The organism is Burkholderia sp. USMB20 (genome assembly GCF_000949135.2).
Classification (GTDB): Bacteria; Pseudomonadota; Gammaproteobacteria; order Burkholderiales; family Burkholderiaceae; genus Burkholderia.
On sequence record NZ_JTAN02000001.1, the window covers coordinates 399,247 to 456,917 of the forward strand.

Sequence of the window (57,671 nt, forward strand, 5' to 3'; positions counted from 1 at the left end):
GATGAAGTGCCCGAGCAGCAGCGCAAGCCGTGCGGCGGCACGGCCCATCGCGAGGTTGGCGATTTCCTGCAACGCGTCGCGTTGCTCCGCCGTGAACACCGATTCAGGCATACAACCCATACTCCTTGAGAATGGGCAGCAACGCCTCCGACGTCACGGGCTTGGCAACGAATGCGATCGCGCCCAACTCGCGCACGCGTGCTTGCGCCTGCGGCTGGATATCGGCGGATACCACGATCACGAACGTGTTCAGATCTTCGTGGCGCAGTGTCTCGAGCACCTGATAGCCGTTCATGTCGGGCATCGTCAGGTCCAGAAACATCACGGAAGCCTTGCCGTCACGATAGAGCGCCAGGGCCTCACGACCATTCGCCGCATACGTGACGTCGACGTCCCAGTCCCCCGGGAGTGCCTTTGTCAGAAGTTTGCGAGCGAGCAAGGAGTCGTCGGCGATCACGATCGGCAAAGGCATGGCGGCGAAGCGGTATACGGAATGGTCTCTCTCGCGTTAACGACCGCGCGGCGCGCTTCTTTAGGCGCCATGCGATCAAGCGCGGCCACCGCCGTGCGGCCGCGCGCGGGCGCCGCGGCGCCAGGCACGCGACACACCGCGCCGCAAACGCCGGCGGGCGCATATATCTGTCATGGGGAAAGCAAGGCGCGATTCTCTGAGTAAACCGAAGGCGGTGCAACTCGCCATTTTCACCATTTCGAACAAAATCGATTCATTCGCCCTGCATTCCGAAAACAGCCGCGACCATTTTCGAGATAAGCACGCAAAATTTTTCTTTGTGTACGTTTGCGCTGCCGGATTCATAGCGTTTTCAAACTTTCACCGTGCCCCTGTCGGAATCACCAGGTTGCACATCGGTGCGGCGGTACGGCGCACGTGCGCAACTCGTTTATGATGGAACACCTCCGCTTCACCCGCTTTCTTCGATGACGTCCGAACGTCCCGCCGACTCCCGCACGCACACCGCACCGCCCGCCGACGACTGGCAGGACGACGGCAACTATGCGTCCGGCGCGCCCGAGCACGATTTCGCGGTCCGGCGCGTGACGCTGATCGTGCTGCTGGTCGCGGCGATCGTGCTGCCGTGCATCTACGTGTCGGTCATGGCGTACAACGACCTGAAGGCCCGCGAAGCCGCGGCGAGCGACGTGACGATGCGTACCGTGCGCGTCGCCGAGGAACATGCGCTCAAGGTGTTCGACCTGAGCGAGACGCTCGATGCGCGCATCGTCGACCTCGTGCAGGACATGGACGACGCCACCGTGCGCCGCCACGAATCCGACATCCACGAAGCGCTGAATACGATCGGCGGCGGCTATCCGCAGGTGGCCGCGGTGTCGATCTTCGGTGCGAGCGGGATGCTGCTCGCCAACAGCCTCTACTATCCGGCGCCCTATGCGTCGATCGCGAACCGCGACGACTTCGCCGGCATCCGCGACGGCCGGGTGATCGAACACATCTCGAAGCTGATGATGGGGCCGCTCAAGCTCGAGAACATCCCCGTGTTCAACACGGGCGTCGCGCGACGCCATAGCGACGGTTCGTTCGCCGGCATGGTGTCGATCGCGCTGAAGTCGTCGTATTTCAACGCGTTCTACCGCGACCTGCTCGGCGGCGCGGCCACCCCGATGACGATGGCGCTCGCGCGTTCCGACGGCGCGGTGATCGCGTCGTATCCGCCGCCGCCGTCGCTCGCGCACACCGATCTCACGGCGACCTTCGGCAACGCGCAAAGCGATCCGCGCGCGGGCGTCGTGCGGGTGCGCCACGACGGCGCCAGCAGCGAGATCGTCGCGTACCGCCAGGTCGGCAGCTACCCCGTGTACGTGACCTGCGCGTACCGCACGTCGGCGATCTGGCGTGAATGGTACGAACACCTGAGCGTGCTGTTCATCTCGATGTTCGCGCCGTCGATCGCGCTGTGGTCGGTGATCTGGCTGTCGCTGAAGCGGCTGAAGGCGGAAGAGGAGGCCTGGGACCGCTGGCAGGCCGAAGCGTCGATGCGACGCTCGATCGAATCCGCGTACCGGCAGTCGCGCAAGATGCAGGCGCTCGGCAACCTGGTCGGCAGCGTCGCGCACGACTTCAACAACCTGCTGATGATCATCTCGAGCAACGTGCAGATCGCGCGGCGACGCGGCGTCCAGCATCTCGACAAGGAACTCGGCGCGATCGAACGCGCGTTGAAGAATGGCCAGTCGCTCACGCGCCAGTTGCTCGGCGTCGCGCGCAAGCAGCCGCTGCACAGCGAGACGATCGACGTCGGTCAATGGCTCGGCACGTGCCGCGAACTGCTGAAGACGTCGCTCGGTTCGAAATCGCTGCTGGTCGTCGCGATCGAGCCCGGCGTATGGCCGATCCGGGTCGATGTCGCGGAGCTCGAGCTCGCGGTGATCAATCTCGCCGTCAACGCGCGCGATGCGATGACGGTCGGCGGCCGCTTCACGGTCGGCGCGCGCAACGTGACGCTGCGCCGCGAGGACGGCTTTCCGCTGACCGGCGACTTCGTGCAGATCTCGCTCGACGATACAGGCTCGGGCATGCCGCCCGACGTGCTCGCGCGCGCGTTCGAGCCGCTCTTCACGACGAAGGCGCAGGGGATGGGAACGGGGCTCGGGCTGCCGCAGGTGTTCGCGTTCTGCGAGCGCTCGGGCGGACTCGCGACGATCGACAGCGCGGTCGGCGCCGGGACGTCGGTGCGCCTCTACCTGCCGCGCGCACGCGTCGAGGACATCGTCGCGCGACCGCAGGCCGCCGTGCACGACGCGGGCGGGCTTGCCGGCCTGCACGTGCTGCTGGTCGAGGACAACAGCGAAGTCGCGGCCGGCACCGAGGCGCTGCTCACGCTGCTCGGGCACCGCGTCACCTATGCGCCCACCGCCGACGACGCACTGCGCCTGATCGAGGGCGCGGCCGCGAACGACGCATTCGACCTGGTGATCTCGGATATCCACATGCCGGGCCGCCTGAACGGCATCGATCTCGCCGAAGCGATCGACAAGCGGCCGGGGAAGCTGCCCGTGATCCTCGTCACGGGTTACGCGGAGGAACTCGACCGCACGCGTACCGTCGACGTGCGCGTGCTGTCGAAGCCGTTCGACATCGCGCTGCTCGACGAGATTCTGCTCGGCATCCGCGAAGCGCGCGACGCACGGCACGCCGGCGCCTGACCCGCGGCATGCGGGCCGGTGCCGGCGGCGGCAAGGAAACGGCGGTCAGGCCGCCTTCAGCACGCGCACCCAGTCGACGTAGCGGTCGACGAAACCCTGCAGGAACTTGCGGGTGTCTTCGCTGACGATCTGGCCCTCGTCGTCGATACGCGCCGGGTCGTGCTTGATGAACATTTCCGGCTGGCCGAGCGTCTTCACGTCGAGATACGCGAGCACGTTGCGCAGGTGCTGCTGCGCGAGCGCGGTACCGGTCGCACCCGGCGACGTGCCGAGCACCGCACCCGGCTTGCCGGACCACGAGTTGTGCCCCCACGGGCGCGAGCCCCAGTCGAGCGCGTTCTTCAGCACGCCCGGGATCGAGCGGTTGTACTCGGGCGTCACGAACAGCAGCGCGTCGGCCGCCTCGATCGACTGCTTGAAGCGCTTCGCGACTTCCGGAAAGTCCGCGTCGTAGTCCTGGCTGTAGAGCGGCAGTTCGCCGATCTCGACGAATTCGAACGAGAAATCGGCGGGGGCGAGCGAGATCACGGCTTGCGCGAGCGCGCGGTTCCAGGAACCGCGACGCAGGCTGCCGACGACGACTGCAACACGATAGGACATGGCTTTCTCCTTCCGGTGAGTAAGGAATCGGGTCGATTGATTCTGGACAGGCGACAAAGGTCTGTTTATAGGCAAGCCAGCCCGCGAGCCGTCCCACGGGGCCGACCGGCCGACTTTCCACAAGGTTTTCCACAGAAATTGTGGATAACTTGACCGTTATGGTCTGATGTTACAGACCGCCCGCGTCGCGATTTCGCGGCGCGCGACGCCAGGCTTCGGCAAGCATAGCGCAGCGCGCCAGCCGGCCTCGTGAATTCGCGACGGAACATGCGTTGCAGCGCAGCGTCTCGCCCAGTAAGCTGCTCGCACACCGCGATGCGCCCGCCCGGTGGCGCGCACGCGAGCGCTTTCGCTTCGTAAGGCTCCCGACCTGCCATGCTGTCCGCGTACGACGACCCTGCCTATCTCGCGCAACTGCGGCGCGACCTGCTGCGCTTCGCGCGACTCCAGCTCCGCGACACCGATGCGGCCGAGGATGCCGTGCAGGAAGCGCTGACCACCGCGTGGTCGCACGCGGGCGAGTTCGCGGGACGGTCCGCCCACAAGACCTGGGTGTTCGGCATCCTGCGCAACAAGCTGATCGACATCCTGCGCGCGCGGCAGCGGACGGTGAGCCTGTCCGCGCTCGATGCGGAACTCGACGGCGAATCCGCGCTCGATCGCGAACTCTTCAAGGAAAACGGGCATTGGGCGCCGCACACGAAGCCGCAGCCGTGGCCGCGCCCCGAAACGCTATTGCAGCAACAGCAGTTCTGGATGCTGTTCCAGGTCTGCCTGGACCACTTGCCGGAACACATCGGGCGCGTGTTCATGATGCGCGAATTCCTCGACGTCGAGATTGCCGACATCTGCAGCGAACTGACGTTGACGACGAATCATTGCAGCGTGCTGCTGTATCGGGCGCGTACGCGCCTGCGCACCTGCCTCAGCGAAAAAGGAATGACGACCGAAGATGCTGCCGGGGAAATGTAGGGACGTGACGCGACTGCTGTCGGATGCGCTCGACCGGTCCTTGACGCTTCATGAGCGCATGCAGGTGCATGTGCATCTGCCGACTTGCAGCGGATGCCGCGTGTATCGCGGGCAGATCGCGCTGCTGCGGACGGCAGCGCATGCGGCGGCGGGGCGGGGGATGGGGGATGAAGCGGGTGGCGATCGGGATGAGTCGTCGGGCGACGGGCAGGGCTGAGTTGCTGCCTTGTGATTTCTGCTACGAGCGGTTCATTTGATGACGGCTGGGAGCGTAGCCACGGTGGTCGGTTGTGATATTCGAATTCAGTCGATCGATCCGACGCCTCTCGTGATTGCTGCTACGAGTGGTTTGTTTGATGACGGCTGGCAGCGTAGCCACGGTAGACGGTTGCGGTATTCGAATTGAGTAGGCCAATCCGGCACGTCTCGTGATTGCTGCTATGAGTGGTTCCATCGATGAATGCTGGCAGGGCAGCCACGGTGGACGGTTGTGCTACTCGAATTCAAGCGGTCGATCCGATGCGTCTCGTGATTTCCGCTACGCGCGGCTCATTTGATGACCATCGGCAGCGTAGCCACGGTGGTCGATTGCGGCTCGCGAATTCAGCCGCTTATTCCCGGCGCGCTCGCGCCGGGATGATGCGATAAGAAAAATACGCCGAACAACAATTATTCGAACAGCGCGCGCACCGACTCAGGCGGACGACCGATGGCCGCCTTGCCTCGATACACGACGATCGGACGCTGCAGCAGAATAGGATGAGCCGCAATCGCTTCATAGGCCTCCGCGTCGGTCAGACTCGCACGGGCCAGATCCAGCGTCTTGTACGGCTCTTCGCCGTCGCGAAGCATGTCGCGCACCGGGCGCCCGAGCTGACGATGCAACGCTTCCAGTTCCTCGACCGTCGGCGGCGTCTTCAGATACTCGACGACATTCACCTGCGTGCCGGCGGTGTTCAACGTCTCGACCAGTGCGAGCGTCTCGCGGGACTTTGAGCAGCGGGGGTTGTGGTAGATCGTGATCATCATTCGGACCTGGATTGGAAAGGCACGTATTGTAGCCAGTCTGGTTGCGTGCGTTTCGGCGGGGACCGGCGCGCGGGCGAAAGGGGAGTTGGAGTACGGTGCGGCGTGCGGGGGGAATCGTTCGCGCCGACGAGCGGGCAGAGCGCGTGATGCCTTTATGCGCATAAAGTGCGTTGCACGGGCAATCGCCAAGGACGTCTGCGGTGGCGAGCGCCGATGAACGACGACTCACCACTACGGCGTGTTGCAGGTTCTCACGCGAGGGCCACCGTACGGTTTTGGTTTTATCCGTCGCCGGGTTTATGCGCATAAAGCTATCGCTTCGCGAGGTGGGGAGGTCCACTGATATCGCGACGGGCCCGGACACTTCGATACCTCGAACGATCAGCGGTGCGATACGCGATCGAGTCCGTCCGGGGCATTGTCGCGGGACGTATTAATGCGCGCTTGCCGACGTGGGGCCCGCCGATCGCTGCCGAGCCTCTCGATGGTTTATGCGCATAAACGCTTGGGGCGGCCACCGCTTCACCGCTTCACCGCTTCACCGCTTCACCGCTTCACCGCTTCACCGCTTCACCGCTTCACCACTGCACGCTGCACGCTGCACGGCACACGGCGCGAGTATCGCGCCGGCCTGAGTCGCGCCGCGTTCGTCATCCAGGCTCGTGCTCAAGCGAGGACGCCGACTCGCAGATGCTCTCCAGCACCGCCGAAGTTTATGCGCAAAAACTCCCCCGTCACCAAGGCCCCGCACGTTCGGCTAACGACAGGGCAGGCGCCAACACATTGCGCCGATCAGCTTCTCGAACGACGAGCAGAAACGCCTGTCGTCACGACGATCCATCCGCTCATCATCCACCGCAGCAATCTCGCCGCCATCCGCTGCAGTCAGCCAGCGTCTCCATTCGTTTATGCGCATAAACCGATAGCCCGAATGGCTAACGCGTAGTTGGCAAACGACAATTTCATTGAAATATAAATATCGTCCTGTAAAATTCCAACGACCAAAAACAGGAGTGAAAATTGGCCGCGGAAATCATTGCAGTCACTCAACAAAAAGGTGGCGTCGGCAAAAGCACGATTGCCATGCACCTCGGCGCGGCATTCCATGAGAAAGGGAAGCGCGTCCTCGTCATCGACGCAGACGGTCAAAACACACTGATTCACTGGTCGAGCGCATCCGGTGACAGCGACGCCGGCATCCCGTTCCCGGTCGTCAATCTCGCCGAAGCCGGCGGCCAGATCCATCGCGAGATCAAGAAGTTCATCAACGACTACGACATCATCGTCGTCGATTGCCCGCCGTCGATCACCGAGAAAGTTTCCGGCGTCGTGTTGCTGGCCGCATCGATCGCCGTGATCCCGACTTCGTCGTCGCCGGCCGATTACTGGTCGAGCGTCGGGCTGGTCAAGCTGATCCAGCAGGCGCAGGTGATGAACGAAGACCTCCGTGCCGTCTTCCTGCTGAACAAGACCGAAGAGAAGCGCATGCTGACCCGCGAGCTCAAGCGTGCGCTCGAGGAGCTCGGCTTCCCGTTGCTGAAGACGCAAATCCCGACCCGGGAAGCGTACAAGCAGGCAATGGCGCTCGGTCAGACCGTGCTGCAGATGAACGATCGCGGCGCCAAGCTGGCCGCCGCGGAAATTCGCGCATGTGCCGACGAAATCGTCGCCATGCTGCCCTGACTTTATGCGCATAAAGGAGTCACATGAAACCCTCCCAATTTGCAAAAGGATTCCAAGCGCGCCCGGATATCACGACGAGCGAGAAGCGCACGGCGCTTGATCGGCTGAATGCCATCGACGGCATCGTCAAATCCGAGACGGCCACGCCGGCCCCGACGAAGTCCGCCAAGAAGGACATCACGCCGCCACCGTCTCCGGACGTCCTGCTCGATCCGTCGATCGACGAGTCGCCGCAATATCGCGCGTGGCGCCTCGAGAACCGCTATGCGCCCGGCCAGGTAATCGAACTGCCGTTGAAGGCGATCAAGCATAGCCCGTTCAACCCGCGGCACTTCTATCTGAAGTCGTCGATTGCCGAACTCGCGGTCAACCTCGCGAAGCAGGGGCAGCAGCAGGCGATCCACGTGATTCCGGACTATGACAATCCGGGCTCGTATTTCGTCAGCGACGGCGGCCGCCGCGTGCGCGCGCTGAAGGAAGCGAACAAGGAGTCGGTAAAGGCGATCGTGATCGACGTGCCGATCGGGATCCAGAGCTACAAGCTCGGCTACGACCTGAACGTGCAACGCGACTCGCAGACGGTGTTCGACAACGCCGTCGTGTGGCGCCGCTTCCTCGACGACAAGCACTTCCTGAGTCAGAAGGAACTGTCCGAGCATCTCGGCCTCGACGAGTCGACGGTCGCGGTCGCGCTGTCGATCGGCAAGCTGCCGGAAAGCGTGATGCAGGAGATGGTCGCGCGCCCCGATCGTTTCGGTTCGAACATGGCGTATCAGGTCGGCCGTTATCACAACGCGCGCGGCACCGAGGCGACGCTGCGGCTGATCAACAAGATCGTGTCCGACGATCTCAGCACGCGCCAGGTGTCGGACATCGTCAAGGGCCGCGTCGCGGCGCAGGAAACGCCGAAGCCGGCGGGCCGCCAGCGCTATGCGCAGCGTCTCGAGATCAAGCTCGGCGGCAAGTCGGTCGGCGACCTGAAGTCGTATGGCGAAGACCGCATCGAACTGCGCCTGCGCGGCCTCCCGAAGGACAAGCGCGACGCGATCCTCGAGCAGCTCGAGCGGATGCTGTTGTCGGACTGATGGAAACGGCCGGCAGGGCCTGGCGATGCGCCGGGCCCGCCGGTTGGGCGGGCGGCCGGCGGCGGCCCGTCAGAGGGGCCTGAACAGGCCTCAGGCGGCCCGCGATTGATTCAGGGTGAACGACAGCAGGTCGCCGTCGGTCGGCTCGCCCCAGGTCTTCTGAGCCAGCCAGTCGAAAAACGCCGTCTCGGCCAGCTTCGAATCGAGGCCGCGCTTGCGCCAGTCGTCACGCAGGTGCGAGCCCATCGTCGGCAGCACTTCCGACTCGAACGACTCGCGCGCCACTTCGCGCTCCGCGTCGCCCTGCTCCTCGTACAGCACCTTCGCTTCCTTGCGGCGGAACGCCGCGAATTCGCTCAACAGACGCGCCTTCAGATCGTCCGGCTGCGCCGCGACGACCTTCGCGGCAGGCGCGCCCGACGGCAGCGCGTCGACGGACTCGACCGGCGGCGCATAACCCTTCTTCAGCGCATCCTTGAACAACGCGGGCGCGCTGCGCACCGGCGGCAGCGTCGTGCTGCGCATCCGCTGCTCGGTCATCTGCAGCGCGGCGCGAATCCGGTTTTCCTCGCTGTCCGCGTAGAGCGTCTGCGCTTCCTTGAGCGGAATCCCGAGCTTCACCATCCGGTCGACCAGCGTGCTGTCGAACACGTTCGGATGCTCGTCGAGCGCGAGCATCGGCTGCTTGCGCTCGGTCACGCGGAACTGGATCTCCGCGACCCGGCGCCCTTCGCGATGTTCGATCAGTTCGACGAAGATGTTGGTGACCGCATTGACCTCGGCGATCGCCGGACGCAGGTAGTCGCGCTTGAAGTACTTGTACTCGCGCTTCGCCTCGTCGCCGGCTTCCGTATCGGGCGTGCCCGACAGGATCGGCCGCCACCATTCCCAAGGCTCGCGCATTGTCAGGTGGCTCGGGTTCGTCAGGTAGCGCACGCAGATCTCGTAGAGAGCGAGACCGGCGCTGCTGCGCAGCTGGCTCTGGAACTGCAGGCTCAGACGCGCGTACTGGACCGGGTCGAGCAGCTTCTTCTTGATCTTCGGTGCGAACGAGAATTCGACCCACACGCGGCGGGTAGCCGGATCCTCGAGAATTTCGGCATCGGCGATCAGCGTCGAGATCCCCCACTTGCGGCCCGGCTTCTGGCTCGACGTCCCCGTGCTCCATTCAACCTGGACCGACACCATGCGGCGCAGGTGTTCCTTCACCAGCGCGGTGTCGTTCGAATCGAAGGCGGAGTTGGCGACGATATCCGACAGCAGCGCGCGATACGTATCGCCGGAGTCGTCGGCCTGCTGCGCGACGGCGAGCAGGACGTTGAACAGCTTGCGGGTCAGGAGCGTGATCTTGCCGCTCTTCGGCTGAATTGCGATCGCCTCGACGGCCTTACGCAATTCGGCTGAACTGGCACTCACCACATCCACATCGGTTTTCTTGGCGCGCTTCGTGGCCATGCGTCGGGTCGGAGGAGAAGTTTCACGGAAGGATAGCGCCTGTGGTGATGTGCGTCCAGAACGACATGCTCACCATAGCGGGTGAAGTGCGCGTGTGAAACGGCACTCACCCCAACCCTCTCCCGAAAACCCTCACCGGTCCGGATTTACAGCGTTTCGGACTCGTCCAGACGTGTCGCGGGATGCGCGGATTCACAGATTTTCGCCTGTGCTCGACACGTGCGAAACTTGCTCCCGTATCGGCTCACCTTCCGATTTGTCGTAATTTTGCGACTGCACTTCCGGGTCCTCGTCACAGGGTCGCCACTGGACGTCGCGACATCGAGTGGACAGGCCCGCACCGGCCTGTATGCATGTACAGGCGCGGCTGACCTGGGCGACCGCAACCACGCCCGGAACCCGGAAACCGCGCCAAAAAGGATGCGCCGCGAGGCCATCGAAGCCGATTCTCGGGCCCGGGCGCGCATTGTACAGCGCACAGAAACCGTTCGGTCCCGAAAATTCTCACCTCAACGGCTCCGAATTCTGTGCGCCGGATCCAGACGAGTCCCCGGCACACGCGGGATCGCCAGCCAGGACCTCCCGAAAAGCCTCACCTTATTGAAAAAAGCGGCGCTCCAACGGACGCGGATACGGCTCCCGAAAAACCTCACCGTAACCGCCGCGGTATCAAAAATGTCAATGCCGTCCGATACTTATGTGCAGCAGGCGTTCCGCTGCGTCCGGCGATCGTCCCCCGAAAAGCCTCACCTTTGCGGCAGGCGAACGTCGGCGGCAGCTGTGTATCGACTCCTGAAAACTCTCACCTGTGCCAAAAAGTGGCACAGCAAAAATCAGATTTCTGCCAGTCCCGGCGGGCTTTTCAGCGAATTCGCCCCGTTATGGGTCCCGAAAAGCCTCACCTTTGCCCTATTTTCGAGCAAATGGCGCTCCCGAAAAGGCTCACCTATCAGGCAAACGGCAGCCTGTGATCGATGTCCCGAAAAAGCTCACCTCAACGGGATCCGGGCAGGAAAACCCGGATTTCGCTCCCGAAAAGCCTCACCTTTCAGGCTTCACAGGCCCCACAGGGCACTTTTGCTGTGCAAAATGACCGTCGTTTCCCGGAAATCCTCACAGCAAATCCCTGCGGAGTCCCGTGAAACCTCACCTTTCATGAAAACTGCCCAAAAGATGGGCAGAATAGGGGCGCTAGCAAGGTCCCGCAAATTCTCACCTATGTCTGCACAGGCAGAAAACTGTGCGCTCAGGCACAGCGCGGGTTCCATGGCAGTGCAGCCCCGAAAAGCCTCACCTTTGGGAAATCTCGCATTTCACTGTGATCCCGAATCCGCTCACGACCTTTCCTGCATCGGCTCACGCAGATCCCCGAACCCCATCACTTCAGCTCCCGCAGAAGATCACCTTGGTTCCCGTAAAACTTCACCTTCTCGGCCGGAAAGCCTTGCTACATAAGGCTGTGCCGTGGCGTTAACGTTTTTAACTAAGGGTTCAAGGGTGTTTACTTCTAATACTCTCAAGACATCGGTCGTCGAGTTTTCCACAGAGACCCCAACCCCTGAACACCGACAGCGAGCGTGACGCCCATCATGTGAAACAAATGCCCTTTTTCGGGGCTTGCTAAAAAACGCTTTCAGCACAAGTACTTGGCTCGTTTTCTTCGCTTTGTTTCACGGGATCGGGACGCTGGCTCATCCAGATCGGCTCACAGCGCCGATTTCTGTGCACAGCGACGCAAATTCATCGCGGCCAACAAAAACAGGTATCAAAAAATACGTGTTCCGTTATGATCACAACATTTCAATGTCTGTGAGTCCTGCCATGACGCTGGATGAAATACGTGAAGCCATCCGGGAAGAACTCGAATCGCTACGCGCGAGCGGCGCGCGCCGCCAGGAGTTGTCGCTGCATGCCTGCAAGCGCCTGTTTTTCGATCTCGGCATCCGGCCGTCGGCCGCCAATGTCCGCGATCTGACCCAGACCGGCAGTGCCAGCGACATTCCGAAGGACATCGATCATTTCTGGGAACGGATCCGTGCCGCGTCGAAGGTTCGGCTCGACGGTGCGGCGATTCCGAAAGCGGTCGAGGAAAAGGCCGGCGCATTGCTCGGCGCGCTATATGAAGAGGCGTTGAAAGCGGCCAGGGAAAGTCTCGATGTCGACCGCGAGCAGATCCGCGCCGGCGTGACCGATGCGGAACAGCGGCTGCGCGACGCCACGGTTCGCCAGGAAACCCTCGAGGGCGCGCTGACGCGCAGCGAAGCCCGCAACGAGCAGCTGCAGGCGCGTGTGACCGAGCTCGAGGTGCAACTGGCCTCGCAATCGACGCACGGTTCGGCAAACGAGGCGACGCTGCTCACCACAGTCGCCCGACTCGAAAAGGAACTGGCCGCCATGGCCGGCCGCGTCGATGCCGAACAGACGCAGAACGCGGCGCTGCGCGACCGTATCGACACGCTGCAAGCCGAATTGCAGCAGCGCACCGAACACTATGCGCAGCAGATCAAGGATGCGGTGGCCGAAGCCGAGCGCCGCGTCAAACCGATGCTGGTCGAGCTGGACTCGCTGCGCAGCATGGCGTCGACCTATCAGAGCGGTTTGCGCGACGTGCAACGCAAGGAATTCGATTTCCTTCAGCAACTGAGTTCGACCAAGGCCCGCGCGGACCGGCTCGAGGAACAGCTTCGCAGCCAGGGCGACGAGTTGGAGCGCGCGACGCGCGAGGTGAATACGCTGCGCGCGAGCCGCGGGATGAACCCGGAGATTTCCGCGCTGATCCGGCGCCTGGCCGATGCCGGTCAGCTGGATGCCGATGCGTTTTCCGCGATCGGGACGTCACTGGACCATGAAATTCCGGTGCCGACCCAGTGCCCGCATTGCGATGGCGAACCGGAGTTGTCGCACGGCGACGACGGGTTCGAAGTATCGTGCCCCGAATGCGAACATGCGTCGGGGCCCTGGCCTTCACGATTCGAAGCGATCGCACGCTTTGCACGAGATTGACGCGCCGGTCGGCACAGCGATCGCACAGGTGAGGTGATGCGGGACGCGTGAGGTGAGGTTTTTCGGGAGCGGGGAAACGGTGAGGCTACGCCGCACAAGGCTGCTCACGGATCACGTCGCGTGAGCAGCCGGTTCGGCATCAGTGAGTTTCGTCCTGGTCGGAAGCGTCACCATTCGCGAGATCGTCACGCCAGTTTTTCCACGCGCGGTGCAGCCGGTTCGACGAGATCGGCCGCACGAAGCCGAGCCATTTGCCGACCCGCTCGGGCGGTACGTCGTGTTCGAACAGCTCGGCCGCATAGGTGTTGCGCAGCGTTTGCGGACTCGCGCGCGCGGTGCGCGACGACGTCAGCCCCGCGGATTCGACGATCGCGTCGATTGCGCGCAGCATCGTCGCCTTGTGCATCGGCCGCCCGGCATGCGATGCGGGAAACACGAGCTCGCCGGGAATCTCCTGGCGCTTGCGCTCCACGAGCCATGCTTCGAGCAACGCGATCGCGAACGACGCCAGATGGGTTTCGCGCGCGAAATCGGGATGCGTCGACGGGATCTGCAGCGACGTTCCGCTCGTATCGATGCAACTAATCGTGAGCACGCGTGCTTCGCCGGTCTTCACGCCGGCGCCGAGAAACGCGGCGACGAGCGCGCGGTCGCGGCGCTCTTTCCAGTACGCGGAGCCGGACACGCCGATCGGTGAAAACAGGTAGGCCAGCAACTTTGCGCGTTCGGCCGGCGTCAGGAAACCGGTTGGCTCGTTGTCGCGTGCCTGACGCCAGTTCGCTTCGCCATCCTGAGCAATGAAGCGGGCCGGGTTGGTGGACGCGAACTCGGTGCGCCGGATGTGGTCGAGCACGCGTTCGATCAGCCGCAAATAACGCATTCGCTGCGTTTTCCGGATCGGAAGCTCGCCGACGAAGTTCGCGATCGTTGCGGTATCGACGGTGGCCAGGTTTTTCTGGTTTGCACGCAGCCACGCAAGAAAGGCGCCCCATTGCGCGCGGTAGACGTCGGCCGACGAACGGCGGTAGTCCTGCATGGCAAGCCACGCGTCGAACGCGGCTTCGGGCGAGATGATCCAGTCGGACGCGCCGCGGTCGAACAGATCCTTTTCTTCCGGGCGTGCCGGGGTGTCGGAGGGCGTGGGAAGGGACATGTTATTTATTCCGTTAGTTGCGTATATGGTAGCCCTTTCCGCAACGTCGCGGACAGCAGGATGCGGGAGCCGCCCACCGTGACGGACGCTCGGGGCCTGACGTCAGTCGCCCCACGCCTTCGACGGGCGGTGAACGCGCTCGCGGGGCGCCGCTTCCTGCGATTTGGCCGCGGCTTCATACGCGAGGACCGCGAACGAGAACACGGCGGGCAGCGCGTTCGATCGGCCGAAGTCGATCGGATCGTCCGTTTCGGGAAAGGTCATGTCCGACGGCCGTTCGAACAGTTGACGCATGCCGGGCTCGTGCCGGCTGGCAAAGCCGAGATCGGCGAGCGCCTCGGCTTCGATCGCGTGCAGCAGGCGCCACGACAGCGGGACGCGCTGACGGATGTAGCGCCCGGCTATATGGCGAACGATCAGTTCGAGGTCGTGCGCGGCAGCCTTGAAGCTGAGCGCGGCCAAATCTTGTTCTTCTGTCATCGCAGGCTCCTGTCGACCGGCGCGGGCGCCTCGGTGCGCCGCCCCGGCCATGCATGGCGGAATGTCCGTATACTGTACAAATATACAGTGTTCTCCGCAACTGGCCTTTCGGCCAGCTACCCGCATCGTCAGCGATGAATCACGATCAGTAGTGCGCGCGCCTCGGCCTTGCCGGGGTTGCGGATCGCATGCGGCGTGTCGGCCGGGTAGCGCGCGGTGTCGCCCGCCTTCAGGCGTCGGCTCGCCGCCGCGGCTTCGATTTCCATCGCGCCCTGCAGCACGGTGAGGTGCTCGCGCGTGCCGGGTTCGTGCGCGTTCGACACGAGCGCGCCGCCGCCCGGCAGCGTCAGTTCGTACCACTCGAACTTGCCGGCCAGGTCGATCGGGCCCCATACGCGCAATTGATAGCGGCCGTCGTGGCCGGCGAGCGTCGGGATGTCGTGCGGGCCGTCCACGCGGATCGTCTCCGGCGCTTTCGGCTGAGAGAACAGTTCGTCGAGCGTGATGCCGAGCGCATTCGTGAGCCGCCATGCGACCGCGATCGTCGGATTGGCCTTGTCGCGCTCGATCTCGGAGAGCATCGACTTCGATACGCCAGCCGCGCGCGACAGGTCGTCGAGCGTCAGCTTGCGCTCGTTGCGCAGGCGCTGGATTTGCTCGCCGACGCGCGGCGGCGTCACGCCCGGCGCTTGCGGTGCGGCGCCGGCAGGCGTGCGCCGCGACGCGGAGGAACTTGCCATTTGGTTTCCGTTCGCTTAGAGTTGTTCGGTATTTCGAATTCTAGTTCGGAATATCGGATAAATGCGGTCAACCGAACGACCGACTATAACAGTAGCAGGCCGTTGCGCCGCCGCCACGAGCGGCGCGCGACGGGATGCGAATCCCTGTCAGGAGCTTTGCGATGCGTGATGCCTTTCTCGCCCAGGTGCGCGGGACGCTCGACCAGATCCGCGCGGACGGTTTTTACAAGACCGAGCGCGAGATCGCGAGTCCCCAGGCGGCGGCCGTGCGGCTCGCCGGCGGTGCCGGCGTGCTGAATTTCTGCGCGAACAACTATCTCGGTTTGGCGAACGATCCGCGCCTGATCGCCGCGGCGCAGGCCGGTCTCGACCAGGACGGCTTCGGCATGGCGTCGGTGCGCTTCATCTGCGGCACGCAAACCGTGCACAAGCAGCTCGAAAGCGCGCTGGCATCGTTTCTCGGCACCGAGGACAGCATCCTCTATTCGAGCTGCTTCGATGCGAACGGCGGCCTGTTCGAGACGCTGCTCGACGAGAACGACGCGGTGATCAGCGACGAGCTGAACCACGCAAGCATCATCGACGGCATCCGCCTCTGCAAGGCGAAGCGTTTCCGCTACAAGAACAACGACCTGTCCGACCTCGAGGCGAAGCTGCAGGAAGCCGACGCCGCGGGCGCGCGCCACAAGCTGATCGCGACCGACGGCGTGTTCTCGATGGACGGCATCATCGCCGACCTGAAAGGCATCTGCGACCTCGCCGATCGTTACGGCGCGCTCGTGATGGTCGACGATTCGCACGCGGTCGGCTTCATCGGCGCGCATGGCCGCGGTACGCCCGAGCACTGCGGCGTCGACGGTCGCGTCGACATCATCACCGGCACGCTCGGCAAGGCGCTGGGCGGCGCATCGGGCGGCTACGTCGCGGCCCGCCGCGAGATCGTCGAATTGCTGCGCCAGCGTTCGCGCCCGTACCTGTTCTCGAACACGCTGACGCCGAGCATTGCCGCGGCGTCGCTGAAGGTGCTGGAACTGCTCGGCAGCGACGAAGGGGCGAAGCTGCGCGAACGCGTGCGCGAGAACGGCGCGCGTTTCCGCGAGCAGATGACGGCCGCGGGTTTCACGCTCGTGCCGGGCGCGCATCCGATCATCCCGGTGATGCTCGGCGACGCGCAGCTTGCGACCAACATGGCCGACAAGCTGCTGGCCGAAGGCGTCTACGTGATCGGCTTCTCGTTCCCGGTCGTGCCGCGCGGTCGCGCGCGCATCCGTACGCAGATGAGCGCCGCGCATACGCCCGAACAGATCGATCAGACGGTCGCCGCGTTCGTGCGCGTCGGCAAGTCGCTCGGCATCGTCTGACGGAGGCGCGACCATGAAAGCACTGGCAAAGCTCGAACGCGGCCCGGGCCTCACGCTCACGCGCGTGAAGCGCCCCGAAGTCGGACACAACGACGTGCTGATCAAGATTCGCCGCACGGCGATCTGCGGCACCGACATCCATATCTGGAAGTGGGACGACTGGGCGCAGAAGACGATTCCCGTGCCGATGCACGTCGGTCACGAATACGTTGGCGAGATCGTCGAGATGGGGCAGGAAGTGCGCGGCTTCGCGATCGGCGATCGCGTGTCAGGCGAAGGCCACATCACGTGCGGCTTCTGTCGCAACTGTCGCGCGGGGCGCCGGCATCTGTGCCGCAACACCGTCGGCGTCGGCGTGAACCGTGAAGGCGCGTTCGCCGAGTACCTGGCGATTCCCGCGTTCAACGCGTTCAAGATTCCGCCCGAGATCTCCGACGATCTCGCGTCGATCTTCGATCCGTTCGGCAACGCGACGCATACGGCGCTGTCGTTCAATCTCGTCGGCGAGGACGTGTTGATCACCGGCGCGGGCCCGATCGGGATCATGGCCGTCGCGATCGCGAAGCACGTCGGCGCGCGCAACGTCGTGATCACCGATATCAACGACTACCGGCTCGAACTTGCGCGCAAGATGGGCGCGACGCGCGCGGTCAACGTCGCGCGCGAGTCGCTGCGCGACGTGATGGCCGACCTGCGCATGACGGAAGGCTTCGACGTCGGTCTCGAGATGTCGGGCGTGCCGAGCGCGTTCACGAGCCTGCTCGAGGCGATGAATCACGGCGGCAAGGTCGCGCTGCTCGGCATTCCGCCCGCGCAGACGGCGATCGACTGGAACCAGGTGATCTTCAAGGGGCTCGAGATCAAGGGCATCTACGGTCGCGAGATGTTCGAGACCTGGTACAAGATGGTCGCGATGCTGCAAAGCGGTCTCGATCTGTCGCCGATCATCACGCATCGCTTTGCGGCGGACGATTACGAGAAAGGCTTCGCGGCGATGCTGTCCGGTGAAAGCGGCAAGGTGATTCTCGACTGGACGGTCTGAGTGCCGGCGGGGCGGTTCGGTACGTTTGCCGGCTGCTCCGCTCGTGCGGGCATGAGCGTTTGTCGGGGCTGGGCCGCTTCGACAAACGCGTAAGGTGAGAATATTCGGGAGCTGTGTTTGCGTACCGAACGGCGGCTCGATCATGCTGCCGCGTGTCGCGCAGGCGTGGAATTCAACGGGCTGCACGTCGTTTCCCGTCAGCGATACGAGGGCGATCGCACTTCGATTCCGCAGCACTCATCGGTGACATGCAATCGCGCATGCACCTCACCCATCAGCGCCGCTCCGCTGCCCACTCCGTCGCGTCGCTCGGCGCGTGCCTTTCTTCCTGCCCTTCCGTTTTCGCTTGTCGTGCCTGAATAGTGGGCCCTTGCCGCATCATCGCGTGTCATGGTTTTGCCCTGCGTCAGCGCCAGCACGTCACCACGCAACCCGGTCACAGCCCGGCCTCGAGGCGTGAGCCGATCACCGACGTGCGAACTCACCCATCAGCCCGCCAGCTGGCATCGATCGGTGCGCTGCCTGCTATTCGATCCGCTCACCGTTCGACCGTCGCGGCTCGAGTTGAAGACTCAACACGACGAGCCAGCGTTTCGGGCATTGCGGTGCGATCTCGATCAGATCGCCATGCGCACCGGACACCGTCACGAGTCCGTTTTGCGCTGCATGCCGATACGCGCGCGATGCGTCCGCCTGAAGCCAGAAGCTGACCAGCGCGCACGTGACGAAGCGGAACAGCAGCAATGTCGCGGCTTCCGGCGTGTCGCCCAGCAACACGAGCAGGCTGTCGAACGCGAGCGTCAGCATCTGCGTGACCGCGATCGTGATGGCCGTCAGCTTCGCCAGCCCGCGCATGCGCAGTGCTGCCCGCGTGCGGGCGTGACGTAGTGCGAGCCGCGCGCGATCGTCGTCGCTTTCGTGTCTCACGACGCCGCTCCGGCGCGCTGCGCGACGTCGATCGATGTCGTGTCGGATACAGGCATCGGCTCGCCTGCTACGCCAACCGCCTTGCACAGGATCGCGCTGTCGTAGCTGTGTCCTGCAAACCGCATCACGTCGATCAACCGAAACCCTTCGCGACGATAGAAGTCGACGAGCCGGACAGCCGCATGCGGCGCATCGAGCGCGATGTGCGTCGCGCCACGCGCGGCAGCCCGCCGTTGCGCGAACGCGAGCAGCGCACGGCCGATTCCGCGGTCCTGCCAGACCGGATCGACGGCCAGCTGGCCGAGCGTCGCGACGCGTCGGCTGCGATACGGATCGCAACGCGAATCGGGATCGTGCGGTTGCATCGTGATCGTCGCGACCAGATGCGCGTTGCCGAGCGCGACGAAACACTCGCTGGTGAGTATGCGTTCGCGCGTCGCCGACGCCGGCTGGTCGACCCCCGGACAGTTGAAGCCCGCGGCGCCGAGTGGCGCGTACGCACGATGCAGCAACGCGGTCAGCGACTCATACGAATCGCTGCGCGGATCGAAACGCCTTACCACCACGCGGCCGTCGAGCCGCTTCGCATAAGCCGCATAGGCACGCGCGGAGCGTGCGGATTCCGGTCGCTGCATGATGTCCTTTCGGCCAGACAGGGTGACCGAAGTGTAGTGAGCCCCCCGCGCCGGCTTCAAGAAAAAATGTCGTAAACGCCGGCTGCAATGCGCCGCTCGCCATCGGGACCATGCGGCGATCGGCCCTTCCGACGGCAGGGCCTTTTCACGCGGCTGTTGACGAGGGAGAACGATCGTTCTACCGTAAACCCATGAACACACATGATGACCTCTCCGGTGAACCGGCCGTTCGCGACCGGCTGCTCGACGCGGCCGAGGCGCTGATCTACTCGGGCGGCATCCACGCCACGGGTGTCGATGCGATCGTGAAGCGATCCGGTGCCGCGCGAAAGAGCTTTTATTCGCATTTCGAATCGAAGGAGGCGCTGGTCGTGGCCGCGCTCGAGCGCCGTGACGAACGCTGGATGCGCTGGTTCGTCGACGCGACGCTGGCGCGGGGCAAGTCGCCGCGTGCGCAGTTGCTCGGCATGTTCGATGTGCTGCGCGACTGGTTCGTGGAACCCGATTTTCACGGCTGCGCATTCCTGAACGCGTCCGGTGAAATTGCCGACGCCGACGATCCGGTGCGCATCGTCGCGCGCATGCACAAGGCGCGCTTGCTCGCGTTCGTGCGCGAGCGGTTCGACGCGTATGCCGACGCAGACGGGATCGAGCGCCGCGGGCTGGCCCGCCTCGCACGTCAATGGCTGGTGCTGATCGACGGCGCGATTGCCGTGGCGCTCGTCAGCGGCGATGCCGTCGCGGCGCGCGATGCGCGCGCAGCCGCCGAATGCTTGCTCGATACGGTGTCTCGAGCGTCGCGGTAACGCGTCCCAACCGGCTGCGTTCGTGCGCAGCCCAACCTTGAACAGGAGCATCCCATGTCCGCTTCCCCGGAAGTTCGTCCGCCCGTTCCGCCCTTCACGCTCGACACGGCGCGCCAGAAAGTGCGCGCCGCGGAGGATGCGTGGAACACGCGCGACCCGCAGCGCGTGTCGCTCGCCTATACGCCGCAGAGCCGGTGGCGCAATCGCGCGGAGTTCGTGACGGGCCGCGACGAGATCGTCGGCCTGCTGCAGCGGAAATGGACGCGTGAGCTCGACTACCGGCTGATCAAGGAGCTGTGGGCGTTCGGCGGCAATCGCATCGCGGTGCGATTCGCGTACGAATGGCATGACGACGCCGGCAACTGGTTCCGCTCATACGGAAATGAAAACTGGGAGTTCGACGAAAACGGCTTGATGGCGCATCGCCACGCGAGCATCAACGATCTGCCGATTCGCGAAGCGGATCGGCTGTACCACTGGCCGCTCGGCCGCCGTCCGGACGATCATCCCGGCCTGTCCGATCTCGGGCTGTGACGCAGCACGATGACGACGCGTGAACGCGTTCGATCACGCATCGAGCGTGCCGCCGGTGCTCAACGGTGAGGAAATTCGGGAGCCGTGTATTGAGGTGAGAGTTTTCGGGAGAAGGAGCGATTCCGTGCGGGACGGTGTGATTCTTCACGTCCCGCGTCTCACCGATCAATCTTCGCAGGAAACGGCGCGATTGCGCTGACGGAAGCGCCGTGCGCATTGCAGTGCTCGCGCTTTCGTTGCGTTGCCCGCACGCGAATCGAATGCGACATCGACACTGGCGGGATTCGATCGGTGTGTAGCGATGCGCGATGCAACTCACCGCTCGACTTCGACGTGATGCCGGTTACGGCGATGGATCGACACGTGACCGTGCGTGTCACCGCATCGCGTTGCTCACCGTTCGAAATCGACATCGATACCGACACGCGCGCATCCAGGCCCGCGCATCGGAATCAACCAGGGTGCGCGGCAGCCGGTCGTGTTGCTCACCCCTGAACACGCATCCATCGACCACCTGCGCGCACCCTGCGCATCGTTCCGTCAGCCGGCGATCCGCGCCGCGATCGCTTCACCCACTTCCTGCGTCCCTGCCTGGCCGCCGAGATCGCGCGTGCGCGGCCCGGTGCGCAGCACGTCCTCGATCGCCGCGACGATCGCATCGTGCGCTTCGCGTTCGCGGCCCGCGCCGTTGCCGAGGAAGTCGAGCATCATCGCCGCCGACCAGATCATCGCGATCGGGTTCGCGACGTACTGGCCCGCGATGTCCGGCGCGGAGCCGTGCACCGGTTCGAACAGCGACGGAAACGTGCGATCCGGGTTCAGGTTCGCCGACGGCGCGATGCCGATCGTGCCCGTGCAGGCCGGCCCGAGGTCGGACAGGATGTCGCCGAACAGGTTCGACGCGACCACGACGTCGAAGCGGTCGGGCTGCAGCACGAAGCGCGCGCACAGGATGTCGATGTGCTGCTTGTCGACGGCGATCTCGGGATAGCGCTCGCCCATCTCGGCCGCGCGCGCGTCCCACCACGGCATGCTGATCGCGATGCCGTTGCTCTTCGTCGCGACGGTCAGGCGCTTCGCGCGGCGCTGCGCGAGCTCGAACGCGAACTTCAGCACGCGCTCGGTGCCGTGACGCGTGAAGATCGACTGCTGCATGACCACTTCGCGCTCGGTGCCTTCGAACATCGTGCCGCCGACCGACGAATATTCGCCTTCGGTGTTCTCGCGCACGATCATGAAGTCGATGTCGCCCGCGTTGCGGCCGGCGAGCGGCGACGGCACGCCGTCGAACAGGCGCGCGGGCCGCAGGTTGATGTACTGGTCGAACTCGCGGCGGAATTTCAGCAGCGAACCCCACAGCGAAATGTGGTCGGGCACCGTCGCGGGCCAGCCGACCGCACCGAACAGGATCGCGTCCATGTCCGACAGCTGTGCCTTCCAGTCGTCCGGCATCATCTTGCCGTGCTGCGCGTAGTAGTCGCAGCTCGCCCAGTCGATCTGTTCGAACTGGAAACGGATGCCGAAGCGCGCCGTCACGGCGTCGAGCGCGCGCAGGCCCTCGGGCATCACTTCACGGCCGATGCCGTCACCGGGGATGACGGCAATCCTGTACGTCTTGTCGCTCATGCAAGCCTCCTTGGCTGTTCGGGCCGCCGGCAGCGTGCGCAGCGGAACGTGACGCCATTTTATTTATTTCCATTCAGATTAAAATCGTGCGAAAGGTTAATCGACTTTCCACGAATCGTGAACAAATCGCCGAATCTCGACGACCTGCGCGTCTTCAGCCTGGTCGTCCGCCTGACGAGCTTCAGCGCGGCCGCCGAGCAGCTCGCGGTGTCGCCCGCGTACGTGAGCAAGCGCATCGCGCTGCTCGAGGCGCAGCTCGGCACGCGGCTGCTGCATCGGTCGACGCGCCGCGTGACGGTCACCGAGGCCGGCGAACGCGTGTTCGCGCGTGCCGAGAAGATTCTCGACGACGTCGATCATCTCGTCGAGGACGTCTCGACCACACGCACGGTGCCGCGCGGCACGCTGCGCATTTCGAGCAGCTTCGGCTTCGGCCGCCATGTCGTCGCGCCGGCGTTGCTCGACTTCTCCGCGCGCTATCCGCAGCTGAACGTGCGGCTCGATCTGTTCGACCGGCTCGTCGACGTCGCGGGCGAAGGCTACGACCTCGACGTGCGCATCGGCGACGAGATCGCCGATCACCTGATCGCGCGCCGCCTTGCCGCGAACTACCGCGTGCTGTGTGCGTCGCCCGACTATCTCGCACGACGCGGCACGCCGCGCACGCTCGCGGATCTCGCGTCGCACGACTGCCTCGCGATCAAGGAGCGCGACCATCCGCTCGGCGTGTGGCGGCTGAACCTGCGCGGAGAAACGGCAACGGTGAAGGTCGGCGGCGCGCTGTCGACGAACCACGGCGAGGTGGCCGTGCAATGGGCGCTGGCCGGGCGCGGGATCGTGCTGCGCTCGATCTGGGAGGCGGGGCCGCTGATCGAACGCGGCGCGCTGCGGCGCGTGCTGCCGGACGTGATTCAGCCGGCGAACATCTGGGCGGTCTATCCGGAACGCGTCGCGGCTTCGGCGAAGGTGCGCGTGTGCGTCGATTTTCTGGCGGAGGCGCTCGCCCGGTTGAATGCCGCGGCGAGCGACGATGCGGGCTGAAATCGGCGAAAGGTGAGCTTTTACGGGGGCATGTCTGCGACGTCGGCACATGCCCGTTTTGGGCGTGCCATCGCGTCATGGGCCGACACGACGCAACAGGCAGCGATACGTCGATGGCCGCGAGGCACGCGCCCGACCGACGATGATGCCCGCACCCGCACCCGCACCCGCACCCGCACCCGCACCCGCACCCGCACCCGCACCCGCACCCGCACCCGCACCCGCACCCAAACCGCGGCTCACACCCGCGGCTCACACCCGCGGCTCCGGCGTTCAAGCCGCTTGCGCAGCGCTCGCCGCGCCGAGCATCAGGTCGAGATTCTGCACGGCCGCGCCGGATGCCCCTTTGCCGAGATTGTCGAACACGGCGGACAGCAGCACCTGACCGTGATCGTCATTGACGAACACGCTCAGCCGCAGGTCGTTCGTACCGTTCAGCGCCTGCGGATCGAGATGCGTGATCGTGCGCGTATCCGCGAGCGGCGTGACCTCGACATGGCGTGCGCCGGCGTAATGGTGCGCGAGACACGTGTGCAGCAACTCACCAGTCACGCCGGCCGGAAGAAGGCGCAGCTCGATCGGCACCGTCAGCACGATGCCCTGCCGATAGGCGCCGTAAGCCGGCACGAACAGCGGACGATGCGCGAGCCCGGCATGCAGCTGGATCTCGGGCGCATGCTTGTGCGCGAGCGCGAGGCCGTAGACCTGCAGCGGTTTCGCGCGCGCGGCGTCGTTCGATTCGAATGCGTCGACGGCGGCGCGGCCGCCGCCCGAGTAACCGGACACCGCATGGATGCTCACCGGGTAGTCGCGCGGCAGCAGGCCGGCCTGTTGCAGCGGCCGCAGCAGCCCGACCGCGCCTGTCGGATAGCAGCCCGGATTGGTGACGCGCCGTGCACGTGCGATGGTCTGCGCGTGCCCGTCGGCCGTCTCGGGGAAACCGTAGACCCATTCCGGTTCGGTGCGATGGGCCGAGCTCGCATCGATCACGCGTACCGCCGGATTCCGGATGAAGCCGACCGCTTCGCGCGCGGCGGCGTCGGGCAGGCACAGAATCGCGATATCGCACGCGTTGATCGCTTCGCCGCGCCGCGCGGGGTCCTTGCGCTCGGCATCCGGCAGCGTGACGAGCCGCAGGTCGGTGCGATCCCGCAGGCGCTCGTGGATCTGCAGTCCGGTCGTACCTTGGTCGCCGTCGATATAGACAGTAGGGAGGCTCATGATGGTCGCGTTCCTCGTTTCGGGCATCGGGAAAGCCGTATCGTCCATCGAACGCCTAGAATAGGAAAAGTTGAATTTCCTGATGACCGGATTCAGTTTTCCTGAACGAGAGGTGGGCATGCGCGAGATCAGTCTGGACCGGCTGCGTACGCTGGTCGCAATCGCCGACCAGGGATCCTTCGTGGCCGCCGCGCAGCTGCTGCATCTTGCGCCGCCGACGGTCAGCCTTCATGTCGCCGAACTCGAAAGCCGCATCGGTGCGCCATTGCTGTCGCGCACGCGCGGCAACGTGCAGCCGTCGACGATCGGTGCGGTGCTGGTGGAGCGGGCGCGCCGTCTGCTGGCCGAGGTCGAGTCGACCCTCGACGACGTGGAACGGCAGGTGCAGGGCCTGACCGGGCGGGTGCGCCTCGGCGCGTCGACCGGGGCGATCGCCCATCTGCTGCCGCAGGCGGTGGCCCGGCTGCGCGAGCAGCATCCGGACATCGATGTCCAGATCGCGGTGCTCACGTCGCACGACACACTGGCGCGGCTTGCGCAGGGCTCGCTCGACGTCGGGCTGGTCGCCCTGCCGCAGGCGGCGGTCGCGGGGTTGTCCATCCGCGCGTGGCGGCGCGATCCGGTGCTGGCCTTTCTGCCCGCGGACTGGCGGCTGCCGGCACGCGTGACGCCGGCCTATCTGGCCGCGCGCCCGCTGATTCTCAACGATGCGACCACCCGCCTGTCGCGGCTCACGACGGAATGGTTCGCGCTCGGCGGCCACCGGCCCGAGCCGCGCATCGAACTCAACTACAACGATGCGATCAAGAGCCTGGTCGCCGCGGGTTACGGCGCGACGCTACTGCCGCACGAGGCGGGCGCCCCGTTGCCCGACCCACGCATCGTCATGCGGCCGCTGCGTCCGGCGTTGTGGCGCGAACTGGGCATCGCGCATCGGGCCGGCCCGGTCGAGCGGTCGACCCAGCACGTGCTCGACGCGTTGTGGGCGCTCGGCGCGCGCTAGGGCGCTCAGGGAACCGCGCCGCCGTCCTACAGCCGGTTGTCCTTCGCGAGCATCAGCACGCGCGCCCAGCGCTGCGCATCGCGCTTGTCCATCATCGGCAGTTTCCATTCGCCGCGCACCGCGTCGCGCACGCGCACGACGAGATGCCAGCGGCCGCCGATCGGCGCCGCCTCGCAGCCGTCGAGCTGCGACAACGTATAGCGGCCGTCCGCGCCGTCGTGCGACAGCCACAGCAGCCCCTGCGTCGCGGACACGCGCAGCTCGCCCCACGCGCGATGCACGATGTGGGTCCAGCCTTGTTCCTTCGTGTTCGGTGCGATGTCGCGGCGGCGCTTGATCCACCATGCGATCAGCGCGATCAGGATCGCGGCGGCGAGCACGGCGGCCGCGTTCGCGACCGGCTGGCCGAACTGCGCGGCGATGACGTGAAACAGGTGGACGGCGCCCCATCCCAGGGCGATGAGCGCGAACAGCGCAATGAAGATCGGCATGTCGAATCGGAACAAAGGACGGACCGGCGCAGCCTGCGCGCCGGTCCGTCGCATACGGCATCACCGGCGGCGGTGAATGTCGTGCGTGACGAAGCCCGCGTCGTTGGTGGGCAGCGCGAGGCCGTCCTTGACCGCGAGCGTCTTGCGGATGTCGTCGAGACCCGCGCACCAGTGGTCGCGCATCGTCGACAGACCGAACTGATAGTCCTTGTAGTGGTGCTCGTACGCCTTCTGCTGATAGATCAGGTGCTGGATGTTGTATTTCTTCCCGCTCGACATCGCTTCGGCCTCGATGCACCACGGGTCGTTCTTGCGCTGCTCTTCCGGCACCTGCTCGAGCACGTGGCGCAGCACGTTGCGGTAGCGCTGTTCGCGCTGCAGCGTATCGGTGACGAAACGCGTGCGGCTCGAATACTGCACGTCCTTCGTGCGTTCCGCGACGTCGGCCATCGTGCGCGGCAGCGGCCCGCGCGCGCTCCACAGATCGACCTGGAACGCGAGCGTGTCGCGCCGCGGACGCGCGCGCAGCACTTCCATCAGCGGCGTGTTCGACACGACGCCGCCGTCCCAGTAATACTCGCCGTCGATTTCGACCGGCGGAAACGCGGGCGGCAGTGCGCCGGACGCCATGAAGTGCTCGGGTTCGAGGCGGATGCGCGAGTTGTCGAAGTACACGAAGTTGCCGGTGCCGACGTTGACCGCGCCGACCGACACGCGCGTCTCGCCCGAGTTGATCCGGTCGAAATCGCACAGCTTGAGCAGCGTCGCGCGCAGTGCCGACGTGTCGTACCAGCTGATCTTTTCCGGATGATCGGACACGCCCGGCAGCGGCGGCGGGAAGCGCGGCGAGAAGAAGCCCTGCTGGCCCTGCATCATCGCGCTTGCGGCCTGCGATGCGGTGAAGAACGTGCGGACCTGGTCGATGCTGTTGAACAGCGCGAATTCGAACGCGGCCGGAATCGCGGGAAAGAACGCCGGCTGGCAGATCGTTTCCCAGAATTGGCGCAGCCGCTCGACGCGATGTTCGGGTGCATTGCCGGCGATCAGCGCGGTGTTGAGCGCGCCGATCGAGATGCCTGCGATCCAGTCGAGCGGAACGCCCGCTTCGTGCAGCCCTTCGAACACGCCGGCCTGATACGCGCCGAGCGCGCCGCCGCCCTGCAGGACGAGCGCGATGGTTTCGTACGGCAGCGACCGCGCAGCGGCCGGCGCGCCGGCTTCGTGATGCAGGTCCGCCGCATCGACGGCCTGCTTTTCTGTACGCGCGTGCGGTTTCATCAGTTGCTCCGAGAAATCCCGCCGTGGACGGCGGAGATGGATGGCGTGGCGTCGACCGACGGCACGCCGTCCTTGGTATGGATGGTGGTGTGGAAGTCGCCTCCCGTTACAGAGGCGAGGACCTTACTGCATGAACCAGCCGTGGCTGACGACGAACGACTGGCCCGTGAGCGCGGCGCTCGGGAACGCCGACAGGAACAGCACCGTCTGCGCGACGTCCTGCACCGTCGTGAACACGCCGTCGACCGTGTTGCCGAGCATCACCTTCTTCACCACTTCCTCTTCGCTGATGCCGAGCTCCTTCGCCTGCTCCGGAATCTGCTTGTCGACCAGCGGCGTGCGCACGAAGCCCGGACACACGACGTGCGAGCGCACGTTGTGCTTCGCGCCTTCCTTCGCCAGCACGCGCGCCAGACCGAGCAGCCCGTGCTTGGCCGTCACGTACGCCGACTTCAGCGGCGACGCTTCGTGCGAGTGCACCGAACCCATGTAGATCACGACGCCGCCGCGATCGTCCTTGTACATGTGCTTGAGCGCGGCCTTGGTCGTCAGGAACGCGCCGTCGACGTGGATCGCCTGCATCTTCTTCCAGTCGGAGAACGCGTAGTTCTCGATCGGGTTGACGATCTGGATGCCCGCGTTCGACACGAGGATGTCGACCGAGCCGAACGTGTCGGCCACCTTGTCGATGCCGCTGTTGACCGCTTCCTCGTTGGTCACGTCCATCGCGACGCCGATCGCCTTGCCGCCTGCCTTGACGATCTCGTCGGCAACCGCGTTTGCGCCGTCCTGGTTCAGGTCGGCGATCGCCACGGCCGCGCCCGCTTTCGCGAGCTCCAGCGCGATTTCCTTGCCGATGCCGCTTGCGGCGCCCGTGACGACTGCGGTCTTGCCATTCAGGTTGCTCATTTCGAATTCCCGTGGTGAAAGGATTGACAGGGAGAAAGGACTGCGGACGTGTTACTGAGCCAGGTAATCGTAGACGACTTCGCCGAGGCCGAGTGTCAAATCCGCGACGAGGTGGCGCGCTTCGACGATCTCGAGCACCGGCAGGTCGGCCACCGGCGCGAGCGCGTGCGGTGCCAGTTCGAGCGACGCGGGGCCCGTCCACGCGCCCTTCATCCTGATGTCCTGCATGTAGTAGCGCACCAGTTCGCACACGCGTGCGGTGCCGTCGACGTGCGGGATGATCTTCAGCAGGAAGTTCGGGCCCGCGAGGCGCTTCGTCTGCTCGTCGATGTCGAGCTCCTTGTGCTTGTAGCCCATCGTGCCGGTCGCGACGCGCACCTTGCCGTAGTCGAGCGTGCCCAGCAGGTGGTCGGTGTTCACGTGCAGCGTGGGCGACGCGAGTTTTTTCGGGAAACCCCACAGCTCGCGGCCGCCGGCGATCGGCGGGTGATCGTCGAGATACATCGCGAGCGTGTAGCCGCCGGCCTGGCCGTTGTACTCGACGGGGATCACCTGGCCGCTTTCCGTGTAGTCGCCGAAGCCGGTCGAATCGGCCATGCGAATGAATTCGTAATGGACGAGCGGCTCTTTGACCTGCAACGGCTCGGGCACGATTTCACGCAGACGGTCCGGATCGGTGCGGTACGTGATGATCAGAAACTCACGATCGACGAAACGGTACGGGCCCATCGGAAAGGCCGGGCTGGTCAACGGCATCGCAAACGCTTTCGATCGGACATCGCTGGGTTTCATGCGGACTCCTTGTTGTTGATCGCTTCGTGGATGAGTGCTCGTAAGCTCGTAATCCTATGCCTGTGCGTTGCCGTTGTGCGATGCCGCATATGGAATTAATTGTTGCCGATTTCGAATGATTTGCGAGGCAAATATTGAGACGAACGGTGCAAACGGCATGGCGCGCCTGAGCGGTCCGATACTCGCACGGGTCGGTGACGCCACGATGTGAAAAAGGTGAGCTTTTACGGGATGGTCAGTGAGCTTTTACGGGAGACAGTCGCGCGTGAATGTGACAATTGTGTGAACTTGTGTTGCAGTACAGGCTCTAAGTGCGTTCGCGCGCGGGCCTCGGTCCTGGTCACCGGTCGCCCGGCGCATTAAGCACTGCTTAAGCGAGTGAGCACTAGCATCGTTCGCATCCGACCGGCACCGCCGGTCCCGTCACGACATCCCACGCAACCGGATTCATGCAGAACCTCAATCTCACCCTGTTTTCCGCCTTCAATGCCGGCGCCGCGCCGCACCCCGGCGTTGCCCACCTCGCGATCTTCGCCGCCGACTGGCTCGTCTATGCGCTGCCCGCGATGTTGCTGCTGACCTGGATCTTCGGCGAACGCCCGACGCGCCGCCAGGCGATCGAGGCCGGCGTCGGCACGTGTGTGGCGCTGGCGCTCGCGCAGGTGATCGGGCATTTCTGGTTTTCGCCGCGGCCGTTCATGGCCGGAATCGGCACGCAACTGATTCCGCATGCGCCGGACAGCTCGTTTCCAAGCGATCACATGACGTTTGCCTGGAGTCTCGCGGTCGGCATGATGCTCGCCGGTACCACGCGGCTGACCGGCGTCGTGATGGCCGCGATGGCCGTCGCGATTGCATGGGGGCGTGTGTATGCGGGCGTGCACTGGCCGTTCGACATGGCCGGCGGCGTGCTGGTCGGCACGGCCGGCGCGCTGGCCGCGCACCTGTACGGACAACGCGTGGTCGAACTGCTCGAACGGATCGGCGACGTCGTGCACGCGGTGCTGATGGGGCGTGAGCGCACGCCCTGAGCGGCAGGACTACGCGGGAGAAGTGTAGGCCGGACGCCGTCAACCGGGCGTCTTGGCCGCTTCCGCCGAAGCGGACGGGCCGCCGCCCGCTTCATGCAATTCGGGTGTCTCGCCCGGATGCCGTGCGGCGTCACGGTCGAGCGCGCTTTCCTTCAGGATCGCGCACATCGCGACGAACAGCGCGAGCACGACGACCGCCAGACTGCAATAGCCGGCGATCTTCAGGTTGCGAAGGAAAGGCGAAGCGTGGCTTTCTCTTGTCATGACCGGGCGCTCCTGGGCGGGCTGCGGCGGCTGTCGCCCGACAGCGGCGTCGCAGACACAGATATATACCAGCCGCCCCGCCGATGCCAAGCCCGCCCGTGCGCGGGCACCCGTTCGCGTCAGTCTTCCAGCGTTTCGTGCACGGCCGTCGCGCCGCGCTTCCAGTAGGCCGCCGCGCGGATGCGCGACTTGTCGACGCCGCGCTCGCCGGTCAGGTGCTGACGCACCGCGCGCATCGATTGCGCTTCGCCTGCCGCCCACACGTAACCGTCGCCGGAGGACGGCATCGGCAGCTCGCGCACCGCGTTCAGCAGCAGGTCGCCGTCCGCGGCGTCGGCTTCGGCGCGAAAGCGCCAGATTTCATGCACGTCGGCACGCGTATCGAACGCGATCTGCGCGGTGCGATCCGCGACTTCCAGCACGACCGCCGTGCGCGCGCCGGCCGGCAATTGCTCGAGACGCCGCGCGATCGCCGGCAGCGCCGTATCGTCGCCGATCAGCAGATGCCAGTCGAAATCGATCGGGACCACGAACGATCCGCGCGGTCCGCCGATACCGAGCCATTGGCCGATGCGTGCCTGTGCCGCCCACTGCGATGCGGGGCCCGGATGGTTCAGCACGAATTCCAGATCGAGTTCGCAGGCGGCGCGGTCGAAACGGCGCGGCGTGAAATCGCGCGCGACCGGCTTCGGTTCGCCTTCGGGAAACTCGGGGCCGTTCGCGCCGAGCGTCGGCATCGCGGGCCGTTCGGCGCCGGGCGGCGGGAAGAACACCTTCACGTGATCGTCGAACGACGACGATTCGAAATCCGCGAGGTCGGGGCCGCCGAGGGTGACGCGCAGCAGGTGCGGCGTCACGGCGTGCACGCGCACGACCTGCAGCAGGCGGAACTTGAGGGTATGGCGCACGCGGGTGACGGCGCGTTCGGAGGGGTTCTGCATCAATCCGTACTCCTTGGGTTTTGACGGGACGGCGCGGGTTACGCGCCGGTGCCACCTTCGATTTCGGCCGTCGCGCGGCGCATGATTGCCGCGATGCGCCGCTGTTCGTCGGCATCGGCCGCGCTCTTGTGGAGCAGCGCCCGCTTCAGTGCAAGGCGGGCCTCGACGAACTCCGGCAGCCAGCCGGGCTGCGTGTCGTCCTGTGCCTCGCTGCCCGCCGCCTCGCCGGCGAACGCGCGACGCATGAATTCCATCTTGCGTGCGAGGTGCGTGAGGCGCGCGAACAAGGTGTCGACGCGTTCGCGCTGTGCATCGAGATGCGCGCGGCCGGCGTCGGTCAGCGCATAGCGCTTGCGATTGCCTTCCGCCTGCGACGCGACGAAGCCGACTTCGTCGAGATACGTGAGCGCCGGATACACCATGCCGGGGCTCGGGCTGTAGAAGCCATTCGAGCGCGTATCGAGCGCCTTGATCAGTTCGTAACCGTGGCTCGGTTGCTCGGCGACCAGCGCGAGCAGCAGCAGCTGAAGATCGTCGGAGCTGAATTGGCGGCCGCGCGGCATGCCGTCGTCGCCGAAATCGCCAAAGCCGCCGCGTCCGCCACGGCCACCGAACGGGCCGCCGCCGAACGGATCGTGGCCGCGCCGATGGCGGCCGATCAGTTGCCAGACACTGGTGTACCAGTCAGGGCCCGCATGCGCACCATGACCGTCGCATCGGGCATGGCCGCGGGAGGAGTTGTGTCGCATGATCGTGTCCTATATGTCGTAAAACATATCTAAAGATATATATCGAAAGATAGGGTGTCAAGGAGGATTATTGGGGGGCGGATGTTGATGGGAGGGGATTGTAGGTTTGCAGAAAAGGTGGCCTTTTTTGCAGCATTTGAACAAGACTATTTAATTGTTCTAATTGATAGCAATGAGGCTGCAACGCGAGCTGGACTGCCGCGGATATTCAGACGCGAGTCACCGGCATCGCGGCGGCCGTGCACGTTGAGATCGAGGAACGCAAGGTCGAACTGTCGACCGTCGCGCACCGGCTGCTCGTGCGCGACCTGTCACTGGGCTGGCACGATACGCCGCTCGTCAGCGACGCCGTGCAGGAGGTAAAAGCGGAAATCCTGAGTTTGTTCGACGCGCTCGGGCGGCGGCCGGAATGGGCGGACACAACGGGGCAAGGGGACTGCGCGATAAACGGTTACCGGTGGTATGCGTGAGCGACGCGTTCGCACACGTGAGCGCCGCAGGCCGCGCCGATCGAGCTGCGCAAGGTTCGCGACGGGGAGGAACGGCTGTCGCACGTGAAAGCTTCATGCTACTGGCCGTGTCCTCGCGAATGCCACGCAAGTTTCCCTCCCCGCTATCGTTCTGCCTCGCGTGATCCCCGCATCGACGCCGGATAGAACGGAGCAAAACATTGTCTGGGGTTATTGGTTGTGGTTGGGCGAGTGTGTCATCGCAAGAAGCTCGTCGATGAATTCAGTGCGTTGTTTTGGATCCAGCGGTTTCAACCCGCACACCTCGTCAAACCACAGGCCTTCTACGGCAAAGCGAATGATCCGGGCGGTCCGTTCCGGCAGTTGGTCCCGATTCAGCAATTCCGCCCAGCGAGCCGCATGGCTGGCATAGACGGGCAGCAGGCTCGGTTCCAGAAGCAGGCTCCCGATCACGGCAGACAGACTTTTTCCCTGGAGTGCCTGTTCAGAGCTCGCGATGATGTACGCGCGCGTCCACGCACCTGGCTGTCCGTCCGCCTCCGCGGCAGCGGTGACCGCCTGCTCGAAAGTTGTCGCTTCGAAGTGCAGCAGTCCGGCCAGGAGTTCGGACTTGTTCGAGAAGTGATAAAGCAGCCCCCCCTTGCTGATGCCGGCAACCGACGCAGCCTCGGCTAGGGTTAGTCCCAAGATGCCTTTTTCCTGCAGGATTTGTTGCGAGGCTTGGAATATTTTTCTCTTTGTATTGCCTGTATCGCTATCAATAGTCTCTTTCATCACGATTTGGTGGGATCAAGTATCGAAGTGGGCCATACCGGCTGGACGGTGCATTATACAAATTTCCCTTGGAATTTTTTTTGGCTTTGCTACTGTACCGTCTGGACGGTTTAGTTTGATCAAGACAACCCGAGCATCCCTCTGCTCTCTGGTATTGATAGAAGATGAACGAGCACACGAGCTTTCTTGCGATCGATAATTGTCCCGAACGTAGCGATGAGGTGTTGGCGCTCCCCCAGGGAAAGATCAGAGGCAGCCGCACGCGCGGCTGCGTCCAGTTTCTTGGCATTCCTTATGGAAAACCGACGGGCGGTGACTTGCGATTCAGGCCGCCCGTGCCCTCGCCTGCATGGGATGGCGTTCTCGATTGCCGTGCCTATGGCGATGCGTGTCCTCAAGCCAATGACGACTTGCCGGCCTGGCAGTTCGATGGAGGCCATTCGACAGACTGCCTCAATCTCAATGTTTGGGCGCCCGCGTCGGCGGCGCCTGGCGATTGTCTGCCGGTGATGGTGTGGCTGCATGGCGGCGCCTATCTGTCCGGCTCCGCAAATTTGCCGCTGTACGACGGACGGACACTCGCCGAAGAGCAGCAGGTGATGGTCGTGTCGATCAACCATCGTCTCAACGCTTTCGGGTACCTATACTTGTGCGATCAGGACGCGAGTTATTCGAATGCCGCGAACGTGGGGCAGCAGGATATCGTGCTGGCCCTCGAATGGGTCGCAGCGAACATCGGCGCGTTCGGCGGCGACGCAGCCAACGTCACGCTTTTCGGCGAATCGGGCGGCGGCGGGAAGATCTGCGCGCTCACGATGATGCCGTCGGCCGACGGGCTGTTCCATAAGTCGATCATCCAGAGCGGCGCTTTTCTCACGACGCTGTCGCGGGAGCAGGCGAACGCCAGGGCCGACGCGTTCCTGTCGATGCTCGGCGCTGACACCCGATCGCTCGACGGGATCGAGGACGACCGGTTCCTCGCGGCTACGCGTCGACTGGTCGAGCGATACGGATATACCGCGTTTTGGCCGGTCGATGACGGCGTCGTTATCGATGCATCGAGAATTCGCGACGTATCGCTGCCGATGATGATCGGAACGACGCGGCACGAGGCGGCGTACTTCCTGGAACCGCGGTTACTCACGCACGGCCCGCTGGAGTTGGCCGGCTACCGGCATGCGCTGGAGAACGGGCTCAGGCCGTTCAGCCTCGGTCCGGATGATGCGAGGACAGCGGCGGCGGTTGCATCGCGGACCCATTCGATCCAGCCGAGCACAATCGGCCGGGACCTGACCGACGTGATGTTCTGGATGCCCGCGGTGGCGCTTGCGGAACGCAATAGCCGGCATGCGAATACGTTCATGTATCGGTTCGACTGGGAATTCCGGTGTTGTGGTGGCAGTTACTCAATCCACGGCGCTGAAATCCCTTTCGTATTCGGCACGCTCGATTACCCGCTACCCGCCTGGGATCGCGTCGACCTCCCGAGCGAGCGGTATTCGGACGACGCGACCGGCGCCCGGTTCGGACTGGCCCTGCGCGTGCAGCGCGCATGGGCAGATTTTGCGCGATACGGCGATCCGTCCGTGCGTGGTGGCTCGGTATGGCCGCGCTACACACCGGAGGAGCGTTCGACACGGATATTCAACCAAACATGCCGCATCGAAAAAGATCCGGATTCCGAGCGCCGGCGCGCGCTGTTCACCGGGCACTCGGGCTCGTGACGCATTTCATACCTCATCGACAAGGAATAGACATGGAGACGTCAGCGGCAGCACCTGCAGCCTCACCCTCGCGTCCTTTAAACTGGATCGCGATCGTGTTTTTCGTTCTCGCGACAAACGGACCGCTCACCAGTCTCATCGGATGTGTTCCGTATGGCGTCGCGTACGGTAACGGAATCGGTATCTCCGGTTCTTACTTGTGCGTCGGATTGATCTACCTGTTCTTCGCCGTCGGGTTCACGGCGATGAGCCGCCATGTGCGCAATGCGGGCGCACTGTACGCATACGTCGGGCAAGGCCTCGGCCGGCCGGCGGGCGTCGGCGCAGCGTTCATGGCGGTCGCGTCATATTTTGTGATCACGCTCGCATGCTACGCGCTGCTCGGGTTCTATATCAGCTATTTCATCAACACGCTCACCGGTTTGGCCGTGCCATGGTGGCTCAGTACGCTCGCCGCGGCAGCCGTCGTGCACGTGTTCGCGATCAACAATGTCCAGTTCAACGGCGCTGTGCTGTTCCTGTTGATGATCATCGAGATCGGGCTGATTGTCGTATTCAACGTCAAGGTCGCGGCGACTGGCGGTGGGATCGAGCATTTCAGTCTGGCACCGCTGCATCCCGAGAGCGTCTTCACCGGGAAATTCGGCACGTCGCTCGTCTTCGTCATCGTCGCATACATGGGATTCGAAACGACGGTGATCTACGCGAACGACGTCCGGAATCCGGGCCGGTCGATTCCGATCGCCACGTATGTCAGCGTCGCGGTGATCATGACGATCTACGTGGTGTCGACGGTGCAGATGTCCAATGCGTTCGGTTATGCCGAAGTCGTCGCCCTTGCGGTGAAGTCCCCCGCGGATCTGTGGTTCGCCGTGACAGAGCGGGTGCTCGGCAAGCAGATGGTGGCGGTCACCAACGCACTGCTGATCACCAGCATGCTCGCCGCGATCATCAGCTTTAACAACGCGACCGTACGTTACTGGTATTCGCTCGGCCGAGATGGCATCGCGTTCAAATGGCTTGGTCAGTTGAGCCAGAAAAAAGGATTGCCTATTCGAGCGGCGAATATGCAATCTGTAATCATGATCGCATTGGTCGTTCTGTTTGCCGTCTATCGCGTCGACCCGGTCATGGTGATCGCGCCGTATCTCAGCATTCCGTCCGCAATCGGCATCGTATGCGTGCAGGCATTGACAGCGCTCGCGGTGATCCGCTTCTTCGGCGCTCGCCGTGAGCGCGAAACACGGTTCGTCCGGTGGGCCGTTTTCCCGGCCATCAGCTTTGCCGGGTTTGGCTACTTCCTGTACGCGATGATCAGCAATGTATCGCTGATGGCCGGTACGTCCTCGACCGTCGTGTCGATTCTTCCGTGGACGACACCGGCGATCGCTGTCGCGGGTGTGATCTTCGCAGCATGGCTGAGGCACGCGCGACCGGCGGTTTATACCCAGTTGGGGCGATTCCTCAGCGACAGTTGATCAGACGAAATTATCCAGCAAGCAGGACGATGCTGGGTGGCCGATTCCCTATGACGAAAGCGCAAGAGGACTTTTTCCTCCATCGGGCGCCTTGCCGTTTGCAGGATCCTTGTTCACGCATCTGCCTGCTTCCCTAATGGCAGATATCAAAACGAAGTGCACCGTCCAGGCGGTCGTGTTGGTGCAAGAACCAAGTTGCAATTTCTTTTGTCGCGTGTACTGTACCGGCTGGACGGTATATATCGATGTGGGAGGTGTTGGACCCGAGTGACCGTTGCGCAGCGATCGTCGGTCTGGCTCAGGGACGGGATCGTGCAGTCGTCACCAATTGAAGATTCAGCTGGTCATTTCAATCACATGATGAGGAAACCTAAATAAATATGACGGAAGTGTTCAACGCGATGCGCATCGGTAACCGGATTCGGACAATGCGCCCGCCAACTTTCTTCCGCTAGTGGTTTCCTCTTCCTGAAGGAGTATTCAAATGAAAATTTGTCGAGCAGTTGTCACCCTTGCTGCATTGGGGCTGATGTCGAATGCAGCGTGGTCGGCATCGTCGCAGGATGCCGGCAGGTTAGGGCAGGACCTGACGCCCGTGGGTGCCGAAAAGTCCGGAAACAAAGACGGGACCATCCCGGCCTTTGGAGGTGAATCGAAACCGAAGGCCGGATGGACATACGGCAAGGTGCGAAACGATTACTGGAAGTATCGAGACGAGAAGCCGCTATTTGTCATCGACGCGTCGAATGTCGACAAGTACGCGGACAAGCTCACCCCCGGTCAGATTCAGATGCTCAAGCAGGTGAAGGGTTACACGATGCCGGTGTACCCGACCCATCGCGAATGCAGTCTGCCGTCGTTCGTTGAGGAAAATACCAAGCAAGGCGCGCTGAAATCGTCGATCGCCAAGGATGGCTGGTCTCTCGAGAATGCAACGCTGCCGGGCGTGCCATTCCCGATCCCTCAAAGCGGAATCGAGGTGATGTGGAACTGGCTTACCCACTACCAGGGCGTGGCTGCCGAATGGCCGGACGCGTACACAGTCGTATCGCCTCGGCCCGGTGCGAGCCAATCCATCGTCACGCGTTGGAGTCAGCTCGTCTACAACCCCTGGGCCGGGAAGGGGCAACACTCGCCCAAGGACGACGACGGGCTGCAGATCGGTGTCTACTATCTCTACAGCGAGCCAGCCGCGCTTGCGGGACAAGGCACGATGCAACGGTATTACTTCGGCAAGGATACCGACACTTACTATTACTTCACGGGCCAGCGCCGCGTGCGCCGTCTGCCGGCCTACTCGTACGACGCTCCGCTGATCGGCTTCGAAAACCAGTATCCGGCGGATATCTCCTTCGTCTTCTATGGCAACCCGGACCGTTTCAACTGGAAGCTCGTCGGCAAGAAGGAGGTCTACGTTCCATACAATGGTTTCGCGATCCAACGCCCCGATGCGAAACTCGAAGCGGCGATGGGTCCGTCCTTCGTCAACCCGAATATGCGCCGGTACGAATTGCATCGCGTGTGGGAAATCGAGGGAACGGTCAAGTCCGGGATGCGTCATTCGACGCCGAAGAAGATGCTCTACGTCGACGAAGACAGCTGGAATGTCGCCGTGGGCGATGACTATGACGCACAAGGCAAGATCTGGAAGGCGAAAGAGAACTACATCACGCCGGAATGGGAAATCGGCGCATGTGCGCCGGCCGCATCCGTCTATAACGACCTCATCAGCGGCCGCTACGTATTCGACGAGACTGTTGTCGGATCGGGCAAGGATATCAAGTTCTATCCGCCGGGAGCGATCGATCCGCGCTTGACGGACCGGTACTTCACGGGCGAAAACCTGGGCGCCATCAGCAGCCGCTGACCGCGCGAGACAAACGCCGGGCGTCGCGCAAGATCGGATGCGCGACGCCCGTCGAAAACAGACTATTCGATATATTGCGGAATCCTGATTTTATGCGGCGGGGTTAAAAATGAAATGCAAGGTGAGTGGAAAATTGTTGCCTGCAATGTGCGGCGTGCTGATTTCCGCACCAGTCTCGGCGTACACGTTCGATACGGGCATTGGCGATATGCAGGCTTCCTGGGTGTCTAACATCACCGGCGGCATTGCGATACGAACGAAAAATCCCAGTTGCTCGCTGACCGGCGATCCGACGATGTACGGGTGCACGGGAGCGAACGTCGCTCAATGGTCGAACGGGGACAACGGCGATCTCAATTACCACAAGGGCCAGCCTTACAGCGGGTATCTCAGCGCGACGAGCGAGTTGATGCTCACGATGCCGTCCGAGGGCTACAAATTTCTGATCCGCGGGACGGCCATGTACGATTTCGCGGCTTCCAGCACGGCTCGCACCGAATTGTCGCCCGGCGCCTACGATCAGGTGGTCAAGAATGCACAGCTGCTCGACCTCTGGGGGGAGAAGGACTTCAACGTCGCCGGACAGGCAGCACATGTGAGAGTCGGCAACCAGGTAATCAACTGGGGTGAAAGCTATTTCGCGTCGGGCGGTATCAACGCAACGAACTCGCTCGACATCCAGAAGCTTCTCATTCCCGGCACGCAGTTGAAGCAGGCATTGCTTCCGGCGCCGATGATCAGTTTTGCCAGTAGCCTGCCGTGGGGATTCTCCACGGAAGCCTATTGGCAGGTGCAATGGAACGGCAACCGCTACCCGCCCGTTGGCTCGTACTGGTCCACCTCGAACGTATTCGGCCGCGGTGCGCTGCCCGGCTCGCTCAACTCGAACAACTTCAACGTCGGCGGAATCGATGCCGGCACCATTGCCCAGATAACCGGGCCAACGAGCAGCAGCAACAACAATGGCCAGATCAACACGATCAGCCAGAATCTCCTGAACGGCGCATATACCGGCCTGCCGACGAATCCGATCGGCTTGCCTTACGACACCGTGCTGCCGGGCAATCACCGGCAATACGGCGTCAAGCTCGGTTACAAGCCGCCGGGCGCCGATATCAGCTTCGGGTTCTACTATCTGAACTACACCGACAAGTCGCCGGTGCTGTCCTATCTGGCGAACGGCGCGGCGCGTTGGTCGTATCTGCAGAATCGGCAATTGTTCGGTGCAAGCACGAACTTTCCGCTCGGCGATTGGGCGATCGGCGCGGAGCTCTCATACAGGCCTCATGACGCCGTCGCGATGTCGTTCTGCTATTTGCCCGGCGGCCCCACGGACGCGCAAACGAATGGAGCCGCAGGCGTCGATTGTCCCGGGTACAGGGACATGAAAAAATTTCAGCTCGACGTCAACGCGCAGCTGAACTTGACGAAGACGACATACCCGATTCTGAAGTACCTCGGCGCGGACATGGCTGTGTTTACCGCGGAAGTGACGGCGATTGATTACCCGGGCCTGAATCCGAATACGAATTACTTCAGAACCGCCAACGGACAAAGCGTCTATCAGGTTGCCGATGCGGGTTACGGCACCTGGCTTCAGAACGGTCAAAACGGCTATCCGATCGCTGCGGGGCAAGGGACGGCCCGTTCGGTCGGCCTGACGCTCGATTTCAACTGGACCTATGACGGCACGTTGATTCCGGGCTGGCAAGTGACGCCGGGCGTGACTTTTTCCGACGCCATTTCGGGTTACACCCCGACGTTTTCCGCCAACTACGAGCAGGGCGCGAAGTCGGTCAATCTCTATTTGCTCTTCAATCAGAACCCGCAGGTCTGGCAGGCTGGCATCAATTACACGATGTATTTCGGTGGTAATGCACTGTCGCAACCGTATGGCGATCGCAACTTCGTCGGCCTGTTCGTAACGCGCAATTTCTAACCATGGACGAGACAGGAGTGAGGACGTGATAGTCAACAGCATCCGATATCTCGAGGAGAGGCTCTTCTCGCAGCGGTTCCTCGTACTGGGTATCTTCGCCGCTTTTACTGCGGTCATGGCTTTCTTCGCGATGCAACTGCGGATGGACGCAGGCTTCGAAAAGCAGATTCCGATCGGCCATGAGTACGTGCAGACCTTCAACAAATATCGTGCAGACCTGTTCGGCGCGAATCGTCTCACCGTCGTCGTAAAGGCGAAGCACGGCACGATCTGGACCAAGGAGGGTCTTTCCCGGCTTGCCGCCGTGACGCAAGCAGTTGCGTATCTTCCCAACGTCGATCGGCTAGGCGTTCAATCGCTTTGGACGCCGAATAGTTTTGTCAACGAGATCACCGAGGACGGATTCCGGTCTCAGCCGATTATCCCGGGCACCGTCACGCCAGATGGATTGACACCCGAGATCATCAACCAGATCCAGCGATCGACGGTGGAGGGAAACTTTATCGGCTCGCTCGTTTCGCGCGACGAGACGGCCGCCATGATTACGGCCGAGATCGGCGAAGTCGGTGCGGACGGCAGGAAGATCGATTACATCGAGTACAACCACTTGCTGGAAACGAAGTTGAGAAAGCCGTATGAAGACGCAAACTACGATGTCGAGATCATCGGTTTCGCCAAGCAGATCGGCGATATCGCCGACGGCGCGAAGGCGGTGCTGCTGTTCTGCGCGATCGCACTGCTGCTGACCGCGCTTGCGGTCTACTGGTATTGCCATTCGATTCGCTTCACGCTGCTGCCGATCGCGTGCTCGCTCACGTCGCTCGTTTGGCAGTTCGGCACCTTGCGCTTGCTCGGCTTCGGTCTCGATCCGCTTGGCGTGCTCGTTCCGTTTCTGGTATTTGCGATCGGCGTATCGCACGGCATCCAGCAGATCAACTTCATTACGCGAGAGCTCGCTCACGGCAAATCGTCGCTGCAAGCGGCGCGCCACAGTTTCACGGGACTTCTCATTCCCGGCACGCTCGCGCTCGTGACCGCGCTCGTGTCGTTCGTGACGCTCCTGACGATTCCGATCCCGATGATCCGCGAACTTGCGATCACCGCATCGCTCGGGGTGGCCTACAAGATCCTGACGAATCTCGTCATGCTGCCGCTTGCCGCGTCATGCTTCCAGTTCACGAAGGAGTATGCCGACAAGGCGATGAAAAAGCGTGAGCAGCGTTCGACATGGCTGCGCAGACTGGCGCGCGTGGCAGAGCCGCGCAATGCCTGGCTTGTGGTCGCTATTGTTGTGGCCGTGTTTTCCACGGCGGTATGGCAGAGCCGCGATCGCGTCGTCGGCACGCTGCAGCCCGGTGCGCCGGAGCTTCGCCCCGATGAGCGGTTCAACCGTGACGCGGTTGCAATCGCGAGCAGCTTCGACGTCGGACTCGATTGGTTGTCGGTCGTCGTCGAGGCGCCCCCCAATTCCTGCGAGAACCCCGCTGTCGGAACGTTCGACGACAAAATGACTTACGCGCTCAAGGACGTGCCGGGAATCGTGTCGATCAGCGCATATCCCGACATGCTGCGAACCTATAACGAGGGCTACAACGAGGGCAACCCGAAGATGAACGTCGTGCCCATCGATTCAGGCAACTACGCGGGGTTGAGCACCGAAATCGGTCGGGTTCGCGGCTATCTGAACAAGGATTGCAGCATGACGGCCATTCACATGTATCTGGCCGATCACAAGGCGACGACGATCAACGGTGTGATCGAGGCGGTCAAGCGCTTCCGCGACACTCACCAGACTCCGGGCATTCACGTACGGCTCGCTGCAGGCAACGCCGGCCTGCTGGCGGCGATCAACGACGAAGTCGCGAAGAGCGAGTTGCCGATGATGCTCTATGTCTATGCGGCCATCGTTCTGCTCGTGTTCGTTGTCTATCGCGATTTGCGCGCGGTGCTTGCCTGCTGTCTGCCACTCACCGTCGGCACCTTCATCGGCTACTGGTTCATGAAGGCGTTCGACATCGGACTGACCGTTGCGACGCTGCCTGTCATGGTTCTGGCGGTTGGCATTGGCGTTGATTACGCGTTCTATATCTACAACCGGCTGCAAGGTCATCTCGCCGCCGGCGAGCCCATCGTGAAGGCGCTCGAACATTCGATCCTCGAAGTAGGCATGGCGACGATCTTCACGGCGATCACGCTCGCGATCGGCGTTGCGACATGGAGCTTCTCGGCGCTCAAGTTTCAGGCCGACATGGGCAAGCTGCTGGCATTCATGTTCATCGTGAATCTGGTGATGGCAATGACTGCGCTACCCGCGCTGGCGGTGGTGCTCGAGCGGATCTTCCCGCGTCGCCGTCCTGTTCGCTCCCCCGGCGTGCTGAACCATTGACGAGAGGATTTGATTATGAAGTGGATCGTTCGACGCAAATTGTGCATTTCCGCGCTGATCGCGGCCGCCGCGCTGCCGCTTGCTTGTCAGGCGGGGACGCAGTCGGATATCAAGCCGCAATTGCAACTCCACGCGGCAGAGAAGACGAGCGCGGCGACGGAGGCGCAACTGCTCGGCGCCGCGCACGCGGGAAAGCGTCTCGTCGTGGTGGGTGATCACGGCGTCGTTCTGCTGTCGGATGACGACGGCAAGCGCTATCGACAGGCATCGTCGGTGCCGGTCGACTCGACATTGACATCGGTATTTTTCACGGACGAGCGCAATGGCTGGGCGGTCGGACACTGGGGCGTGATCATTCGCACCAAGGATGGCGGGGAGACATGGACGCTGCAACGCAACGACATCACAGTCGACCAGCCTCTGTTCTCCGTTTATTTTGCGAATGCACGTGAAGGATGGGCGGTCGGCTTGTGGTCACTGATGCTGCATACGATCGATGGTGGCGCAACGTGGAACACGGTGACGCTTCCACCGCCACCAGGATCGAAAAAGGCGGATCGGAATCTCTACGCGATCTTTGCGGACGGCAAAGGGGTGCTCCATGTGGCCTGCGAGCAGGGCCGCGTGATGCGTTCGACCGACGGCGGGGAGAACTGGACCTACGCGGAGACGGGTTACGTCGGCTCGTTTTGGACCGGCGTTGCGCTGGAGGACGGTACGTTACTCGTCGGTGGAATTCGCGGTGCGATATATCGAAGTACGGACGGCGGCGTGAATTGGGCCGCATCGAAGACTCCCTTTCGCAGTTCGGTCACGGATATCGTTCAACTGCCCGACAAGCGCGTAGTGGGCGCGTCGCTCGACGGGATCATGCTGGCGAGCGCGGACGGGGGTTTTAGCTTTACAGGCAAGCAGCGCGCGGATCGAGTGGCGCTGACCACGGTCATCGGCTCGCCGAGCGGGACTCCGCTTTATTTTTCGACGAGCGGCGTCGAAAAGCCTTGACCCGATGTCTTCGACCGAGCGGTTGGCCCAGCATCGTTATCGAATCGATATGAGCTCAATGAACATAAACCCGCCGCGCGCGGAGCCTTCGTCGCGTCGCGTCGGCTTACTGGTGACGCCGCAGTTCTCTCATCTCGGGCTTGGCATATTGATCGAACTGATGTCGCTCGCTAACCGGCTGGACGGACGCGCCCTGTATGAGTGGGTCGTGCTTTCCATTGACGGGGGGATAGTGCGGGCTGCGAACGGCATGTCGACGCCGTCTCAGCCGGTCGGTTGCGAAAGAGATGCGTTTTCGACGATTTTCGTCTTCGCGAACCTCGATGCGATGAGCGACGAGGACGATCTCGCCATACGAACCTGGTTGCGGAACGAACGTGCGTCAGGCGTGCAGATAGGCGGAATTGAAGGCGGAGCAGACATACTTGCGTCGGCGGGACTGCTTGACGGCCGTTCGTCGGCCATCCATTGGAACAGAATCGAGCGTTTCCGTAGCGCCTACCCGGAGGTGAGGGCGACGACGCAAATTTTTACGATCGAGCTCGATACGATCACCTGTGCAGGCGAGGGCGCGATCGCCGACATGATGCTTGAATGGATCGGCTTGCATCACGGTTCCGAACTGACCGACGCAATCGGAGGGCATTGGTTGCATGCGCGGCTGCGTGATGGCAGCGAACGCCAGATCATGAACGCACATGCCGTCGCGCGGCCGATGAACGGCCTCGTCTGCGAGGCGATACGTCTGATGCGCGAATCAATGACGACGCCGATGTCGTGCCGCGCGATTGCGCAGGCGCTCAGAATGTCGACGCGGCAACTCGAGCGGCTATTCATGCAGCATGTGGCGACTACGCCAATGAAGTACTACATGACGTTGCGGATCGAGTTCGCACACAAACTGCTGATGGACACCGACCTCAATGTGTCGAAAGTTGCCGTCGCGACGGGCTTCCACACTACCGAACATTTCGGCCGCGTGTACAAGGCGATGTTCGGTTGTCCGCCGAGCCGCGCTCGCCTGGATACCGACGGTGCACCTGCGATACGTCAGTGGGGCGCGTCTTGTTCCCGCTCGCTCGGAGACGCGTCGTCGCGTATCGGCATCACGATCGGTGAGGCAAACACCATGGCTACGTCAAATAAATAGTGGACTGGATGTGCCGGCTGGCGAATGAACTTGGTACCTTGGAGACGAGAATGAAAACACAGTCAGAAGCGAACTTGCCCGGGCGCGCTGCGATCATGCCCCGCGACGGGCTGTCTTATGTGCGGGGCGACACCATGCCTCCTTTGAGCGAGTTGACCGTGTCCGCGTTGCTCGCGGATACGGTCAATCGACATGGTCACCGCCCCGCGGTAGCGTTCCGAGAGCACGGCATCCGCTGGAGTTGGCTGGACCTTGCCGACGCGGTGGACGCCATGGCAGCCGGCCTGCATGCGCTCGGCCTGCGTCGCGGCGACCGCGTCGGCATGTGGTCGCCAAATCGCCCCGAGTGGCTGGTGACCCAGTTCGCAACGGCCCGTTTGGGTCTGATCATGGTCAACGTCAACCCGGCCTATCGGTTAGCCGAACTCGAGTACGCACTGAACAAGGTGCAATGCAAGGCGATCATTGCTCCGGAATCGTTCAAGACGTCACGATACTTGGAGATGCTGCGGACGCTGGCTCCCGAACTGGCGGACTGTGAACCCGGCGCGCTGCTGGCCGCCAGGTTACCCGCGCTGCGCTGCGTGATCCGTCTCGATAACGTATCCGCGCCCGGCATGCTGACCTATAAGGCCTTGCTGTCGCTTGGCACAGACGTGCCGGTCTCCGAACTGGACGCAATCACGGCACAGCTCGACTGCCATGATCCCATCAACATCCAGTTCACCAGCGGCACGACAGGCGCGCCCAAGGGGGCTACGCTGACACACCGCAACATCGTGAACAACGCACGCCACGTAGCGGCAGCGATGCGGTTCACCGAGCAGGATACGCTGTGCATTCCCGTGCCGCTTTACCACTGCTTTGGTATGGTGATGTCTGTACTGGCTTGCGTATCTACCGGCGCCCGCATGGTGTTCCCGGGTGAAGCGTTCGAACCCGTTGCCACGATGTCGGCAGTGAGCGACGAACGTTGCACTGCTCTGCACGGCGTGCCGACAATGTTCATCGCCCAGCTTGATCACCCGGACTTCGCCAGCTACGATTTTTCCAGCCTGAGAACGGGCATCATGGCAGGCGCGCCTTGTCCCATCGAGGTCATGAAACGTGTATCGACCGACATGAATATGACGGAGGTCACTATCGCCTACGGTATGACCGAGACCAGTCCGGTCTCGTTCCAGAGTGAAACAACGACCCCTTTGGAGAAGCGGGTTTCCACCGTAGGCCGGATACAGCCGCATCTGGAATGCAAAGTGGTCGACATCGACGGCCGGATTGTGCCGGTGGGCGCGACCGGCGAGCTTTGGACGCGTGGCTATTCGGTGATGCTTGGATACTGGGACGACGAAATCCGAACGCGAGATTCGATCAGCGATGGCTGGATGAAAACCGGCGACCTGGCAACGATCGACGCAGAGGGCTATTGCAACATCGTCGGGCGTATCAAGGACATGCTTATCCGCGGCGGGGAGAACATCTATCCGCGAGAGATTGAGGAATTTCTCTTTAGCCATCCGAAGGTACAGGCAGTGCAGGTGGTTGGCGTACCCGACCCGAAGTACGACGAAGAGGTCTGTGCGTGGATTGTGCTTAAGCCGGGCCAGAGCGCGACGGAGGATGAGATTCGCGCTTTTTGCCGTGACCGAATCGCTTATTTCAAGGTGCCGCGCTACATTCGATTCGTGACGGAAATGCCGATGACGGTCACGGGTAAGGTACAGAAGTTCGCCATTCGCGAAAGCATGATTCGGGAACTCAATCTGGTGGAGAATAAGACGGCCTGATCGCAGTGATCGTGTCCGTGTCGGCGAACCGGCCGGCGCCCGCCGCAGCCGTGCGGATGCTGGCGGTGACTGAGTCCGATCTGATCGACGACGGCGAGCGCAACACCCGACTCAAGCTTATGAAGCCGAAACTTCTCAAGCCGCGTCACGTATTACGACACATCGCGGCTCAGGACGGCTGGTTCAGTGTTCATCGAGGCACGCCTGACGGACTGGGAATGAAGTATGTGTTACTCGACACCAACTAGGAGTTCGAAAAGCGGTTTGGCTATGTGCGGGATGCGCTGACCAGCATGACTTTGTTTCATCTGCGGGGAATTGCAACTGCCCGAGCACTGCTCATCCTGCCCTACGAAGTGCCGCAAGTCTTTGATTTTATGTGAGTTGTATGGCGCTCTTTCTTCGGAGATCAACTTTTCTGCGGATTTTGTAGGAAAAGGCCACCTTTTCTGCCGCTCGTGGAGCGAAACATTTGCAGAAAAGGTGGTCAAGTCTTTGATTTATAGGGGCCCGAGAGGCCACCTATTTTGCGAACCTACAGAAAAACGGTGGCCCTTTTTTGCAGTACTTGAACAAAACTATTAATTTCCAAATCCAATAGCTACTGCTCGAGGTTGACGGGAAGTTCCGCCTAAATGGCGCCCAGCGTCTCGAGACGGGAGATCGTTGCTGTGGCATTGCGGATTGGCAACGGGCATTGCGATACCAGAAGAGCGTGCTCTGTACGTCGCCGGAAATATCGGTTGCTGCCCGCATGATCCGAGGCGCGTCTCCAAGGAACTTCTGTACGCTCTCGGAGCCTGCCAAACGGCTCATCATGTTACGGTGTACATGGGCCAGCCCCGCGAGCGTTTGCATATGGATGTGGATGTGCAAAGCGAGAGCGAATCGCTTCGCCGAGATGATCGGAGCGATGCTCGTCGGTCCTCGCAATGACGCCATGAATTAGGCGAAATCGCTGGAACTGCCGGTGATATCGGATTCCACGACTGCTTTTTATTGCACGCTATATGCACATTTATAGCATCAGCATTCACTTCGGCCCGTCTAGCCAAGACGAACACAGCGATGGAAGCGTGTACGCGCCTTGGGCGGGGCCCGGGAGACATCCGACGTTCGGAGCACTGCGCGTCGGTCCAGATAGAGCGGCGGAATATAGTGTTCTTCGTCGAATAACATGAAAAATTGTTAGTCGGCATCCCCGATTGTTATTTCCGCGTCACATTTTGGTAAACTCGCGCGCAGCCGCCAGCTATTTAGAACAGCAACATCCGGCGGGTCATAACGAATCAAACTGAGAGACCGTCGTGGATATCCGAGAGTCGTTCCGCAAATTCGTATCGGGAATCGATGCGAATCGCCGGCCGGTCGTGCTGAATTGGGGTAAGGCGCGGCACGCGCTGGCGTCGAAGATCGCGTTGCAGCACGCGAGCATCCGCGAAAGCATGATGACCGGCATCAGCGGCTATCTGACCTGCATTTCGCAGCAGGGCGATTTGCCTCCGAAGCTTTTCATTGGTGCGCCGGTCTCAGTCGGTATCGTCACGGATCGCGGCCAACTGCATGCCATCAACGCAATCGTCAGCGCCGTTCAGATCGGCCGGACCGACGGGGAGCTGACGGTTTACCAGTTCACCGTGACCGACGCGGTGAACCTGCTGCAAAAGCGCACCAATTCCCGCATCTTCCGTAACGTCAGCGTTGTCGATGTACTTGGAGTCGTCCTGAGCGAATGGCGACAGCGTAGTGTTGCCCTCGCGCAGGCGTTCGAGTTCGACCTGTCCCAACTCGACAGATCCCGCTATCCAAGTCGCTCTTTCGTACGCCAGGTCAACGAATCTGATGCCCGTTTCATCTCCCGGATTGCACGTCGCGACGGCATCACGCTGTTCGTGCGCGCCGGACGGGTGAGCGGGGAGGCGAAAGACGGCGATCCTCCCGTGCATACGCTGGTGTTCTGCGATGACCCTCAGAAACTGAGCGAGTCCGCCGCAGGTACAGTGCGCGTCCATCCACGAGACGCTGGAACGGAACAGCGCGACACCATCACCGCTCTGACGATGCGCCAGCAACTGATTTCGGGGGAATCGGGGCGACCTTCGTGGGACTACCGATATGCCCGCGTGGACCAGTCGAGCGCATCGACAAGGATCGATCAAGGCGAATCGGGTAACGATCTCGCGAAATTGCTATCGGACTTCGTGATCGACGTCCCGCATATGGCGGACTCGTGGGCAGACCACGAACGGATGACGGAAGATCGCATTTTGGCTCATGAAGCGCAGGCGGTTCGATACGACGGCGTGAGCGGAATTCGCGACCTCGCAGTCGGCTCATGGATCACGATCGCCGGAGAGGACGAGTGGGGCACGCTCCCGTCCGACAAGCAGCAATTCGTGATTACGTCACTGCACCACGAGATCTGGAACAATCTGCCCAAAGGGTTGAACGAGCGTGCGCAGACGCTGTTCGCCGCCAGCCACACGCTTCAGCAGCCACGCTCGCTGAGCGATGGCGACCCGTCCGGGCAGGATACGCGCTACGAAAATACGTTCTCGTGCGTGCCGCGTGGCACGCCTCTCACGCCGCTTTACGATCCCAAGACCGACCTTCCGCCGACGCCGTTGATTACCGGGCGCGTGGTCGGGGCCGAAGGCGAGGAGGTCAGTTGCGACGAGAATGGCTGCGTGTTCGTGCAGATTCTCGGTCAGGATTCCCGCGATCATGCGCACGCGCAGGGTGCCGGAACGAACAGCAACGAGAGCGACAGCGCACCGATCCGCGTGGCATCCAGTCTGGCCGGGCCGAATTTCGGGGAGACTTTCTTGCCGCGGGTGGGCACCGAAGTTCTGCTCGGGAGCCTCGGCGGGGATCCGGACAGGCTGGTCATCATCGGCGTGCTGGCAAACGGCGCGAACATGCCGGCGAGTTTCACTCATACGGGCAGTCTGCCGGGCAATCGCTTTCTCTCCGGTATCAAGACGAAGGAAATCAAGGGGCAACGCTACAACCAGCTTCGTCTCGACGATACACCGCAGCAAATCAGCGCGCAGCTTGCATCGGAGCATGGGCATAGCCAGTTGAATCTCGGCTACCTGACGCAACCACGCGACAACGGACAGGGTGCAGACCGCGGCCAAGGCGCCGAATTGCGCACGGACGCGGCAGCTGCGTTGCGCGCGGCGCAAGGGATGCTTCTGACGACTTACGCGCGTACGCAGGCGAGCGGCGGACAGCTTGACCGCAATGAACTCGTCGAGTTGCTCGGCGAATGCGCTGAGCTGTTCAAGGCGTTGGGAGATTACGCCGGACAGCACGGCGGCACGGCGACCGATGCGACGGGGCAGCAAGCTGTCGTGACCGCCTTCAAGGGATGGACGCCGGGCGGCCACGCTTCAGGCGACGATCGTGCGTCGAACGCCGACGCGGACGACTCTCAGGCGCTGATGGCATTCGGCGCAAAGGCGGGCGCGCTCAATATCACCCCGAAGACTTACGTGACCTACGCCGGCGAGAACATCGATCAGATCGCACGGCAGAACCTGCAATTCGCCGGCGGTCAGCGCGTAATCACGACGGCGGGCCAGGGCATCCACCTGTTCGGGCGCGGAGAAGGCGTCCGTGCGATTGCCGGCGAGGGCCCCGTTGTCTTGCAGGCGCAACAGGACACGCTTGCGGCGACTGCTCAGAAGGGGATACAGATCATGTCGGTCGGCGACGAGGTGTTGATCTCGGGCAAGTCGATCCGGCTCGTCGCGGAAGACGGAAGCTACGTGAAAGTCGGTGGCGGCGTCGAGGTCGGTTCCGACGGTGCGTTCACCGCGCACACGGCGGGACATGATTTCGTCGGCCCGAACACGGACCACGTTGCGCCGCCGGCGTTCAATCGCGGAGGAGCCGATCAGAAGTTCCGCTTGCGGTACCCCGGCACAGACGGTGACGACGGTACGCATCCCGTGCCGAATCGTCCGTACAAGATCACGCTGCGCAATGGCCAGGTCATTAACGGGGTCTCGGATGCACACGGGTTGACGGAGCTGGCATCGAGCGACGCGATGCACATTGCACACATTCAGGTTTTCGACGTTTAAGGCAGGCGATCATGTCCGATACCACAACCTCGTCGCCCCGGATCGTCGGCGAACATCAGGCGATTCTCAATTGCAACCGGCCGCAGGATGCGTTCGTCAATACCGACGTACAAAATCGCTTCCCGTGCACGACGATCCTGATCCATGGCGTGAATGACCTTGGAACGGATTTCGGCACGGTCGAAGGCGGACTGTGCGATGGATTGAACGACCGCCTCGGTCGCACCGATTTCAAGGGCGCGGAGTACTCGCACGGCCGCATGGCGAACGACCCGAGCCAGGTGAGCGTTGCCGACATGATGAAGAACATGGACGACGCCATCTATCGTCGGCAGGAAAGCGAAGAGACAAGGAGCCCGTTGATTCCGTTTTATTGGGGGTTACGCGTCGGGAAGGAGGATTTGCCCCGGGACCCCAATAAGGAAACCGTCAACGGCCAGTACGTCGACCGGTTCGGCAACCGCCTCGATGAGCACCGCGCGCGCAACGGCGGATTCTTCGCCAACGCGACCAACAACATCCCCGACATGTTCGACTCGAATTTCAAAGGGGGAATGACGACGAAAATTCTCGACCGGATGCAGGGCGACCCGACGCACCCGCTTCGCGAGGCGGAAAATCGGCACTACATGTTGCTGGCAGCTCGGCGGCTCGCGGCATTGGTGCGGCAAATCCGCCTTATCGACCCGGACGGGACGGTCAACATCATTGCGCACAGTCAGGGCACGCTGATATCGCTGCTCGCCCAGGCCTATCTCGTCGAGGGGCTGATTCCCAACCAATGTGGCCCGGCTGACCGTCCTGCCGACACGTTGGTCCTGATCGACTCGCCCTACAGCTTGAGCGAGGAGTTCATGGATCGGCTGCTGCAACGCGGGGACCAGCAGCAGACGGCTTACGCGCGTGCAAAGACCCTGGCAAACCTGGCCGGGTTTGTGGCGAGCGGCAAATATTCGACGCCACCACTCGATCAATTGAAGTACGAGCCAGGTCGGGACAATTTCGGCATCGTCGGCCCGACGTGGGATCCCGTGCAGGCGACGCGCCTGAGCGGGTTGCAAGGCAACGAATGCGTCGTGTTCGCCGAGCGCGACAATCGCGGCAAAGTGTATATGTACTTCAGCCCGGAGGATGCGACCGTCGGTCTGCGCGGCGTCAATGGCATGGGTTGCTCGGGCTTGCCCGACTCAATCCACGTGCGTGCGGCGCAGCGGGGAAGCAAGCCTGAGAAAATCGATCTGCTGTCGGCGGCTTTCCGGCAGCGTGTCTTTACCCGGCGTCTGCGGCAGGGCAAGCCGGTTCAGGTTGGTACGCCGCCCGGAAACTTTACGATGCGGGAAAAGGGTGAAACATCCCATGGCTTGCCCGGCGGCTTCACGACATGGGTGAAATCGACGCAGATAGGCGTCGGTACCGAGCGCAATATCAATGGCGAAGCATTGACGCCACCGTTCGATCCCGAAATGGAAGGCAATGTGCTGCCTGGAACGGAGGCAACGCCGCTTTCGGCAAATAATGCTGGCGAGTATGCGCCCGGCAAACAATCCATTGACCAGCTCGAAGCGGAAATTGCCTTGAGCACGAACAGTGGCGAAGGTGCGTTGCAGCCATTGCCCGCACAAACCATCGAATGGCCAACGAGCGAGGATGGGACGCTGCCGACCACCGCCGAGGTCGAGGCGTCGTTGAATGCGGGCAAGGATCCAGACGATCAGTGCAAGGTAGGCCGGGTCGTGTCGACGGTACCGCCGTCGCCCGGGCACATCGTCGTCTATCGGCAGGAGACGCTCAACGAAGCCAAGGTTCGGCTGATGAATAATCATCAGGGAGAAAGCTCATATCACTCGGCGGTCATGAGCGGTCGTAGAAATCACCGCTGTGCGACCGCGTTCGATGTATCGGTAGGCCAGGCACGTGCGCTGGACGATCCGGACTGGGCAAAACTCCTGCGGGCAATTGCTGATTGGAGACTTCCGGAGAGCGATATAGTAAAAGCCGAGAGAAAACTCGGCAAAAAGCTCGACCCCGTAACGTCCGAAATAGTAAAAGCCAATTGCAGCTATTACGAAAGCGGAGTTTTCCCGGAAGACAATATCGTGCCCAAGGATTTTCCTGACGGTGTGGTCAGTGAAACCAGGAAAGATCGAAATAGCGAAGATGCAAAAGAAGCACGATCGGTACATTGACAAATTGATGCGCCATGATTACGACAAACGTCGCACGACCACCGGCTTCACGAATATTTTTGCTCGCACTCGCAATCCTGACTCTCTTATGGATTGCAGTCTTGGAGTTTGTTGTTGGAAGGGAGGGATTTTTGGGAGGGAATATTGCAATGTATCGACGCTTGTCGCTGTTGATCTTGCCGCCGCTATTGTTGGCGGCATGCGTCAGTATCGCCTATGGTGCCTCGTTGCGTAGAGACTCGCCGCCTCGAGACACGCCGGCTGCCGCTCGTCCCTCCAGCGTAAATGAAGCTGTCGTTGCCGGGGACGGATCTCGGGACGCACGGTTCACATTGGAGATACGACGCTTTGGCGTCGCCGTTGACCGGTTTCGCCAGCGTGCGCTATTGATGCGGCTGGACGAGGCAGGGACCAATGGAACGTTGCTCCTGCAAGATCCCAAACAATATCCGTGGTCGAGTAGTGATCGAAGCTTTGCGGGACATAAGCGCGAGAACAACGTTTTCGGCTATACATTGCGCGGATGGGTCGATTATTGGCCGATTCCCGTGATAGTGGCCGGGCCGCCCCGAAACGAGAGTGATCCGGATGCGGGCCGGATGGCAACCCACATCAGTAGTGCGGATAACGGGGCGGGGATTGGCAATACAATTTATACGAGACTCGATGAAATACATACTGCGTATGGGGACGATGTAGTCTCTAGAGCGTTTGATATTTTTGACCGCGAGCCGGACTTGCCGGCAGTAGTGTTGCTGGTTGAGGATGGAATCAACACGCGATCCTATTTGGGTACTCCGGGCGCCGATTACCTGGGTTTGTCCACAAAAGACGGAAACTTCGTACCAAAGAATCCGGACAGTTACGTTGCGTTGCTCGTGACGAGAAAGGATCGCGTTGACCGACTGATTCGTCCATATGTGGTGGACGCACCAGAGGCAATCGACAACACCCAGACCCGATTTGACGTGATCAAGCTGTGGAATTATTTCTGGCAGCTTCAGAAAGCCTACTGGAAGAAGGGTGAAAAGGAGATGCCGGTGGATTATTGGCAGGCGAAGCTCCCCGAGTTCTGGAAGACCGCGTCGCTGAAGATACCGGACGGCTTCAAGCCGAACCCGTGGGTGCCGATTCCGTGGACGACGTGGCAACTGAAGGAGTACGACAAATGGCCGGTCCTGGCCAATCTGCATCGGCCGGTGCGAGTCGATCTGAGCAACGGGCACGGGGCGCCGTTGAAGAAGGGCGAGCGAATCGAAAAGATCCGCGCCGGCTGGCAGCAGGCAGTGGGCACGCTTGCGCCCGGCGAGCAGCCGGGACGGATGTTCTACGACACCGGCTCTTCGACCGCCAATCTCGCGTTGCTGGTGCAGTCGCTGCACGACAACCCGCAGCATATCGATATTGACGATCCGAAAGACGCATTCGACATGCAACGCCGTATCGGCGGCGACACCGGAACGAGCTCGATCTGGGTCCAGACCGCGCTGGCGCTGATGATGGGTTATGGCGACGGGAAGACGAGCGCACTGATCAACCTGCGGGATCCGCTGCATGCCACGATCGTCATGCTGACGCCGTCGGACGCCGCGTCGCGGCAAGCGCATCCGCAGACGTTCAGCTGGGATTTCTGACGGACCGGATCGACACGTCATGGGTCAAAAGCGATACATCATCGAAGGCGATGTGCACAGCCACGGCGGACGCGTTGTGTCCGGGGCGCCGAACTCGCGAATCAACGGGCGCGCGATTGCACGCTTGCACGATCCCGCGATTTGCGAGATTCACGGCCTGACCTTCATTGCGACGGTGTCGGGTCACGCCCGGTTCGACGGGCAAGTCGCCGCATGCGACGGCGACTTGCTGGCATGCGGAGCACGCCTGATCGCGAGCCAGGACCAGACGGGAGGCTAACGGAAATACGGGGCACGTGGGCGGTGCGCCGGTCGAGCCGGGCGCGTCGCCCGATCGCGCCGGTGACGCTCAGATCACGAATTCCATCGGCTTCGTGCCGCATTGCGCATCGGGCAACGGCTCGCCACGCTGCGTCGCGGCCAACAACCGACCGATCGCAATGTGGACCACATCGGCGCGCACGCTCGACGGCGTGAAGCCTGCGGCGTTGTCGAGTCCCTCGCGGTGCGCGCGCATGATTCGCACGTCTTGCTGGATCACGGAATGCGTGTAGAGGTGCAGCAGCGGTTTCAGCGCGCGCAGCACCGCAGCCGGCAAGGAAAAGCGATAGGCGATGTATGTATAGACACGCGATCGACGCGTGTCGAGCGGCGTGATCTGGCTGATGATCAGAAAACTCGAACGGCTACCCCAGTGATAGTCGCACCGTGTGACGTTCGGTGCATAAAAATGATCGGTATGCCGAAGCGGTTCCCTGGACGGATTGGTCAGCCAGTCCAGCATGCCGATCTTGTCGCCATCATCGTGATACGTGACCTCGACGCTCTGCTGCTTCAGTTCGACGGTCGCCCGTAGTCGCCGCCCAGTGGATGAGCGAAAGATCCGGTCATGCACGAACACCGTATGCGGGACGTCCATGAAGTTCTCGACCAGCGCACCGAGATCGCCATCGAACGTATTGACCATGTAGTACGACTGCCACGGCCGTTCGCCGTGGTGTGGCATGTCGAACGGCCGCTTCAGCGCTGGATCACCTCGCCCGCGATAGACCCAGACGAGGCCGTGCCGAGTCAGCACCGGCAACCTGCGCTGACGATATGGGTAGGTCGTACCGGTCGATTCGGCGCTTGCGCCGTCGATGCTGGGAATTCGGGTGACGCTGCCGTGCTGGTCGTAATGCCAGCCGTGATACGGACAGACGAGGCAGCCGTCGATGACTTTCCCGGCCGACAACCGGGTGCCGCGATGCACGCATTGGTCGACGAGCGCGACGATCTCGCCGTCTGCCGCCCGGAATAGCACGATGCCGAGGCCGAGTACGCGCGTGCCGAACGGTTTGTCCCGCTTGACCTCGGCTTCGGTGCCCGCGACGTACCATTGCTCGACGAGCGCGCCGAAGGCTTCGCCATCGGCGTCCGGCTCGGATTCGTCGCACGGGGGGCACGTTGATGCGATCGATATGTTCAACATGAGCACGCGTCCTCGATGAATGCGCGGAGTGCGTCCGCCACGGCGGGCTTGGCCACCAGTGCGCGGGGTTTGACGTCGCCAGCCCGGATGCCAGCACGCTCGTGGGCTCGCTGGACGAGATCCGCCAGCTGGGCGGCACCCCCGGGTATACGAACCACGCGCAACGGGCCAAGCTGGCCGACCGTGCGTGCGTGTCGGTAGTGAAAAGCGCGGGCGAGAGCCTGTTCCAGCGCATCACGCAGGGCGGCGACGTCCTGCGTAACGCTTGCAAGCAACAGCAGGTAATGGGGCGGATCCGCGTCTGCGCACGGAATCACGCAACCTTCATCGCCCGGTTGCAGCACCTCGGAAAGCGACGCAGCCAGACAGGCTTCGTCCAGCTTTTCACCGACCAGATCGCTTTGCGTGCCAGCCCGCCCGACGAAGGCCACGCATGGCGTTCGTCCCGCATATCCGGTCACACGGACCCGATCGCCGAGCCGATAGCGGTACAGGCCGCCTCCGGTCGTCACGACGACCTCGACCGTATCGCCCGGCTTCAGTTCTTCCACGCCTATCGCGGTTCCATCGTCGAGCAGGAACTCCAGGAAGTGGCTGCAGACGGCGAGGGGACAGCCGGCCATATCGCCGAACGGCAGGCTGACCACCGCCTCGGTGGAAAACAAGCCTTTCGGAAGCCATGCGGCCTGCGGAAACAAGGTGCGGGCATGTGCGGCGTAGTGTTTGCTTGGACCGTCCATCCAGCAACTCACTGCCGCGAGCTGCGGCCACAGCCGGCTGCAGTGGCCATCGTCGAGTGCGCGCCGCAGCGCTGCCGTACGGTTCGACGGCAGCGAATCGAACAGGAAGGTGAGCGTATCGCGGCGTTGCGGTTCGGCTTCGTCGAACAGCGGACGAAGCAGACTGGTCAGGAAGGTCGGGCTCCATACGCTGATGAAGGCCAGATCATCAGCGGCGATCAGCGCGCGCAACGTTTCGTTGCGCCACGCCCGACCGTCACCCGATAGCGATGGTGCGACGAGCGTCGGTAGCAGATCGACGAGCGGGCTGTCGGCCAGGTATTCGAGATCGCTGTCCGATCCGATCATGATGCCGTTGGGAGCGCGTTCGCGCGCGTGCATTGGAGGTGACATCGACCAGTACGCGCGCCCGGCCGCGACGCCGGGCACGGCGCGATGCAGATCGGAGAGCCAGACGATCAGCGCGAACTGCAATTCTTCGAGAAAGGCCGGCGTATAGGGAATGAGCTTTTGCTGCTCGCTGCCGCCGCTCGTGCGCTCGAAGAAGCGTGGCGCTTGCGCGGTCAGGATCGGAGCGGACTCCTTGAGTGCACGATCGATCCATCGGGACATGCCGGCGTAGGGGGCCACCGGCACGCGCTCGCGAAATTGTGCCGGATCTGCGATATCGGCAAACCCGTTGGCAATGCCGAACGTCGTGTTCCGATTCGCGGCGAGCAAGCGTGACAGATAGGCCGCCTGCGCGTCGCCCGGCGCATCGAGCGCGCTGAGCCACGCGCGACGGAAGGGTTCTGCTGCCGCGCCAAACGTGGCCCACGCATCCTGTGCACGCACGTGCGTCCTCTCGTCAGAAATAGGTCTTTTCGAGCTGTGTTGGATCGCTGGGCAAACGCCGGGGCGCCTCGAACACATGCAGCCAACCGTACCACAGCGGT

50 protein-coding genes and 1 pseudogene (2 of these 51 only partly in view) are annotated in these 57,671 nt (G+C 62.7%); 27 read left to right on the plus strand and 24 right to left on the minus strand.

Annotated features, from left to right (window positions below):
• Both PL79_RS01860 and PL79_RS01865 read right to left on the minus strand, forming a co-directional pair.
• On the minus strand, positions 1-111 hold the 5' portion of the coding sequence (locus PL79_RS01860; RefSeq protein ID WP_044848767.1) for a chemotaxis protein CheC. The gene continues 516 nt to the left of window position 1, outside the view; only the first 111 of its 627 coding nucleotides appear in the window; its start codon is at positions 109-111; its stop codon lies off the left edge, out of view.
• A complete protein-coding gene (locus PL79_RS01865; protein ID WP_044848766.1) occupies positions 104-472 on the minus strand; it encodes a response regulator in 369 nt (122 codons plus the stop codon). Before PL79_RS01865 ends, PL79_RS01860 begins: the two co-directional genes overlap by 8 nt.
• Positions 473-939: 467 nt before the next feature.
• Here PL79_RS01865 and PL79_RS01875 point away from each other — a divergent pair, with 467 nt between their 5' ends.
• Entirely contained in the window at positions 940-3,183 is a 2,244-nt protein-coding gene (locus PL79_RS01875) for a hybrid sensor histidine kinase/response regulator (RefSeq protein WP_044848765.1), read from the plus strand.
• 45 nt (positions 3,184-3,228) lie between these two features.
• Here PL79_RS01875 and PL79_RS01880 read toward each other — a convergent pair whose 3' ends face one another.
• Positions 3,229-3,783, minus strand: coding sequence for an NADPH-dependent FMN reductase (locus PL79_RS01880; RefSeq protein ID WP_044848764.1), 555 nt, complete (start codon positions 3,781-3,783; stop codon positions 3,229-3,231).
• Positions 3,784-4,158: 375 nt separating this feature from the next.
• Here PL79_RS01880 and PL79_RS01885 point away from each other — a divergent pair, with 375 nt between their 5' ends.
• Positions 4,159-4,755, plus strand: coding sequence for an RNA polymerase factor sigma-70 (locus PL79_RS01885; protein WP_044848763.1), 597 nt, complete (start codon positions 4,159-4,161; stop codon positions 4,753-4,755).
• Positions 4,736-4,972 (plus strand): zf-HC2 domain-containing protein, encoded by a 237-nt coding sequence (locus PL79_RS01890; RefSeq protein WP_044848762.1) that lies wholly within the window; start codon positions 4,736-4,738, stop codon positions 4,970-4,972. Before PL79_RS01885 ends, PL79_RS01890 begins: the two co-directional genes overlap by 20 nt.
• A gap of 452 nt (positions 4,973-5,424) precedes the next feature.
• Here the strand turns inward: PL79_RS01890 and arsC are convergent, their stop codons facing one another.
• Positions 5,425-5,781 carry an arsenate reductase (glutaredoxin) gene (gene arsC / locus PL79_RS01895; RefSeq protein WP_044848770.1) on the minus strand — a complete coding sequence of 119 codons (357 nt, stop codon included), beginning with the start codon at positions 5,779-5,781 and terminating at the stop codon, positions 5,425-5,427.
• 1,023 nt (positions 5,782-6,804) lie between these two features.
• Between arsC and parA the strand changes: the two genes are divergently transcribed.
• Together parA and PL79_RS01905 are read left to right on the plus strand one after the other, a co-directional pair.
• Positions 6,805-7,467, plus strand: coding sequence for a ParA family partition ATPase (gene parA / locus PL79_RS01900; protein WP_006751663.1), 663 nt, complete (start codon positions 6,805-6,807; stop codon positions 7,465-7,467).
• A 23-nt stretch (positions 7,468-7,490) separates the two neighbouring features.
• A complete protein-coding gene (locus tag PL79_RS01905; RefSeq protein WP_044848761.1) occupies positions 7,491-8,552 on the plus strand; it encodes a ParB/RepB/Spo0J family partition protein in 1,062 nt (353 codons plus the stop codon).
• 90 nt (positions 8,553-8,642) lie between these two features.
• Here PL79_RS01905 and PL79_RS01910 read toward each other — a convergent pair whose 3' ends face one another.
• Positions 8,643-10,007, minus strand: a complete 1,365-nt coding sequence (locus PL79_RS01910; RefSeq protein WP_044848760.1) for a replication initiation protein — start codon at positions 10,005-10,007, stop codon at positions 8,643-8,645.
• Between the two features lie 1,821 nt (positions 10,008-11,828).
• Here PL79_RS01910 and PL79_RS01915 point away from each other — a divergent pair.
• Complete coding sequence (locus tag PL79_RS01915) at positions 11,829-13,010, plus strand: DNA-binding protein (protein ID WP_044848759.1); 1,182 nt, start codon at positions 11,829-11,831, stop codon at positions 13,008-13,010.
• A 139-nt stretch (positions 13,011-13,149) separates the two neighbouring features.
• Here PL79_RS01915 and PL79_RS01920 read toward each other — a convergent pair whose 3' ends face one another.
• The 3 genes from PL79_RS01920 to PL79_RS01930 form a co-directional block, all read right to left on the minus strand.
• Positions 13,150-14,163: a tyrosine-type recombinase/integrase gene (locus tag PL79_RS01920; RefSeq protein ID WP_044848758.1), complete on the minus strand. Its 1,014-nt coding sequence runs from the start codon at positions 14,161-14,163 to the stop codon at positions 13,150-13,152.
• A gap of 102 nt (positions 14,164-14,265) precedes the next feature.
• Positions 14,266-14,643, minus strand: coding sequence for a DUF2471 family protein (locus PL79_RS01925; RefSeq protein ID WP_044848757.1), 378 nt, complete (start codon positions 14,641-14,643; stop codon positions 14,266-14,268).
• Between the two features lie 128 nt (positions 14,644-14,771).
• Positions 14,772-15,383, minus strand: a complete 612-nt coding sequence (locus tag PL79_RS01930) for a helix-turn-helix domain-containing protein (RefSeq protein ID WP_044848756.1) — start codon at positions 15,381-15,383, stop codon at positions 14,772-14,774.
• Between the two features lie 161 nt (positions 15,384-15,544).
• On the opposite strand from PL79_RS01930, the gene PL79_RS01935 reads away from it, so the two are divergent.
• Both PL79_RS01935 and tdh read left to right on the plus strand, forming a co-directional pair.
• A complete protein-coding gene (locus tag PL79_RS01935; protein ID WP_044848755.1) occupies positions 15,545-16,744 on the plus strand; it encodes a glycine C-acetyltransferase in 1,200 nt (399 codons plus the stop codon).
• Positions 16,745-16,757: 13 nt separating this feature from the next.
• Positions 16,758-17,786, plus strand: a complete 1,029-nt coding sequence (tdh, locus tag PL79_RS01940) for an L-threonine 3-dehydrogenase (protein WP_044848754.1) — start codon at positions 16,758-16,760, stop codon at positions 17,784-17,786.
• Positions 17,787-18,311: 525 nt separating this feature from the next.
• On the opposite strand, the gene PL79_RS01945 is transcribed toward tdh, so the two are convergent.
• Positions 18,312-18,713 (minus strand): hypothetical protein, encoded by a 402-nt coding sequence (locus PL79_RS01945; RefSeq protein WP_044848753.1) that lies wholly within the window; start codon positions 18,711-18,713, stop codon positions 18,312-18,314.
• A complete protein-coding gene (locus PL79_RS01950; RefSeq protein WP_044848752.1) occupies positions 18,710-19,348 on the minus strand; it encodes a GNAT family N-acetyltransferase in 639 nt (212 codons plus the stop codon). The genes PL79_RS01945 and PL79_RS01950 overlap by 4 nt, the downstream gene beginning before the upstream one ends.
• 191 nt (positions 19,349-19,539) lie before the next feature.
• Here PL79_RS01950 and PL79_RS01955 point away from each other — a divergent pair, with 191 nt between their 5' ends.
• A complete protein-coding gene (locus PL79_RS01955) occupies positions 19,540-20,154 on the plus strand; it encodes a TetR/AcrR family transcriptional regulator (protein ID WP_044848751.1) in 615 nt (204 codons plus the stop codon).
• Between the two features lie 54 nt (positions 20,155-20,208).
• Positions 20,209-20,688, plus strand: a complete 480-nt coding sequence (locus PL79_RS01960) for a nuclear transport factor 2 family protein (RefSeq protein ID WP_012365039.1) — start codon at positions 20,209-20,211, stop codon at positions 20,686-20,688.
• Positions 20,689-20,846: 158 nt separating this feature from the next.
• Here the strand turns inward: PL79_RS01960 and PL79_RS01965 are convergent, their stop codons facing one another.
• Together PL79_RS01965 and PL79_RS01970 are read right to left on the minus strand one after the other, a co-directional pair.
• Positions 20,847-21,113 carry a hypothetical protein gene (locus PL79_RS01965; protein ID WP_135800934.1) on the minus strand — a complete coding sequence of 89 codons (267 nt, stop codon included), beginning with the start codon at positions 21,111-21,113 and terminating at the stop codon, positions 20,847-20,849.
• Between the two features lie 115 nt (positions 21,114-21,228).
• Positions 21,229-22,314 (minus strand): tartrate dehydrogenase, encoded by a 1,086-nt coding sequence (locus PL79_RS01970; RefSeq protein ID WP_044848750.1) that lies wholly within the window; start codon positions 22,312-22,314, stop codon positions 21,229-21,231.
• Positions 22,315-22,431: 117 nt separating this feature from the next.
• Between PL79_RS01970 and PL79_RS01975 the strand changes: the two genes are divergently transcribed.
• Positions 22,432-23,355: a LysR substrate-binding domain-containing protein gene (locus PL79_RS01975; RefSeq protein WP_044848749.1), complete on the plus strand. Its 924-nt coding sequence runs from the start codon at positions 22,432-22,434 to the stop codon at positions 23,353-23,355.
• Between the two features lie 273 nt (positions 23,356-23,628).
• Here the strand turns inward: PL79_RS01975 and argC are convergent, their stop codons facing one another.
• Entirely contained in the window at positions 23,629-24,576 is a 948-nt protein-coding gene (gene argC, locus PL79_RS01985) for an N-acetyl-gamma-glutamyl-phosphate reductase (RefSeq protein ID WP_044849282.1), read from the minus strand.
• Between the two features lie 118 nt (positions 24,577-24,694).
• On the opposite strand from argC, the gene PL79_RS01990 reads away from it, so the two are divergent.
• The gene (locus tag PL79_RS01990; protein WP_044849281.1) at positions 24,695-25,579 is read left to right on the plus strand and encodes a LysR family transcriptional regulator; all 885 of its coding nucleotides are present in this window, start codon (positions 24,695-24,697) and stop codon (positions 25,577-25,579) included.
• Positions 25,580-25,605: 26 nt separating this feature from the next.
• Here the strand turns inward: PL79_RS01990 and PL79_RS01995 are convergent, their stop codons facing one another.
• The 4 genes from PL79_RS01995 to PL79_RS02010 form a co-directional block, all read right to left on the minus strand.
• Entirely contained in the window at positions 25,606-26,070 is a 465-nt protein-coding gene (locus PL79_RS01995; protein ID WP_044849280.1) for a hypothetical protein, read from the minus strand.
• Positions 26,071-26,130: 60 nt separating this feature from the next.
• Positions 26,131-27,348 (minus strand): DUF3734 domain-containing protein, encoded by a 1,218-nt coding sequence (locus tag PL79_RS02000; RefSeq protein ID WP_044849279.1) that lies wholly within the window; start codon positions 27,346-27,348, stop codon positions 26,131-26,133.
• A 123-nt stretch (positions 27,349-27,471) separates the two neighbouring features.
• Positions 27,472-28,257: a 3-hydroxybutyrate dehydrogenase gene (locus PL79_RS02005; RefSeq protein ID WP_135800936.1), complete on the minus strand. Its 786-nt coding sequence runs from the start codon at positions 28,255-28,257 to the stop codon at positions 27,472-27,474.
• Positions 28,258-28,308: 51 nt separating this feature from the next.
• The gene (locus PL79_RS02010) at positions 28,309-29,049 is read right to left on the minus strand and encodes an acetoacetate decarboxylase (RefSeq protein WP_044846508.1); all 741 of its coding nucleotides are present in this window, start codon (positions 29,047-29,049) and stop codon (positions 28,309-28,311) included.
• A gap of 449 nt (positions 29,050-29,498) precedes the next feature.
• Between PL79_RS02010 and PL79_RS02015 the strand changes: the two genes are divergently transcribed.
• Positions 29,499-30,080: an undecaprenyl-diphosphatase gene (locus PL79_RS02015; protein ID WP_044846507.1), complete on the plus strand. Its 582-nt coding sequence runs from the start codon at positions 29,499-29,501 to the stop codon at positions 30,078-30,080.
• Between the two features lie 39 nt (positions 30,081-30,119).
• Here PL79_RS02015 and PL79_RS02020 read toward each other — a convergent pair whose 3' ends face one another.
• The 3 genes from PL79_RS02020 to PL79_RS02030 all read right to left on the minus strand — a co-directional run bounded on the left by PL79_RS02020 (position 30,120) and on the right by PL79_RS02030 (position 32,034).
• On the minus strand, positions 30,120-30,344 hold the full coding sequence (locus PL79_RS02020; protein ID WP_044846506.1) for a hypothetical protein: 225 nt from the start codon (positions 30,342-30,344) through the stop codon (positions 30,120-30,122).
• A gap of 119 nt (positions 30,345-30,463) precedes the next feature.
• Positions 30,464-31,285, minus strand: a complete 822-nt coding sequence (locus PL79_RS02025) for a siderophore-interacting protein (protein ID WP_044846505.1) — start codon at positions 31,283-31,285, stop codon at positions 30,464-30,466.
• Between the two features lie 38 nt (positions 31,286-31,323).
• On the minus strand, positions 31,324-32,034 hold the full coding sequence (locus PL79_RS02030; RefSeq protein WP_044846504.1) for a PadR family transcriptional regulator: 711 nt from the start codon (positions 32,032-32,034) through the stop codon (positions 31,324-31,326).
• Positions 32,035-32,270: 236 nt separating this feature from the next.
• Here PL79_RS02030 and PL79_RS02035 point away from each other — a divergent pair.
• Positions 32,271-32,504 (plus strand): annotated as a pseudogene (locus tag PL79_RS02035) (hypothetical protein); the annotation flags it as partial.
• 210 nt (positions 32,505-32,714) lie between these two features.
• Here the strand turns inward: PL79_RS02035 and PL79_RS02040 are convergent.
• Positions 32,715-33,278, minus strand: coding sequence for a TetR/AcrR family transcriptional regulator (locus tag PL79_RS02040; protein WP_044846502.1), 564 nt, complete (start codon positions 33,276-33,278; stop codon positions 32,715-32,717).
• Between the two features lie 164 nt (positions 33,279-33,442).
• On the opposite strand from PL79_RS02040, the gene PL79_RS02045 reads away from it, so the two are divergent.
• From PL79_RS02045 to PL79_RS02110, 13 genes are all read left to right on the plus strand, one after another.
• The gene (locus PL79_RS02045) at positions 33,443-35,002 is read left to right on the plus strand and encodes a carboxylesterase/lipase family protein (RefSeq protein WP_044846501.1); all 1,560 of its coding nucleotides are present in this window, start codon (positions 33,443-33,445) and stop codon (positions 35,000-35,002) included.
• Positions 35,003-35,034: 32 nt separating this feature from the next.
• Positions 35,035-36,480 carry an APC family permease gene (locus PL79_RS02050; RefSeq protein ID WP_044846500.1) on the plus strand — a complete coding sequence of 482 codons (1,446 nt, stop codon included), beginning with the start codon at positions 35,035-35,037 and terminating at the stop codon, positions 36,478-36,480.
• A gap of 484 nt (positions 36,481-36,964) precedes the next feature.
• Positions 36,965-38,347 carry a DUF1329 domain-containing protein gene (locus PL79_RS02055; protein WP_052664726.1) on the plus strand — a complete coding sequence of 461 codons (1,383 nt, stop codon included), beginning with the start codon at positions 36,965-36,967 and terminating at the stop codon, positions 38,345-38,347.
• Positions 38,348-38,456: 109 nt separating this feature from the next.
• The gene (locus PL79_RS02060; RefSeq protein WP_044846498.1) at positions 38,457-40,286 is read left to right on the plus strand and encodes a DUF1302 domain-containing protein; all 1,830 of its coding nucleotides are present in this window, start codon (positions 38,457-38,459) and stop codon (positions 40,284-40,286) included.
• Positions 40,287-40,311: 25 nt separating this feature from the next.
• Positions 40,312-42,672: an efflux RND transporter permease subunit gene (locus PL79_RS02065; protein WP_044846497.1), complete on the plus strand. Its 2,361-nt coding sequence runs from the start codon at positions 40,312-40,314 to the stop codon at positions 42,670-42,672.
• A gap of 15 nt (positions 42,673-42,687) precedes the next feature.
• Entirely contained in the window at positions 42,688-43,677 is a 990-nt protein-coding gene (locus tag PL79_RS02070) for a WD40/YVTN/BNR-like repeat-containing protein (protein WP_044846496.1), read from the plus strand.
• A gap of 4 nt (positions 43,678-43,681) precedes the next feature.
• Complete coding sequence (locus PL79_RS02075) at positions 43,682-44,827, plus strand: GlxA family transcriptional regulator (RefSeq protein WP_235879177.1); 1,146 nt, start codon at positions 43,682-43,684, stop codon at positions 44,825-44,827.
• 50 nt (positions 44,828-44,877) lie between these two features.
• Positions 44,878-46,614, plus strand: coding sequence for an AMP-binding protein (locus PL79_RS02080; protein ID WP_044846512.1), 1,737 nt, complete (start codon positions 44,878-44,880; stop codon positions 46,612-46,614).
• A gap of 5 nt (positions 46,615-46,619) precedes the next feature.
• Complete coding sequence (locus PL79_RS02085; protein ID WP_044846495.1) at positions 46,620-46,862, plus strand: hypothetical protein; 243 nt, start codon at positions 46,620-46,622, stop codon at positions 46,860-46,862.
• Positions 46,863-47,921: 1,059 nt separating this feature from the next.
• Complete coding sequence (locus PL79_RS02095) at positions 47,922-50,705, plus strand: type VI secretion system Vgr family protein (RefSeq protein ID WP_044846494.1); 2,784 nt, start codon at positions 47,922-47,924, stop codon at positions 50,703-50,705.
• Positions 50,706-50,716: 11 nt separating this feature from the next.
• The gene (locus tag PL79_RS02100) at positions 50,717-52,891 is read left to right on the plus strand and encodes a T6SS effector phospholipase Tle3 domain-containing protein (RefSeq protein ID WP_044846493.1); all 2,175 of its coding nucleotides are present in this window, start codon (positions 50,717-50,719) and stop codon (positions 52,889-52,891) included.
• Between the two features lie 101 nt (positions 52,892-52,992).
• Positions 52,993-54,525 (plus strand): type VI lipase adapter Tla3 domain-containing protein, encoded by a 1,533-nt coding sequence (locus PL79_RS02105; protein ID WP_235879178.1) that lies wholly within the window; start codon positions 52,993-52,995, stop codon positions 54,523-54,525.
• 19 nt (positions 54,526-54,544) lie between these two features.
• The gene (locus tag PL79_RS02110; RefSeq protein ID WP_027790130.1) at positions 54,545-54,805 is read left to right on the plus strand and encodes a PAAR domain-containing protein; all 261 of its coding nucleotides are present in this window, start codon (positions 54,545-54,547) and stop codon (positions 54,803-54,805) included.
• A 69-nt stretch (positions 54,806-54,874) separates the two neighbouring features.
• Here PL79_RS02110 and PL79_RS02115 read toward each other — a convergent pair whose 3' ends face one another.
• The 3 genes in view from PL79_RS02115 to PL79_RS02125 are tightly spaced (at most 13 nt apart) and all read right to left on the minus strand, a layout consistent with a single transcriptional unit that may run on beyond the window.
• Positions 54,875-55,996 carry an aromatic ring-hydroxylating oxygenase subunit alpha gene (locus PL79_RS02115; RefSeq protein ID WP_044846491.1) on the minus strand — a complete coding sequence of 374 codons (1,122 nt, stop codon included), beginning with the start codon at positions 55,994-55,996 and terminating at the stop codon, positions 54,875-54,877.
• Positions 55,990-57,570, minus strand: coding sequence for a GH3 family domain-containing protein (locus tag PL79_RS02120; protein ID WP_044846490.1), 1,581 nt, complete (start codon positions 57,568-57,570; stop codon positions 55,990-55,992). Before PL79_RS02120 ends, PL79_RS02115 begins: the two co-directional genes overlap by 7 nt.
• A gap of 13 nt (positions 57,571-57,583) precedes the next feature.
• Positions 57,584-57,671: the 3' portion of a fatty acid desaturase family protein gene (locus PL79_RS02125; RefSeq protein WP_044846489.1), read on the minus strand. It continues 848 nt past the right edge of the window; 88 of the gene's 936 nt are visible here — the last part of the coding sequence; its start codon lies beyond the right edge, outside the window; it ends in the stop codon at positions 57,584-57,586.

What these genes read in the sequence shown, in the direction of transcription:
- PL79_RS01865 (WP_044848766.1), bottom strand. Translation starts at nt 472, where the DNA reads ATGCCTTTGCCGATCGTGATCGCCGACGACTCCTTGCTCGCTCGCAAA.
- PL79_RS01875 (WP_044848765.1), top strand. Translation starts at nt 940, where the DNA reads ATGACGTCCGAACGTCCCGCCGACTCCCGCACGCACACCGCACCGCCC.
- PL79_RS01880 (WP_044848764.1), bottom strand. Translation starts at nt 3,783, where the DNA reads ATGTCCTATCGTGTTGCAGTCGTCGTCGGCAGCCTGCGTCGCGGTTCC.
- PL79_RS01885 (WP_044848763.1), top strand. Translation starts at nt 4,159, where the DNA reads ATGCTGTCCGCGTACGACGACCCTGCCTATCTCGCGCAACTGCGGCGC.
- PL79_RS01890 (WP_044848762.1), top strand. Translation starts at nt 4,736, where the DNA reads ATGCTGCCGGGGAAATGTAGGGACGTGACGCGACTGCTGTCGGATGCG.
- arsC (WP_044848770.1), bottom strand. Translation starts at nt 5,781, where the DNA reads ATGATCACGATCTACCACAACCCCCGCTGCTCAAAGTCCCGCGAGACG.
- PL79_RS01905 (WP_044848761.1), top strand. Translation starts at nt 7,491, where the DNA reads ATGAAACCCTCCCAATTTGCAAAAGGATTCCAAGCGCGCCCGGATATC.
- PL79_RS01910 (WP_044848760.1), bottom strand. Translation starts at nt 10,007, where the DNA reads ATGGCCACGAAGCGCGCCAAGAAAACCGATGTGGATGTGGTGAGTGCC.
- PL79_RS01915 (WP_044848759.1), top strand. Translation starts at nt 11,829, where the DNA reads ATGACGCTGGATGAAATACGTGAAGCCATCCGGGAAGAACTCGAATCG.
- PL79_RS01920 (WP_044848758.1), bottom strand. Translation starts at nt 14,163, where the DNA reads ATGTCCCTTCCCACGCCCTCCGACACCCCGGCACGCCCGGAAGAAAAG.
- PL79_RS01925 (WP_044848757.1), bottom strand. Translation starts at nt 14,643, where the DNA reads ATGACAGAAGAACAAGATTTGGCCGCGCTCAGCTTCAAGGCTGCCGCG.
- PL79_RS01930 (WP_044848756.1), bottom strand. Translation starts at nt 15,383, where the DNA reads ATGGCAAGTTCCTCCGCGTCGCGGCGCACGCCTGCCGGCGCCGCACCG.
- PL79_RS01935 (WP_044848755.1), top strand. Translation starts at nt 15,545, where the DNA reads ATGCGTGATGCCTTTCTCGCCCAGGTGCGCGGGACGCTCGACCAGATC.
- tdh (WP_044848754.1), top strand. Translation starts at nt 16,758, where the DNA reads ATGAAAGCACTGGCAAAGCTCGAACGCGGCCCGGGCCTCACGCTCACG.
- PL79_RS01950 (WP_044848752.1), bottom strand. Translation starts at nt 19,348, where the DNA reads ATGCAGCGACCGGAATCCGCACGCTCCGCGCGTGCCTATGCGGCTTAT.
- PL79_RS01955 (WP_044848751.1), top strand. Translation starts at nt 19,540, where the DNA reads ATGAACACACATGATGACCTCTCCGGTGAACCGGCCGTTCGCGACCGG.
- PL79_RS01960 (WP_012365039.1), top strand. Translation starts at nt 20,209, where the DNA reads ATGTCCGCTTCCCCGGAAGTTCGTCCGCCCGTTCCGCCCTTCACGCTC.
- PL79_RS01970 (WP_044848750.1), bottom strand. Translation starts at nt 22,314, where the DNA reads ATGAGCGACAAGACGTACAGGATTGCCGTCATCCCCGGTGACGGCATC.
- argC (WP_044849282.1), bottom strand. Translation starts at nt 24,576, where the DNA reads ATGAGCCTCCCTACTGTCTATATCGACGGCGACCAAGGTACGACCGGA.
- PL79_RS01990 (WP_044849281.1), top strand. Translation starts at nt 24,695, where the DNA reads ATGCGCGAGATCAGTCTGGACCGGCTGCGTACGCTGGTCGCAATCGCC.
- PL79_RS01995 (WP_044849280.1), bottom strand. Translation starts at nt 26,070, where the DNA reads ATGCCGATCTTCATTGCGCTGTTCGCGCTCATCGCCCTGGGATGGGGC.
- PL79_RS02000 (WP_044849279.1), bottom strand. Translation starts at nt 27,348, where the DNA reads ATGAAACCGCACGCGCGTACAGAAAAGCAGGCCGTCGATGCGGCGGAC.
- PL79_RS02005 (WP_135800936.1), bottom strand. Translation starts at nt 28,257, where the DNA reads ATGAGCAACCTGAATGGCAAGACCGCAGTCGTCACGGGCGCCGCAAGC.
- PL79_RS02010 (WP_044846508.1), bottom strand. Translation starts at nt 29,049, where the DNA reads ATGAAACCCAGCGATGTCCGATCGAAAGCGTTTGCGATGCCGTTGACC.
- PL79_RS02015 (WP_044846507.1), top strand. Translation starts at nt 29,499, where the DNA reads ATGCAGAACCTCAATCTCACCCTGTTTTCCGCCTTCAATGCCGGCGCC.
- PL79_RS02020 (WP_044846506.1), bottom strand. Translation starts at nt 30,344, where the DNA reads ATGACAAGAGAAAGCCACGCTTCGCCTTTCCTTCGCAACCTGAAGATC.
- PL79_RS02025 (WP_044846505.1), bottom strand. Translation starts at nt 31,285, where the DNA reads ATGCAGAACCCCTCCGAACGCGCCGTCACCCGCGTGCGCCATACCCTC.
- PL79_RS02030 (WP_044846504.1), bottom strand. Translation starts at nt 32,034, where the DNA reads ATGCGACACAACTCCTCCCGCGGCCATGCCCGATGCGACGGTCATGGT.
- PL79_RS02040 (WP_044846502.1), bottom strand. Translation starts at nt 33,278, where the DNA reads ATGAAAGAGACTATTGATAGCGATACAGGCAATACAAAGAGAAAAATA.
- PL79_RS02045 (WP_044846501.1), top strand. Translation starts at nt 33,443, where the DNA reads ATGAACGAGCACACGAGCTTTCTTGCGATCGATAATTGTCCCGAACGT.
- PL79_RS02050 (WP_044846500.1), top strand. Translation starts at nt 35,035, where the DNA reads ATGGAGACGTCAGCGGCAGCACCTGCAGCCTCACCCTCGCGTCCTTTA.
- PL79_RS02055 (WP_052664726.1), top strand. Translation starts at nt 36,965, where the DNA reads ATGAAAATTTGTCGAGCAGTTGTCACCCTTGCTGCATTGGGGCTGATG.
- PL79_RS02060 (WP_044846498.1), top strand. Translation starts at nt 38,457, where the DNA reads ATGAAATGCAAGGTGAGTGGAAAATTGTTGCCTGCAATGTGCGGCGTG.
- PL79_RS02070 (WP_044846496.1), top strand. Translation starts at nt 42,688, where the DNA reads ATGAAGTGGATCGTTCGACGCAAATTGTGCATTTCCGCGCTGATCGCG.
- PL79_RS02075 (WP_235879177.1), top strand. Translation starts at nt 43,682, where the DNA reads ATGTCTTCGACCGAGCGGTTGGCCCAGCATCGTTATCGAATCGATATG.
- PL79_RS02080 (WP_044846512.1), top strand. Translation starts at nt 44,878, where the DNA reads ATGAAAACACAGTCAGAAGCGAACTTGCCCGGGCGCGCTGCGATCATG.
- PL79_RS02100 (WP_044846493.1), top strand. Translation starts at nt 50,717, where the DNA reads ATGTCCGATACCACAACCTCGTCGCCCCGGATCGTCGGCGAACATCAG.
- PL79_RS02110 (WP_027790130.1), top strand. Translation starts at nt 54,545, where the DNA reads ATGGGTCAAAAGCGATACATCATCGAAGGCGATGTGCACAGCCACGGC.
- PL79_RS02115 (WP_044846491.1), bottom strand. Translation starts at nt 55,996, where the DNA reads ATGTTGAACATATCGATCGCATCAACGTGCCCCCCGTGCGACGAATCC.